The following is a 47,074-nucleotide window of genomic DNA, read 5'->3' on the forward strand; positions in this document are numbered from 1 at the left end:
GTGCCCCGGGTCTGGGTCGATGTGGACACGCTGGACGATCTCGATGCCGCCGCGGCCGATTTCCGCGCCGCGCACGGGTTCCGGCTGCGGATCGCCACGAAGTATCACCGTCTCGTCCGGGAGTTCCTGCGGGACGCGGGCGTCGCCGATTATCAGCTGGTCGACAGCCAGGGCGCGACCGAGGGAACGGTGAAGCATCTCACCGCCGAGGCGATTGCCGATATCACCTCCAGCGGGGATACCTTGCGCGCCAATCATCTCAAGGTTCTGGAAGACGGGTTGATCCATCGCAGCCAGGCCATCCTGTTCAAGTCCCGCAAGGCCGACTGGCAGCCCGCCGACCGGGCCGCGCTGAAGAACGTTCTGGCGAAGATCGGCGGCTGAGCGCGGCCGCTGTGCCGGCAGAGACCGGGCAGGGGCTGATCGCGGGGCTCAGGGGGACGATTGCAGGGCGGCCCGGGCGGCGACCCCGCGCATCGCAACGTCGAGTTCGTGGATCGCCGTCGCCGCCATCGAGCGGAAGGTCAGGATAGTGAAGCCCTGCGCGCCGGTGCGGATGATCAGCGCCGTCATATGGCCGATCAGGCTGCGCGCCGCATGGCCGCGCTTGAAATGCTCGCGGCCCAGATTGATCGGGGTGAGCCGGGCCAGAACCTCCGCCGCGTCCTTGCCCTCCAGATGCAACACGGCCCAGGCATCGGTCTGGTCCACCACGGCCGCGTGGTCGGCCAGATCCGCCTGCGCGGGATCACCGATCAGAAACGCCTGATCAAGCCCGGACCAGCAGACCCGCGTGCCGCCCTTGGCACTGCTGCGGTTGGGCCCGGGGAAAGGCACGCCATGGGCGGCCTTCAACGCGGCCGACAGGGCGCGCAGCTTGCCGGCAAAGGGCATGAGCGCGGTGATGGCCGCCGGGGTTTCCTCCGTCAGGGTGACGGTGCCGATTTCGATCGGCAGCAGCCCGGACGCCGCGGATTTTGCGATCAGTCTAGCCACGGACGCGCGCTCCCTCAGGGTCGAAAAAGACCGGATCGCAGATTTCGCAAAGCGTTTCCAGACCGCGCAGATGATCCACGTGTTTCACGGTATCGCCATGACGGGCACGACCGTTTTTCAGAAAGCCGAGCCCCAGATAGGTGCCAAACGTGGGCGAGAAGCAGACCGAGGTGACATAGCCCAGATCGTTCACGCGCACCGGGCCCGCCTCGGGTTCGAACAGATGCGCGCCTGAGGTCAGTTGCTTGACGGCACCCACGGGTTTCAGGCCCACCAGTTGCTCCCGTTCCGGGCCGGTCAGCCCGGCGCGCATGGACGCGGTCTTTCCGATGCAGTCCTTTCCCGGGGATATCATCCGCTCCATCCCGATATCGAAGGCGGTGACCCGGCCATGGATCTCCGCATGGGTGATGAAGCCCTTTTCGATGCGCAGGACATTCAGCGCCTCCATCCCGTAAGGGCCGCCGCCGAGGGTTTCCGCACGGGCCACCAGATCGCGGAAGAGCGCATCGCCATAGCGGGCGGGCACGGCGATTTCATAGGCGTGTTCCCCGGAAAAGGAGATGCGGAAGAGCCGGCCCGCGACCCCGTGCACCGAAACCGGGCCGCAGGCCATGAACGGCCAGCTTTCCCCGTCTATCGGGGTGTCGAGCAGGCTGTTCAGCAGATCGCGCGACCGCGGCCCCGCAATCGCGAACTGCGCCCAGTGTTCGGTAACGGAGATGAACCGGACATCCAGATCGGGGCGGAGCGCCTGATGCACGAAATCCAGATGGGTCATCACCTGACCCGCGGCGGCGGTGGTCGTCGTCATCACGAAATGCGTGTCGGAAAGCCGGGCGGTCGTGCCGTCATCCATCACATGGCCATCCTCGCGCAGCATCAGCCCATAACGGGCGCGCCCCGGTTTGAGGGTGGAAAACATGTTGGTGTAGACGAAATCGAGAAAGGCCGCCGCATCCGGGCCCTGAATGTCGATCTTGCCAAGGGTGGAGACGTCACAGATGCCGACCGCGTCGCGCACCATGGCGACCTCGCGGTCGCAGGATTGCCGCCAGGTGGTTTCGCCCCGGGCCGGGAAATAGCCGGGCCTGTACCAGAGCCCCGCCTCGATCATCGGGGCTCCGCGTGCAACGGTTGCCGCGTGCGACGTGGTGAACCGTTCCGGCGCGAAGCCCTTGCCGCCCGCGCCCGCCGCCATCGCACTGATCGAGACGGGCACATAAGGCGGGCGGTAGGTGGTGGTGCCGGTTTCGGCAATGCCGCGCCCGGTGGCATCCGCCAGAAGAGCCAATGCGGCCATGTTGGAGTTCTTGCCCTGATCGGGGGCCATGCCTTGTGTCGTATAGCGTTTCATATGCTCCACCGAGCGGAAATTTTCCCGCGCCGCGAGCCTGATATCCTTGGTGGTCACGTCATTGGCGAAGTCCAGCCACGCGCGGCCCTTGCCATCCACATACCACAGCGCCTGCACCGCGCCGGTCTGGTCGCTTGCGGCGGGCACCGCGACCCCGGGCGCGGATTTCCCGAGCGCCTTGAGCGCCGTTTTCGCCGCGTCGACCCCGGCGGTCAGGCAGGCATGGGTGGCGTAGATCCCGGCGCAGGCCCCGGCGGCGGTCAGTCCCGGCACCGCGCCGGGGGCGGGGACAAAGCCCTTGATCCTGTCATTCCAGATCGGGCGGGCGTTCATGTGGCAGGTCAGATGCACCGAAGGGTTCCAGCCGCCCGACATGGCAAGGCAGTCGGTCAGGATCGTGTCCTGCCGGCCCTTGTGGCGCACGGTGATTTCGCGCAGCGCCCGGCGGCCCTTGCTGTGGATCACCTGCGCCCCCGCCAGCAGCCGGTAATCGCCCTGCGCCGTCGCATCGGCGCGGCTGTCGATCACGGCGGTAACCCGGATGCCGGCCTCGATCAGGTCAAGCGCCGTGCGATGTGCGTCGTCGTTGCAGGCAAACAGGGTGATGTTTCGCCCCGGCGCGACGCCATAGCGGTTCAGATAGGTCCGGACCGCCCCGGCCAGCATGATGCCCGGGCGATCATTCATCGGGAAGGCCAGCGGACGTTCCAGCGCGCCTGCCGCCAGCACGGCCTGTCCGGCATGGATCCGCCAGAAGCATTCCAGCGGCAGGTCCGGTGTCTCGGGCCGGTGCTGGCCGACCCGCTCCAGCGCGCCATAGGTGCCGCCATCATAGGCCCCGGTGATCGTTGTGCGGGTCATGATGCGGACATTGCCGGTGTCGCGCAGCAGATCCAGCATATCCGCGACCCATAGCGCGGAAGGCTTCCCGCCGATCTCTTCGGTTTCAGACAGGAGTCGCCCGCCCAATCGTGCGTTTTCGTCAGCCAGGATCACGTCCGCCCCGGCCCGGGCGGCGGTGAGCGCCGCCATGAGCCCGGTCGGCCCCGCACCGATCACCAGAAGGTCGCAATGCGCGAAGGCCTTCTCGTATCGGCCAGGATCGGGCTGGCCGGATAACGCACCCAGACCCGCCGCGCGGCGGATGACCGGCTCGTAGAGCTTTTCCCAGAAGGCGCGGGGCCACATGAAGGTTTTGTAGTAAAAGCCGGCGCCGAGGACCCCCGGGAACAGATCGTTGATCGACAGAAGATCCCTGTGAAGCGGGCCGACGCGGTTCTGGCTGCGCGCTTCAAGCCCCTCGTAGATCTCCTGCATCGTCGCGCGCACATTCGGTGTTCTGGCCGCGCCCGTGCCGATCTCCATCAGGGCATTGGGCTCCTCGGACCCGGCCGTCAGCACGCCCCGGGGGCGGTGATACTTGAACGAGCGGCCCATGAGCCTGACGCCGTTTGCCAGAAGGGCCGAGGCGACCGTGTCGCCCTCGAACCCGCCATAGCTCACGCCGTCGAAGCGGAACCGAACCGGGTGTGCGCGGTCGATCAACCCCTTGCCCTCAATCCGCATGATCGCCTCCGGTCAGGTCGCGGACCAGGTCCACCTTGAGCACCTCATGGGTGACGGTGTTCCGCCGGACCCGCAGCCACGCGGCACAGCCTGCGCCGTGATGCCAAAGCTCCGCGGTCTCTCCGGCCGGGTTGTCCCGCAAATGGAGGTAGTTGTCCCATGCGGCCTCTCCCGCGTCGGGCGCGGGGCGGTCGAGATAGGTTTCGTGGCCCCGGATGCTGAATTCGCGGCTGTCGCGATCCCCGCAGAGGGGGCATGTGATACGCATCTGCTTTCCCCCTAATGCAGGTTGTGTTGAGAGCCGGTGCCCTCTTCGTCCAGCAGGACGCCGCGGCGGAACCGGTCCAGACGGAAGCGCGCGGCGGGGTCGTGATGCCGGTCGGTCGCGATCAGATGCGCGAAGGAGAAACCCGACCCCGGCACCGCCTTGAACCCGCCATAGCACCAGCCGCAGTCGATATAGAGCCCGTCCACATGCGTCTTGTCGATGATGGGCGAGCCATCGGGTGTCATATCCATGATCCCGCCCCAGCTTCGCAGCACCCTGGCCTTGCCGATCATCGGCATCAGCGTCAGCCCGGCCTCCATCACATGTTCGGCCATCGGCAGGTTCCCCCGCGCCGCGTAGGAGGCGTAGAAGTCGAGGTCGCCGCCGAAGACCAGCCCGCCCTTGTCGGACTGGCTGATGTAGAAATGGCCCATGCCGTAGGTCACCACATGATCGATGCAGGGTTTCAGACCCTCGGTCACGAAGGCCTGAAGGATGTGGCTTTCGATCGGCAGGCGCAGGCCGGCCATGGCCGCCACCTGACCGGAGCGGCCCGCAACCACGATCGCCACCTTCGCGGCGCGGATCGCACCGCGGGTGGTCTGCACGCCGGTCACCTTGCCGCCCGCGATATCGATGCCCGTCACCTCGCATTGCTGGATCAGATCGACGCCGCGCTGATCGGCTGCGCGGGCATAGCCCCAGGCCACCGCATCGTGCCGCGCGGTCCCGCCGCGGGGGTGGTAGAGCCCGCCATAGATCGGAAACCGGGTCTGATCATAGTCGAGATAGGGCAGCATCCGGCGGCAGCCCTCGCGGTCCAGCAGGATCGCGTCATCGCCCTGATTGATCATCGCATTGCCGCGGCGCGCATAGGCGTCGCGCTGCCCGTCGGAATGGAACAGGTTGATCACGCCGCGCTGGCTGTGCATCACGTTGTAGTTGAGGTCGGCCTCCAGCCCTTCCCAGAGCTTCAGGGAATGGGAGTAGAACTCGGAATTGCCGGGCAGATTGTAATTGGCGCGCACGATGGTGGTGTTCCGGCCCACATTGCCGCCGCCCAGATACCCCTTTTCCAGCACGGCGATGTTGCCGAGCCCATGTTCCTTGGCGAGGTAGTAGGCGGTTGCCAGCCCATGGCCGCCGCCGCCGATAATGACGATGTCGTATGCGGGTTTGGGTTCGGGGTCGCGCCACACGGGTTTCCAGCCCCTGTTGCCCATCAGGCCCTGTGCCAGAACCTGAAGCCCCGAATAGCGCATGCGCCATCTCCCCTTGGTCACCGCTGTCCAGTCAACCGGTTTCCAGAGGACTATTCAATGGAGATGTGACAAGCGAAAGCGCGTCCGCGACACCGAAGCGTCGCCGCGTGACTTAACTGCCCGCAGGGCCGCTATCCGTGTCGGGATCGGGTTCCTCGTCGCCGTCACCGAAGTTGCAGCTGCTGCCGCAGTACAACGGGTCACTGCCATCGTCGAATTGCAGTTGGCCGGCAAAACGGGGGCGGGTCACGGTGAAGTTCGTGAACTCAAGCGGGCGCAACCCCACATTGAAAGCGGGGCGATAGGGCAAGAAGGTTTCAACCACGATGATCCTTTCGCCAAAGACCATATTCGGCAGTTGCGACTGGATTGCGGGAATGTTGGAGTCGAAAAGCCGCGCCGTGCCGTCCGTGGCATAGGACCAGTCGATCCTGTATTCGCTCGTGCTTCTGCGTACCTGCGTCACCCGCAACGAGGATTGCTCCACGTTTCGTGTGATATGCTGGAACACATCCGCCAGCCCTTCGATATCCGAGCCATAGATCCAGTCGGTCTCCCGCGACAGAACGTCGGCCACCGCGTAGGTCGCCTTGAGCGAGGTGTTGTAGGTCCGGAATGCGTCGAAGAAGACGAAGCTGCCCACGAAAAGCCAGGCGAGGATCGGTGTGATGATGACGGCCTCGAACGCGACGGCCGCGTCGTCTTCGCGCATGTATCGTCTTATCAGGCGTTTCATCATGTGTTCCTAGGATGGCTCGTTGACGAAGACGGTGGCAGAGGTCATGTGGATGCCGCCGGTGTCGTCGCGGGTGAGGTTCAGGCCGAAACCCGAGATCGGCAGGATCCTGTCCACCACGGCACAGGCCCGGATCAGCATGAGCTGGTTTTCCTCATTCACGTCGCGGCCCGGATCGAAGGTGTTGGGCGGACGCACCATGCCGTCGCGGTTCACGCAGAGCGTCTGTTCATCGGGAAGGATATAGTTGGTCTTGTCGATCGGCCGCAGATCGAGCACGAGGATGTCGTCGCATTGCGGGATCACCAGTGTATTGGCGCAGATGTTCTGGGCGATCTGGTCGTGGGTGACCTCCAGATCGGCCGTGATCCGCAGGAAGCGCACCGTCCGGTCCAGGGCACGTTCCAGCATGACCTGCCGGGTCAGGATCATCGCGGTTTCGAACACCGCGATGAACAGGATCAGGATAATCGGAAAGACGATCACGAACTCGGTCGTGGCCGTCGCCCGCTCGGACCTTGCGAATTGGAAGATATGATATCCGAAGCTATGCATCCGGGCTACTGCACCAGCTTCAACTGGTCGATCGTGTTCGCAATCGAGGCAAAGGCTTCGCTGATTTCGGCGCCTTCGACATCATAGTAATTCGCCGGTTCCGTGGCGCAATACCGCATCACCTCTTCGCCGCGCTGGGGGGCTTCGAAGGCGATGGTGAAGACGATGATCCCCTGTTCTCGGGCCGCATCGCAGATTGCGCGCAGGTTTGCGTCCGCTTCGTTGGCGCCCGCGTAAAGCTCGATCGAATTGTAGCGCAAGTCCCGATAGTAGTCCCAGTCGCCAAAGTATCCGCGACTGCCATGCCAATAGAACTCTCCCGCCATCATCCGGGCCGACCAGCGAGCCCAGAAATAGGGCCAGGAGCGCGGGACGCTTTCATGCCCGTCGTTGGCGTTGCCGTCATCATAGGGATTAAGCGAATATATGCCATCGTCGTCGTCGTAATCGCCATCGGGAATCCAGTAGAGACCCGTTTCAGGCATATACATCGACCAGCGATCATCCTCTTCATGATACAGGATCGTCGACGGCCCGCGTTTGAACTCCTGCACCACATCGTATTGGTTGGTGTTCTCTCCATCGGTCATCAAAACGATGATCTTCATGGTTTCGCGGTCGTTGAATGCCTCCGGGCGATCAACGAAATCGCTGTGCACCACGCCGCTGCTTTCCAGAGCCTGCAGGGCGGGAGCGGCCGCGGGGTCGAGCAGACCAACAGCCCATTTCATGCCAAGATCGATAGCGGTCCATCCATCGGCATTCAGGCTGTCGATGTGGCTGTGCAAGGCGGCGATGTTATGCGACCAGGGCAGGATCGCGCCATAGTCGTCCGTCTGGCAATGCGGCCAGCGGAACGTGGAATACCGCGCCCGGTTGTCGTAGTCGAAATGCGCCAGGCGTTCGATCGGTTGGGCCGGGTCGATCGCGGTCGTCTGGAAATCGGCCTGGTCAAAGCGCGTGCAGCTGGATTCGTTGTGTTCATTGGACAGCGTGAACACGCTTTCGATCGTCGAGCCCGCATTGACCCGGCCATTGTAGGGAACGATCGACATCGAGACGAGCATCTCGTCGGTGCCGTAATCATTGGGTTCCATCACCGCGGTGACGAATTCGCGGGCGGCGGTCTGCATATTGCGGAGTTTGCCGTTCCAGCCCATTGAACCGGAGATATCGAGAACCAGAGAGATTTCGACATTCTGAACGCGTTCTTCGGCCACGCCATATGCGGGCGATGTCATTGCGCGCACACCGAACATGTGCATGAAGACCGAATTGATATCCATTTCCGCATGTGCGGAAACACGGCGATAATTTAACCCCTCCTCGGGCAGGATGGTCAGGCGGTAATTCTCAAGGCCGGAAACCTCGAAGTAATTGCGCACGACCGCCTCGGCATCCTGCTCCTGCGTCATGGCGGCGGCGGCCAGGATGGCGCGGTCCAGCGTGTATTGAAGCTGAACCCTCTGCGTTTCATATCGCATGACGTCGATCGCGATACCGCCCACACCAATCATCAGAACGAACATCATCAGTCCGAAAATGGTGACTGTGCCGTCTTCCTCGCGCGCGAAGCCGCACAGGCTGGCGCTTTCACGAAGCTTTTGAAGGGTCTTCCGTGTCCGAGCGATCATGACATCCAAGTCCTTGCATCAATCCATTGGTCATCGCGCCTGCGCACAAATCCCCAGGAAGCGGTTGTGCGCCGGAACAAAGGCAGAAATTGGGCAGCAGAGGGGAAGAAACGCGATGTTTGCGATACGGAAACAAACAATTAATCCGTAATTAAGCTTTTGCAGTCATGCCTCCCGGTCCCTGCCGTGGCGTGTTTTCTTGCTTTGTTGCCAAGGCTGTGGTCGGGTCTGGCCAAGGCCTTGTTTCCGTGCAAGTCCACAGGTCATGCGTCTAGGGAGGGATATGCCATGACAACCGAGCCGAGCTTTCGCCAATCCGTCGATCTGATGTTCAACCGTGCCGTGGCCCTGATGGATCTGCCGCCGGGGCTGGAGGAGAAGATCCGGGTTTGCAACTCCACCTATGTGGTTCGGTTCGGTGTGCGCCTGCGGGGCGAGATCCAGACCTTCACGGGCTATCGCTCGGTTCATTCGGAACATATGGAGCCGGTCAAGGGGGGCATCCGATATGCGCCCAACGTGCATCAGGACGAGGTCGAGGCGCTGGCCGCGCTGATGACGTTCAAATGCGCCCTGGTGGAGGCGCCTTTCGGCGGCTCCAAAGGGGGGCTTTGCATCGACCCGCGCCATTACGAGGAACATGAGCTGGAGCAGATTACCCGCCGGTTCGCCTATGAGCTGATCAAGCGCGATCTGATCAACCCGTCGCAGAACGTTCCGGCGCCCGATATGGGCACGGGCGAGCGGGAAATGGCGATCATGGCCGACCAATACGCGCGGATGAACACGACCGACATCAACGCGCGCGCCTGCGTCACGGGCAAGCCGCCCCATGCGGGCGGTATCCAGGGCCGGGTCGAGGCGACGGGCCGCGGCGTGCAATACGCGCTTCGCGAGTTCTTCCGCCATCCCGAGGACGTGAAAAAGGCCGGGCTCGACGGCAAGCTCGACGGCAAGCGCGTGATCGTCCAGGGGCTTGGAAACGTGGGCTATCACGCGGCCCTGTTCCTTTCCAAGGAAGATGGTTCGATCATCACGCATGTGGTGGAGCGCGATGGCGCGCTGCACAACGCCGCGGGTCTGGATATCGCCCTCGTCCGCGACTGGATCGCGCATCACGGCGGCGTTCGCGGCTGCCCGCACGGCACCTATATCGAAGAGGGTAGCAAGGTGCTGGAGGAAGAGTGCGACATCCTGATCCCCGCCGCCCTCGAAGGCGTGATCAACATGAACAATGCCGACCGGGTGAAGGCGCGGCTGATCATCGAGGCGGCGAACGGGCCGATCACCGCCGGGGCCGACGAGGTTCTGCGCCACAAGGGCGTGGTCATCATTCCCGATCTCTATGCCAATGCCGGCGGGGTGACGGTGAGCTATTTCGAATGGGTCAAGAATCTCAGCCACATCCGGTTCGGCCGGATGCAGCGCCGTCAGGAAGAGGCGCGGCACGAGTTGATCGTGAACGAGCTTGAACGCCTGTCGCGGGACAAGGATCTCGGCTGGAGCCTCAGCCCGAATTTCAAGGAAAAATATCTGCGCGGCGCCGATGAACTTGAGCTGGTGCGCTCGGGCCTCGATGACACGATGCGCGTGGCCTATCAGTCCATGCGCGAGGTCTGGCATTCGCGCAATGATGTCACCGACCTGCGCACCGCCGGGTTCCTCGTCTCCATCGGGCGGGTCGCGTCGAGCTACAAGGCAAAGGGGCTGTAGGACCCGCCGGATCGCGGGCGGCTAGGGGCGCCCCTGCGGCGCCTGACCCTCGTGATCGCGTTCGACCATCAGGATCTTGATCAGGTCGGCCACGGATTTGGCCTGCGTACCCGAGGTGACGCCGCCGACCATGATCGTGCGCCTGTAGCGCCACCACAGGCCCGGGGCATAGACCGCGCTGTCGGCGGTCTTCAGGCGCATCATGAACCCGTTCGATGGCTTGAAGGCGAAGAAGCCGCGATCGACAGAGGCGATATTCTCGACCCGCGCCAATACGCGGCCGCCGGCCTCCCGCAGTTCCTGGCGGGTCAGCTCCAGCGTGATGCCGCTGGCCTGCCATAGGCGCCAGGACAGAAAAAGGCTGCCCAGCCCCATGACGATCAGGAACACAAGCCAGCCCGGATCGACGGGCGGCGTGGCGGCAGCGATGTAAAGCAGGATCATGCCCAGAAGACCGATCCCGCCGGTCGCGACATAGCGCCGGACCGCGCGAGGTTCGATCACCCCGATAATCTCGTCATCCATGATCCAACTCCATTCTGCCGGGGTGCCATAGCCGGTTGCGCCCGGATTGGCGAGACCTGCGTCGCCCGCGCGCGGGCACACCCTCGGGCGGCGGCGTTCCCGCAGGTTTCCGGCCTGCATCGCCCTGGCCGATGGACCCGATCCTCCCTTGGTCCCCGAAAGCGACACCTGCAGGGCTGCACAGGCCCCGTTCGGGGGCACCGAATTGCCTGATCTCCGCATCGGCGTATATCTCAACCCGTACCCGCAAGGAGGTCCCCGATGTCGATCCGCCCCGTGACCGAAGCCCGCCGCGCCATGCCGACGATGGAAGGCGCGGGCGTCCATCTGCATCGTGCGTTCGGGTTTCAGGACCCGTCCGAGCTGGATCCGTTCCTTCTGTTTGACGATTTCCGGAACAACCGGCCCGAGGATTATCTGCGCGGGTTCCCCTGGCATCCCCATCGCGGGATCGAAACGATCACCTATGTGCTGGCCGGATCGGTCGAACATGGCGACAGTCTGGGAAACACCGGAACCCTTGGTGCGGGCGATGTGCAATGGATGACGGCGGGGTCGGGCATCCTGCATCAGGAGATGCCGCTTGGAAATGCGCGGGGTCAGATGCATGGCTTCCAGCTTTGGGGCAACCTGCCGTCCAGCCTCAAGATGACCGCCCCGCGCTATCAGGATGTGCAGGGAACCGAGATCCCCGAAGTGATCGACGATGACGGCACGGTGGTGCGCGTGATCGTCGGTGAATTCTGGGGCCGGCGCGGGCCGGTCGACGGGATCGCCGCCGATCCGCAATATCTGGATGTCTCGGTTCCGGCGGGGGTGAAGAAAACCTTCCGGATCGACACCTATCGCCGGGCGTTTGCCTATGTGTTCGAAGGGACGGCGGCCTTTGCCGATGCCAGCCGGCCCACGGGCGTGCTTCTGGAGAAGGAGGTGATGGGCCAGGAACTCAATATCCGCGACATGTCCGGCGATCGCACGCTGATCCGCTTCGGCACGGGCGACGAAGTCACCGTGCAGGCCGGCCCGGAGGGTGTGCGGTTCCTGCTGATATCCGGTGCGCCGATCGAGGAACCCGTGGCGTGGCACGGGCCGATCGTGATGAACACGCAGGATGAGTTGCGCCAGGCCATACGCGATCTGCAGAACGGGACCTTCATCAAGGCCGCGCACTAAACGCGACCTCTCCCGTCCGGCGGTGCGGGTGGTCAGATGTACCCGCGCCAGACAAGAAATCCGATCAGAAGCGCCAGAAACACCGCGGCGCGAAACCCGATCTCGGCCCAGAACACGGCCCGGTCCATGGCCTGCCGTTTTCCGGGCTCGATCCCGCGCATCTGCGCGCTGAACCGCGCCAGAGCCTCTTGTGCGACACGCGGGTCGAGCCGGGCGGCCAGTTTCGGGTTCCGCATCCGCGCTTCGATCTCAAGCAGGCTGCCGGCGGCCTGACGCGCGCCTGCGGGCAGCAGGCGGCCGGCCCGCGCGACAGCGCGGCGAAAACTGCGCGCGCGGATGCCGAGCCGTTCCTCGATCTGCGCGCGGGCGGCGTCGGTGATGTCCTGAAACTGCTCCGGCGTCATGCCCCGTACCCCGATACTCAGACGCCACAGCATAAGGCGCGGCGGGCAAGGCTCAACCCCTCTGGTCCCGGCGTAAAGCGAAGGATAGAACACGACCCATGTTGGCCAGCTATTTCTTCGGCGATCCCGGTGATCTGCCCCCGATCCTCATCGCGCATGGTCTTTACGGCTCGGCGCGGAACTGGAACGTGATTGCCAAGCGCCTGTCCGGCACGCGCCGGGTGATCAGCGTGGACATGCGCAACCATGGCGAAAGCCCGTGGGCGGACAGCCATGACTATGCCGATCTGGCCGGGGATCTGGCCGATGTCGTCGCAGCCCATGGGGGGCTGGCCGATGTGATCGGGCATTCGATGGGCGGCAAGGCGGCCATGGCGCTGGCGCTGGCGCGTCCGGAGCAGGTGCGGCGGCTGGTCGTGGCCGATATCGCACCGGCGGCCTATGGGCATACGCAGGTGCAGTTCATCCACGCCATGCGCGGGCTGGACCTGTCGACGCTCGACACGCGCCGGGACGCGGACGTGGCCCTGAAGGCAGAGGTGCCGGAAGATGGCGTCCGGGCCTTTTTGCTGCAATCCCTTGATATCAAGGCAAGACGCTGGCGGCTGAACCTCGATGTGCTGGAGGCGTTCATGCCGAAGATCATCGGCTGGCCCGCGCCCGAGGGCGTGTTCGAGGGGCCAACCTTGTTTCTCTCAGGTGGCGCGTCGGACTACGTGACGCCCGATCACCGCCCGGTTATCCGCGCACAGTTCCCCAATGCCCGGTTCGCGAAGATCCCGGGTGCCGGGCACTGGCTCCATGCCGACAAGCCGCGCGAGTTCGAGGCAGCGCTCGACGTGTTTCTGAACGCGCCGGATTAGAGGGTTCTGATCTTCTTGGCTGCCATCCACGCGGCCGGCAGCGCGACCAATCCGCCCGCAACCGCGGCCACAACGATTGGCTGCCAGCCATCCATACCCGCGGCCAGAACCGCCGTGACCCCGACCCCGGCCAGCACCGTGGCGGCCAGTGTAAACATCAGCAAAAACAAGCGCATGATTGTCGTCCATCTTCCAAGGCGCGGTTCCCTGCGTTTCGAAGTATCGGCACCGACAATTATTGTCTTTGACTTAGATCAGTCGGCGCGCCGCCCGCCCGTGGTAAAATGTAACAGTTTCATGACACCGTTGGTGAGGGGGGAGCCAAACCAATGATAACGCTTGACGATATCGAAGACATGACCTGCCTGACGCGGGCGGAAATCGCCGCCGTCGCGGAGCATGAAGGCCTGCCCGAGCTGAATGCCTCGGCGCTGGGGGAGCGGATGATGAACCTCCATCACGGGCCGCAAAAGGTGCAGAAGATGATTTGCGACGATATTCGCGCAGCGCTGCACCGCGACGATCTGGACCATGCGCGGGAGCTGTTCGTGGTGCTGAAGCATTTCATCGCCGAGCACCCGGAGGCGGAACGCGGGGCAGGCTAGGCTCTGTCACAGGGCCCGGCTCTTGCCCCCGCGCGCGCCGTGCGCGGCCCAACTGTCAGTGGGGCGGTCAGACCTCCTTTGCGCCGGGCTTGGGCAAGGGGCCTTTCTGCGCGGTCTTCGCAGACCAGTTCGGGTCATCGCGCTTGATCCGGCGCGAAATCAGATAGGCGACAGGCCAGCTGAGCACGAAGCCGATGGCCGCCGATCCAAGCAGGGGCAGCCAGCCATACCAGCCGGAAGCCATGGCGGTGACGGCCAGCGCGCCGGTCAGAACGGCGCCTGTCATCAAGGTCAGGATGATGCTGAGACGATCCATGAGAATTCTCCTTTCGGAGGGTCAACGCCGCCGGGTCGGATCAGTTCCTGAACGCGGGGAGGGAACCGCCAGGTGGGCAGGCGCGTTAGAGAGGCACGACCTCATCCACGGAAGAAGGATATCATCATGACCCGTATCGCCCTCGCTTTCGCCGCACTCCTCGGCCTTGCCGCCTGTGAAACGGTCGACGGATTCGGCCAGGACGTCCAGGCTGCCGGTCAGGGGATCTCCGAGGTGGCAGGGGAGGTTCAGGAGGACATCTAGGTTTCGCGCCGCGCTGACCAGCGCCCGGCTTAACCCGGGCCAAGATCTTGCGGCTGCCTACGGCATCTTGCGGAATTCCGCGTCATGGCTGCGAGATCTTGTTGATTTATCCGAATCGGCGGTGTAGTGGGTTATCCACAGGTGCATAGACGCGGTATACACTGACGACGGGGCTCGACTGTTCATGGCAGGCGGGCCTCGTTTTTTTGTGGGGTGTCATATGGCTGGACAGGAAAAGACGCCAGGTGCTCAGACGCGGTCTTCGCATTGGGCCGAAACCCACCCTGACGTCTTCCTGTTCCGGTCCGCCCCCGAAGGGGATTTCCGGCCCAGTTCGCGCGGGATCTTGCGATCCGTTGCGATGCTCGGGGTCATGCGACCCGTCGCTGCCACGCCCTTGCCCGAAGGCTTGGCCGTGACGATCACGCGATAGCTCCGAAGAGCTGCCTCGTGACCCGCGTAGACCCTTGTTATGCCGCCCTGACCGACCTGCTCCGAAAAGCCTGCCCGCCCGGCTTGCACCCCAAAACCCTTCGCGATCCGATCCGAAGCCCGAAGGCCCGATCCGTTCCGCTCCGGCTCCGATGGGGCCTTTCGCGTCCCGGTCCGGTTCAAGGAACCTTTCCAGTAACAAAATCTTCACAATACCGTCGCGATTCCTTCAAGCACGGAGCAGTGCAGCATGAAAATTTCCTGTGGATCGTTCCGGGGGTAAGTCTGGGGGTCGGCTGGGGGCGGGCCGGAAAAGCGCTTTGGCCTTGCAGGCTTGGCCAGAGCGGCTACGGGCTGTGGATGCCCGTGCGGTTTCTGCGGCTGCGAAGGGCGGTTTGGCGGCGAACAGGGCGATTCCACCGGGTATGGCGCAGGTTCATCGCGCTGGAACGGGCGGCGCGGGAGGGGTTTGGGGGAGTAGTTACTGTGGAGTGGGCGGTGGACGAAGGTAGGGGTGGTGCGTGACGAGCGCCATCCTACGGTTGCTACTGCTCTTTTTGCACTTTTTCAGAAAGCAGTCTGTCCAATACTGCAGCAAAGCTGTTATCGGCTCCCCAAGCTTGCGCAGCAGCAAAAGCAATGAGTCGAAGGTTTTCGTTGGAAATCTGGCCATTCAGCTCCTTGTAGGAAAGGTCGTGCTCTGCTTCAGCCCAAGCGTGTTGGAAAACAGTCTTTATTTGAACTTCGAAAAACCTCGGGAAGGAGTCTCTCTTGGGGTCTGGTAGAACTTCCTCGGGAACACGCGCTATGGCATGCCAGCCGAAGTATCCAAAGTTCGAGAAGCCCTCGGGCTCTAGTTCCAATGCCTCGATTGTGCCAAGCAACCGAGGGATCAACCTTTTCAATCGTTCAACATCGTGCAGATATAGAACCACTATTCTGGCGCCAAGTAGATCTTGAATGTCCCCAAAAGGATTCGGGTAACGTGGCTCTCCCGCTTCCCGCTTCATAGCTTTCGCAATGAATCTCTCCTTAGATTTGGGCCTTGATGAAATACGATCAATTCTCACATCAACGGGAATATGAGGGCGAAAAAAACTTTCGAGTGACTTTGCGCAGCATGCCAAATCATCGGAGATTAGATCATATTCAGTGGCAAGGTCATCCATTACCTGGCCTTGCGAAGTCTGTCCGAGATAATCCGACCCGTCGTAGAAATGGTAACAATTCCTTGGTCGCTATCCTTACCTGAAACGCTAACAACATCCTGAAAATCTAGGCTGTCGGCTGTGATAGTTACACCCTTGTCAGTCGTATAAGTTCGAAAAGAAATAGTGTTTCGAAGAAGGTCATAGTCAAGTTTAAATACTTGATCGACAGTGTTAGAAGGCATCTCTCGTTGGATCGCTGCTCGCGCTCCCTCTGAAAGGCCGAGTTTCTCTCCAATCTCAATCACGCTAGTCGCTTTTCCGTCGAACTGCCGAAGAAAGGGAACTATTGAGTTTATTTCTTCCACCGCGTTCTCGGGTTTCGCAGCGCGTGAGGCCGCGGATACAGCTTTCGCAAAACGATGAGTTCCAAGGTAGCTTGTTGCTACAAAATCTGCAGAAAGGAACTTCTCGACCCAATAAAGAGACGCTTCACCTTTAGTAGCGTTTATTTGCCGATCAACGACACGTCCCGTCCAGAAACCCTGTCGAGATACATGATCAGAGAATATCGCACCTTTGTATGACGACCACTTCTTTACAAAAACCTTTTCAAGAAACTCAACATTCAGTCCATTCCCGTCGTCATCGGCTAAGATAGCCTGATCGGTTGGAAATCTGGAAAGAACTACCGAGTTCTTTTTTCCAGATTTTGCCAGAATTACGAAGAAGAGGCCAATGTGGGATCGACGAGTGGTGTTCCGTGATAGCCTTCTTGCTATCTCACCTGCGCTCTCAGCGTCGCGCTTCTCTATAAGGTTTAGAAGCGAATCGCGCATATCATTTTGCTGGTTGTCGGAAATAAAACGGATGTCGATGTTGCACTCACTCTCTGAGCCATCGAAGATTTCCTTCAACATCCCAAATAGCTTTCCTTCAAGTGGTATCTCCGAGGCAGTGAAAGGAACGCTGAGCTCCTCTCCAACATCTGGATACACTAAGTGTGCAAAGATCTTTTCGATCAGCAATTCACCAATACCTTGCGTTACCCATCCATCTTCAACGCCGAAATAAACGCCGACTGCGGGATCTCCACCTTCCCAAATTGCCGCATCTTCTTCTTACCGGCCTTTTGCTTGTCGAGCAACTTCCGCTTCCGCGTCGCGTCCCCGCCGTAGCATTTCGCCGTCACGTCCTTGCGGAGCGCGGAGAGGGTTTCGCGCGCGATCACGCGGCCGCCGATGGCCGCCTGGATCGGGATCTTGAACATGTGGCGGGGGATCAGTTCCTTCAGTTTCTCGCACATCGCGCGCCCGCGCATTTCGGCCCGGTCCCGGTGGACCATCATCGACAGCGCGTCCACCGGCTCCTCGTTCACCAGCACCTGCATTTTCACCAGATAATCCTCGCGATAGCCGATCATCTGGTAGTCGAAACTGGCATAGCCCTTGGTGACCGATTTCAGCCGGTCGTAGAAGTCGAACACCACCTCGTTCAGCGGCAGGTCATAGACCACCATCGCGCGGGAGCCGGCATAGGTCAGGTCCAGCTGGATGCCGCGCCGGTCCTGGCAGAGTTTGAGCACATCGCCCAGATAATCGTCGGGCACGAGGATGGTGGCCTTGATCCGCGGCTCCTCGATATGGTCCACATGGGTCATGTCGGGCATGTCGGCGGGGTTGTGCAGCTCGGTCATCGTGCCGTCGCGCAGATAGACATGGTAGATGACCGAGGGCGCGGTCGTGATCAGGTCGATATCGTATTCGCGTTCCAGCCGGTCGCGGATGACCTCCAGATGCAGAAGCCCGAGGAAGCCGCAGCGGAAGCCGAAGCCGAGGGCGGCGGAGGTTTCCATTTCGAAGGAGAAGGAGGCGTCGTTCAGCGCCAGTTTCTCGATCGCGTCGCGCAGATCCTCGAATTGCGCGCTGTCGACCGGGAAGAGGCCGCAGAAGACCACGGGCTGAGAGGGTTTGAAGCCCGGCAGCGGTTCGGTCGCGCCCTTGCGTTCATGGGTGATAGTGTCGCCCACGCGCGTATCGCGGACCTGTTTGATCGAGGCGGTGAGAAAGCCCATCTCGCCGGGCCCAAGCTCGGGGATGTCTTTCATCTTCGGCGTGAAGACGCCGAGCCGGTCGATCGGGTAAAGCCCGCCGGTGCGCATCATTCTGATCCTGTCGCCCTTGCGGATCACGCCGTCGATGACGCGGATCAGGACGACGACGCCCAGATAGCTGTCATAGTAGCTGTCCACCAGCATGGCTTTCAGCGGCGCGTCGCGGTCGCCCCGGGGGGCGGGCAGACGGGTGACGATAGCCTCCAGCACATCGGGGATGCCGACGCCGGTCTTGGCCGAGATCAGGACGGCATCGGACGCGTCGATGCCTATCACATCCTCGATCTGTTCGCGGACCCGCTCGGGCTCGGCGGCGGGCAGGTCGACCTTGTTGAGGACCGGCACGATTTCATGGTCCGCGTCGATGGCCTGATAGACATTGGCCAGCGTCTGCGCCTCGACACCCTGCGAGGCGTCCACCACCAGAAGCGAACCTTCGACGGCGCGCATCGAGCGGCTGACCTCATAGGCGAAATCCACGTGTCCGGGCGTGTCGATGAGGTTGAGGATATAGGTGTGGCCGTCGCGCGCGGGATATTCGATGCGGACGGTGTTGGCCTTGATGGTGATGCCACGCTCCCGCTCGATATCCATGGCGTCGAGCATCTGTTCCTTCATGTCGCGCTCGGCCACGGTGCCGGTCAGCTGGATCAGCCGGTCGGCAAGGGTGGATTTGCCGTGGTCGATATGGGCCACGATGGAGAAATTGCGGATGCGGGAGAGGTCGGTCATGTCGGCCTGCGTGATAAGGGTCAGCCGGTGAGATAGCCCAAGCTCGTGGGTGAGGGAAGGGGTGGCGCGGTTTCAGATTGAACGGGGGTACCGGATGATGCAGCGTGGGCGCGGGATTGGAGTGCATGGCGCGTGGCGATAGAAAACGAGGAGCAGTTTCGGGCGTGGCTTGACGCGCAGCCGCAAGAGGTCTGCGTGGCGATTGCCTGTCGCGCCGCGCTGAGAGTTCTGCCCTTCGCGACCCGGTTCCCCGAACGCCATGAGGCATTGGACCGCCTTGCCCTGAGGACGATGCGGGCAATCCTCACCTCGGGGGTCGCGGCGATGTATCCGACACCCGAGGTGTGGGTCGCCGGCGCCTTCGCTCACTCCTCCGCTATTGCCGCCGCCTCCAAGGCCTCCTCCCTCGCCCACTCCTCCACCATTGCCGCCGCCTCCGCCGCTGCCTCCGCCGCACGCGCCTCCGCCTTCCCCGAGGAGGAAGTCTCTACCGCTGCCTCCTCCGCTACCGCCGCCGCCTCGAACACCGCCTTTTCCTCCGCCCGCGCCGCCATTTATGCGGATGCCGATCTTCGGCCGGAAACGCTCATGTCCAGCGCGGTGTCCGTGCCTGATGCGTTGCACGAGGTCATTGCAACGGCGTCGGATGGGATGGTGGATGTATTGGCCTCCGGCGGAGCCTGGCGGTTCTGGGCGAAATGGTATGCCGGAGCGATGGCGGGGGAGCCGCTGCCATGGGGGTTGCAGAAGGCGGTCGCGCTGATCCCGGAGGAAATCTGGGACGCCGGACCGGAGGCGGTGGCGGAGGAAATCGCGCGGGTTGAGGACGAATTTTGGGCGCAAGCCTTGCCACAAGCGGAGACGCTTGTGGTGGTCGCCGACGGGCGCTTCGATGTGCGACCAGACCCGACGCCCGACGATCAAAGAACCGAGAAGATGCTCGGGCAGGTAGAGTTCGCGCTCGACCTCGCGCTCAGAACCAATAGCGGTTTCAATGAGATGTGCGTCGCATTCAAATATCTGCGCTATACGCTTGATGATTGCCGCGACGATCCGAATGCCATGGAACAACATTTTCGACAGGCGCGCGACATTCTCAGACGTAAGCTCCGCGAAGGCGAATATGACCCTGACGATGCGCTTTCGGCGTTGGTTGATGGACTGGACCAACACGCTTTGCAGCTTCGTGGAAGCCATCCTGAGGTGGGGGCCGCGTATGAAATCCGTATTAAGCAAAGATTACGTGAGGTTGATGACGCAACCATGAAGCTGGTCGCAGGCGGTATGCGGGCCTTTCAGAGAGACCGGACCGCCGGCCGGCTGTATGAAGATACTGGGCTGGATGCCGAAACGGTGGAACAGGACAGCGGCATTGAGGCCAAAGCCACCGCTATTCAGCGGACTGGCGGGCGCGCGGCCCAAGCCAATATCATCGAACGAGCATCTCAAACTGCAAAAGATATAGATGCATCCGGTGGATATAAGGCCGCGCGCATCGGCACGACTGGATCGACCTTGGTGGAAATGCTGAAAAGCGTTTTCGGCGGGTGAGACGGGGTGTGCGCCCACTGCGAAAGCGCGGCTGCAGGGGCGTCATGGTCGCGCTTAATGGACGGTGCCGTCCCGCCGGGCAGGCGCTCCCCCGGCTTGCGGGGCGCGATCGGTCGGCGGCTGCAAGCCGTCCGGTGTAGTTGTCGCGTGTCTACCTGACCACCCCGGCAGTTCGTCTTTCGACCCCCATCCGGCCATGCTATCCTCCCCCGACCATGTTGGAGGACAGGCGCGATGCTGAGGACCCATACCTTGCCGATCGATGAGGTCTATGTGCCGGTCAAACGCGCCAAGACGCTGGAGGCGGGCAAGGTCGAGGCGCTGGCCAACGACATTCTGGAAAACGGGCAGACCACGCCCATCCGCGTGCGGCAGGGCAAGGGGCGGTATGTGCTGATCGAAGGGTATCATCGGCTGGAAGCGCTGCGCGCCCTGGGGGAAGAGACCGTGACCGGGTTCGTCGTGCAGGCGCGGCTGCACTAGTCCCGCGGCATGACCTCCCGCTGCACCATGGTGCGGAGCGAAAAGCTGGACCGGGTCGCGCGGATGCCGGGGACGTGCATCAGGTGTTTTTCCAGGAACCGGTCGAAGGCCGCGAGATCCGGCGCCACGACTTTCAGCAGGATGTCGCGGGTGCCGGTCATCAGATGGCATTCCACCACCTCGTCAAACCGGGTTACGGCGCGTTCGAAGGCGGCCACGGTGTCATGGCTCTGGCGTTCCAGCTCCACGAAAATGAACACGGTAAGCGGGTAGCCCAGTTTCGTCTGGTCGACGCGGGCCGCATAGCCGGTGATGATGCCATCGCTTTCGAGTCTGGCGACGCGGCGGGCGCAGGGCGTGGGCGACAGGCCGACCCGGTCGGCCAGCTCTACGATCGGAATCCGTCCATCGCGTTGCAGCGTGGTGATAATCCGGCGGTCGATTTTGTCCATGAGTGGAAAACTCTATTATAATGCCATTTTTTAGATTTTATCCCCATTTTTCCCTGTCGCAAGGCCAATCTTTGCCGTCTTTCGCTCCCCGCTCCGGGCTAGCCTTTTCAGGTCAGAGGAGGCCCAGAATGATCGTCACACCCATGTCCCGCCCCACCCACGAAGAGGTTCTCCGTGTCGAAGACCGGAGTTGCGGATTGACCGGTTTCATCGCCGTTCACTCCACGCAGCTTGGCCCGGCGGCGGGCGGATTGCGGATGCGGCCATATGACAGCGAGGAGGCGGCGCTGGAGGATGTGCTGAGGCTTTCGCGGGGGATGACGTTCAAGAACGCGGCGGCCGATCTGCCCCTGGGCGGCGGCAAGGCGGTCATCATCGGTGACCCTAAAGCCAAGACCGGGGCGCAACTGCGGGCATTCGCCCGCGCGATCGACGGTCTGGCGGGCCGGTACTGGACGGCGGAGGATATGGGGATGAGCCCGGCCGATATGGCGACGATGGCCACCGTCACGCCGTTTGTGGCCGGTCTGCCGGACGGGGAATTTGCCAGTGGCGATCCGTCCCCCATCACGGCGCGGGGCATCTTTCAGGCGATCCGGACGACGGCGCGATTCCGCTTCGGTTCTCCGGTTCTGTCGGGGCGGCATGTGGCGGTGCAGGGGCTGGGCCATGTGGGCTGGCATCTGTGCAAGCTGCTGAGGGCGGGCGGTGCGCGGTTGAGTGTGGCCGATATCGACCCGGAGCGGGCCGGTTGGGCCGGGCAGAGCTTCGGCGCCACGGTTGTGAACGCGGATCGGATCTTGGAGGTGGAGGCCGATATTCTGGCGCCATGCGCGATCGGCGGCGTGCTGAATGCCGACACGATCCCGGCGCTGCGGGTTCAGGCGGTGGCCGGCGGGGCCAACAATCAATTGGCGCGCGCGGAGGACGGCGCGGCGCTGCATGCGCGCGGCATCCTCTATGCGCCGGATTACGTGGCCAATGCGGGCGGGATCATCAATGTCGCGACCGAGATTCTGCGGATTCGGGACCGGCAGGGGTTTGTCAGCGACAAACTGGCCGCCCTTGACGAAACGCTGGAGGCCATCTTCAAGCGCGCCACGGAGCGGGGTGTGGGACCAGATCGTGTGGCCGATGAAACGGTCGCCGCCAAGATGCAGCGCCTCAGAGCCGCCTGATCCTTGCATGACGGGAAACATTGAAAACCCGGGCGTTTTCGGGCATTCTTCGGCGTGATCAGGAAGGCGTCAGATCTTCCGCAAACGTGCATGAATGAGGCCAGTGACATGAAGAAATCCGTTTTGCTTCTGGCGGCGCTGATGATGGCCAGCGCGCCTATTTCCACGCCGGCATCCGCAAATGCGATCGAGCGGGCCTGCAACCAGTCGGATCGCCGCGCCGCCAACCGGCAGCTTTGCGGCTGTATCGGGGTTGTGGCCGATATGACGCTCAGCAGGACCGATCAGCGCCAAGCCGCGCGGTTCTTCAGCGACCCGCAGCGGGCGCAGGATGTGCGGATGTCGGATCGCGCCAGCGACGAGGCGTTCTGGGATCGTTACCGCTCCTTCGGGGAAACCGCCGAAGCGATGTGCGGCTGAGCCGCCCAAGCTTTCGCGCCCGTTTCGATCAGATCCATCGTTGTGTCGAAATCCCCCGTGAAATAGGGGTCGGGCACGTCTTCGGGCGTGCCATCCGCATGGGTGAGAAACAGCGCCAGTTCTGCCCGTGATCCACCGGGCCGGATCGCGCGCAGATCGGCAAGGTTCTGGCGATCCATCGCCAGGAGAAGATCGAAATCCTCGAAATCGCGGGCGGCGACCTGCCGCGCGCGTTGACCGGACAGGTCATAGCCACGGGCCAACGCGGTCTTTTGCATCGGTCCGTAGGGCGCGCGGCCGATATGCCAGTCGCCGGTGCCCGCACTGTCGATCCGGGCGCTGGGCAGCAGGGCCTCCAGCACCGCCTGACCGGCGGGCGACCGGCAGATATTCCCCAGGCAGACACATAAGATACGGGTGGTCATGACAGGCTCCTTTCGGGCAGTCTTGCCATGAAAGGGGATGTCGATGGAACGAATTGTCATTCTGACGGGCGCGGGCGTCTCCGCCGAAAGCGGTCTGGGCACGTTCCGCGACACCGATGGGCTCTGGACCCGGTACGATCTGGAAGAGGTGGCAACCCCGGAAGGTTTTGCGCGCAATCCGGGCCTTGTGCATGAGTTCTACAACGCCCGGCGCGCCAATACGCTGGCGGCCACGCCCAATGCGGCCCACGTGGCGTTGGCGCGGCTTGAGCGTGACTGGCCGGGGGAGTTGGTGCTGGTCACGCAGAATGTGGACGATCTGCATGAGCGCGCGGGCTCGACCGCCTTGATCCATATGCACGGGGTTCTGACCGGGGCGCTATGCGCCGCCTGCGGCCACCGTTGGCCTGCGCCCCGAGCGATGAACATGTCCGATCTCTGCCCGTCCTGCGACCGGGCCGCGACGCGCCCCGATATCGTGTGGTTCGGCGAGATGCCGTATCAGATGGACAGGATCTATGACGTGGTGGCGCGCGCCGATCTGTTCGTGTCCATCGGCACATCGGGCGAAGTGTATCCCGCCGCCGGGCTGGTGGAGGAGGCGCGGATGGCGGGGGCCGAAACGGTGGAGATCAATCTGGAGCCGACGCGCCGACCGGGCCTTTTCGACGAGGTGATCGCGGGACAGGCGTCGCGTGCCGTTCCGGCATGGGTCGAACGGATGATCGCCGGCAAGGGCGGTTGAGGATGCGGGTGGCGCGCCCGTTCGCGAAGGTACGAAGAGGCGCGCTTTAGGGGTGCCGCCACCTGCGCCCGGTGCGCGGGCGGGGCGGTCCGGCGGAAGGGCAAGTGCGGGACGCTAGCCGCCCATGCCGCCGTGGTCCTGACGTTCCAGATCGACGGGGATCCTCACGGTCACAGGATCCGCATGTTCGAAGCGGATCGTCACCTCGATCTCGTCGCCATGAACGAAGGGCGCTGTCAGCCCCATGAACATGATGTGATCGCCGCCGCGGGCCAGCATATGGGTTTCGCCGGCGGCAACGGGGAAGCCATCTTCGACCTCGACCATGCGCATGACCCCATTGCCGTCCTGCAGATGGGTGTGAAGTTCGACGCGGGCGGCCGCATCCGAACTGACCGAGACGACCCGGTCATCGGTGTCGCCGCGATTTGTGATGGCCATGAAGGCCGCCCCGGTCTGGGCGACCGGGCTGGCAGATCGGGCATAGGCATCTTCTATGATCATTTCAGCCTTGGCTGCACCGGGCAGGATGAAACCAAGGGTGATGGCGACGGCAAGCGTCGCTGCTTTGATGGACATGGAATGTCCCTCCGTTTGTGCGAGAATACTGAGACGTGAAGTGCTGGTGTCAGGCGCGGGCGGCGGGCGGGCCGCGGGCCTGAGGCGCCTGTACTTGCTCGGCATCGGCGGAGAGGTCGTGAAGCGGCGCGCGGAATGTCCAGACGGCCGGTACCGGAGGTGTCAGGGGCGGTGTGCCGCCAAGCGCCAACGCGCCGACAACGCAATCGGGGCAGATATGCTCCTCGATCACCGGGGCGCCGTCGGGGCCGATGGCGACCGTGACCTGCATGCCGCCTAGGCACAGAATCATCGTGCCATTTACCGCCATGTCGCCGCGCGCCAATGCCATGCTGACGCTGGTGAGCGACAGGACCAGTGCCAGACACGTGGCAGATATGGGGCGGAAGACCCGGGTCATGTCTCTGGTTTATGCCGCCCGGTGCCGGAATGGGAAGCGACAAAATGACATCGGCCCCGCATCGGCGGGATGCGGGGCCGTCTGTGTCATGCGCAAGATCTCGATCAGGCGGTGGCCTGGGCCTTTGCGATGTCTTTCTTGATTTTCAGCGCCTTGGGCGACAGCTCGTCATCCTTGGCCTTGGCAAGGAACGCGTCAAGGCCGCCGCGGTGATCCACGGTGCGCAGGGCGGCGTTGGAAATCCGCAGCTTGAACCGGCGATCCAGCGTATCGGAGCCGAGCGTGACTTCGTTCAGGTTCGGCAGGAAGCGGCGCTTGGTTTTGTTGTTGGCATGGCTGACATTGTTGCCGGTCATCGGACCTTTGCCGGTCAATTCGCAGACGCGAGACATGTGGGCACCCTCGGGTTTCAGAAACGGAAGGGGGCGCGTGATCCATATCAGCGCCCCGGAAATCTTGGGCGGGGATACGGCGCGGCTTGGGTCGTGTCAAGCCGGGAATCGGGGGAACGGGACCTTGAAAGGCCGGGCGTGCCCTGCGCGCGGCGGCGCCGGGATCCGCGCGCACCGTCGATCCGCCGGACCGGGCGGCGGCTTCGGACCGGCACGTTTTGGCGATTCACCCAGGCCGCGAAACGCGTTAGGTTTGCCCCGATGGTGAAGGAAACCGATCTCTACCCGCCGGTGAAGGCGTTTCTCGAAGCACAAGGCTACGACGTCAAGGCCGAGATCGCCGGGGCCGATGTGGTCGCCCGGCGGGCCGATGAAGACCCCGTGATCGTGGAGCTGAAAGCGCGGTTTTCGCTTGCGCTGTTTCATCAGGGCGTGGCCCGGCTTGCGGTCAGCGACGTGGTCTATCTGGCGGTGCCACGCGGCACGGGCCGGGCGTTTCAGAAGGCGCTGGCGGAGAATGTGAAGCTGGCAAGGCGTCTGGGGCTGGGTCTGATGACCGTGCGCCTGACAGACGCTCTGGTGGAGGTTCATTGCGATCCGGGCCCGTATGCGCCGCGCATCTCCAAACCGCGCAAGGCACGGTTGTTGCGCGAATTCGCCCGCCGTTCGGGCGATCCGAACCGGGGCGGGACCAACGGCAAGATCATCACGGCCTACCGGCAGGATGCGCTGCGCTGCGCCGGGCATCTGGCGGCACACGGCCCGTGCAGAGGGGCGGCGGTCAAGGCGGCCACGGGCGTGGACCGCGCCACGGCCATCATGCGGGACGATCACTACGGCTGGTTCGAGCGGGTCGAGAAGGGGGTCTATACCCTGACCGGCGCGGGCAGGACGGCGCTGGTCTCCTTCGAGGCCAAGCCGCCGTAAACGGGTCCGTGCGCCGGGGCCTGTCAGTTGGTCGGGAACAGGAACACCTCGCGCACGGTGTTGCGCGGGTTCGCGTTGAGCGCCAGCATGACCGCTTCGGCCACATCCTCCGGCATGAGCTTGTCCGGTCGCGGGGTGTCGAAGAACGGTGTGTCGACCATTCCGGGCGCGATCACCGTGCAGCGCCCGCCCCATTCGCGCATCTCTTCGGCGAGATTGCCCGCATAGCCATGCACGAACCATTTCGACGCGCCGTAGATCGAGCCCTTGATGTGCTGCCGCCCGGCGACGGATCCGGTCAGAACCATCTGCCCCTGTGTTTCCTTCAGATAGGGCATCGCGGCCTTCGCGGTGTAGAGCAGGCCAAGGATGTTGAGTTGCACCAGCGCCTCCCATTCCTTGGGGTCGCCGTTTTCCGTGCCTGGTGTGCTCAGGCCCATCCCCGCATTGGCGAAGGCGGCATCGACCGCGCCGAACGCCTCCTGCAAGGCCAGAAGACCCTGCTCCTGCACGGCCAGTTGCGTGACATTGCCGGGCAGGGCCAGCGCCGCGCCGCCCAACTCTTCGGCCAGTGCGGTGATCTTGTCGGCGGAGCGCGCCATCAGCCCCACGTTCCAGCCCGCGTCGACGGCGGCCCGGGCGGTGGCGGCGCCGATGCCGGAAGAGGCGCCGGTGATGAACAGGGTTTTGCGGGTCATGGGGATTGGTCTCCGATCAGCTTGCAACAGGTGTCGTCCTGATCTCAGATAGGCGCATGGAGACAGTGTTTACAGTGCAGACCCGTGGCCCCGGGATTTACGAGATCACATCGCAGGTCAGCCGCTGGCTATCCGGGCAGGGTGGCGGGGTGGTCACGCTGATGATCCGCCACACATCGGCCAGCCTGCTGATACAGGAAAACGCCGATCCGGATGTGCAGACCGATCTGCGGGCCTATTTCGAGCGGCTCGTGCCGCCCGCCGACGATCCGGCGATGTCCTATCTGACCCATGTCCAGGAAGGCCCCGACGATATGCCGGCCCATATCAAGGCGGCGATGATGCCGGTTTCGCTATCGATCCCCGTGAGCGGCGGGCGGATGATGCTGGGCACCTGGCAAGGGATCTATGTGGTCGAGCACCGCCGCCGGGCCCATTCACGGCAGGTAGCGGCGGCGCTGATCGGAGGTTAGTCGTCCAGCACGAAAGTGACCATCAGATTGACCTGATAATAGTCGATCTTCCCGTCGCTGACCGCCACGCGCTGTTCCTTGACCCAGGCGCTGGTGACGTTGCGCAGCGTGGAATTGGCGCGGGCCACGCCGTCCCGCACCGCGGCCTCGAAGCTGTCGGGCGATGTTGCGGAAATCTCCGTCACACGGGCGATACTCATGATCTGTCTCCTGTTGCGTGTTAAAGGGACAGTCTAGCAGGTTGCACCGCGCAGTTCAGGGATTTCGCAAGAAGCGCTTCGGACCAGCGGGGCACATGACCGCCCCCGGGCCGATCCGGCAGCGCGTCGGCAGCGGCAGAAATCAGCCGATCAGAACCTTGTGGCCGTGAAAATCCTGCTCGATATGGTGCCGGCCATGGGTCGCGCGCTGCTTGAAGGCTTCGGCCTCCGCATCCTTGCCGTTCCGGATCATCTCTTCGACGGCGCCGCGATACTCTTCCTCCACCGACCGGTGAACGAGGAACAGCTTGTTGGCGACGAAGGCCACCGGAACGACCGCGCGCGGCCGCGACAGGAAGGCATTGATCGCCTGATTGACGCCGAGCGTCAGCGGATTGAGGAAGTCGTCGGCAGAGATTACGCCCTTGTGGGACACGACCTGTTCAGCCAGTTCCATGTCGCGGTAGACGTTTTCGAAATCATGGGCGCCGTCGACGCTGATGAACCGGGGCCGCCCGATCGCATGTGTCAGTTCGGTCGCCGAGACCGTGTTCGATTGCCGGCGCCATAACTTGAAACGATCGGTGACAGCCTTGCCGAAAACGCCGGTCAACTCGGTGACGACGCGTTTTTCATTTGCATACTGGAATGTGTCGATCCCGAGAACCGTATCCCCGGTCCGCATCGCGCTGTCGACCATGAGCGAGAAATACTTGCCGCACATGACGCCGATTTCCATCAGGTTTCCGGTGTATCCCTGCGTCTCCTGCCAATGCAGGATATCCACCGTGCGGCGGGAGGTGACCATTTTCAGCCAGCCATGGATGGCGTCGGCCTTCTGGCAGATATCGTAGCGGTCGGTACTGGGTTGCTGCATATGGTTCTCTTCTTGACGATGCGACGGTTTAGGCTGGCTGCGAAAGCGGAGTCGAATATCGGCTGACATAATGCGATCCGGCGATGATGAGCCCAATTCGGCCCGGGGTTCAACAGTTTGAAATCGCCGATCCGCCCGGGATCTCCGGCATGGCGCGACATTCGTTTCAGAAGGGTCGATAGCACATCTGATCGCCCGATGGGGTTAATGGCCGCGCGGCACACCGGAGGGCGCAAAAACGCCCGGCCAATCGTACCCTGCCGGGCAATGGCGTAGGCAAGGGCAGGTATTCCTGCCACTCCAACCCCAAAATGCTGTGGCAGAATTTCAATACTACCCAACCATTATGCATCGCCCTATAGTGCCTGTGGATAACCGGGCTTAAGACCCAATCAGCCAGGATACGCGCCCCCGGCCCGGGCGCCCAGGGACAAGAAGAGGGGACGTGGATGCGCTGCCCGTTTTGCGGAAATGTGGACACTCAGGTAAAAGACAGCCGACCGGCAGAGGATCATGTGGCCATCCGCAGACGGCGGTTCTGCCCCGCATGCGGCGGTCGGTTTACCACCTATGAACGGGTACAGCTGCGCGACCTGGTGGTGATCAAGACCAATGGCAAGCGCGAGGATTTCGACCGCGACAAGCTGGAGCGCTCGATCCGCATCTCGATGCAGAAACGCCCGGTGGAGCCTGACCGGATCGATCAGATGATCAGCGGGATCGTGCGCCGGCTGGAAAGCATGGGCGAGACGGATATTCCCTCGAAAACCATCGGCGAGATCGTGATGGAAAGTCTGGCCCGGATCGACACGGTCGCCTATGTGCGCTTCGCCAGTGTCTACAAGAACTTCAAGGACGCGGATGATTTCGAGGAATTCGTGGCCGAGCTGCGCCCGCCAAACCCGACCGAAAGCTGACCCGTGACGGGCGCGGATGCCCGCTGGATGCGCCTTGCGCTCAGCCTTGGCGCGCGCGGTCAGGGTCGGACCTGGCCCAACCCGGCAGTGGGCTGCGTGATCGTGAAGGGCGAGCGGGTGCTGGGCCGGGGCTGGACCGCGCCGGGCGGGCGCCCCCATGCCGAACCCCGGGCGCTTGATCAGGCAGGCGCCGGGGCACGGGGCGCCACGGCCTATGTCAGCCTTGAGCCATGTGCCCATCACGGCCAGACCCCGCCCTGCGCCGAGGCGTTGATCGCGGCTTCGGTCGCGCGGGTGGTCGTCGCCATGGAGGATCCGGACCCCCGCACCAGAGGGCAGGGAGTTGCGCGGCTGCGCGACGCCGGGATCGCGGTTACCGAAGATGTCCTGCGGGACGAAGCGGCGCGGGCCCATGCGGGATTTGTCAGCCGCATCACGCAGGGCCGCCCGGCTCTGACGCTGAAGCTTGCCGGCTCCTTCGACGGGCGGATCGCGACGGCCAGTGGGGAAAGCCGCTGGATCACCGGCGCCCTGGCGCGCCGGGTGGTTCACGGGATGCGCGCGCGCCATGATGCGGTGATGGTCGGCGCGGGCACGGTCCGGGCCGATGACCCGAACCTGACCGTGCGGGGGCTGGGCGTCGCGCATCAGCCGGTTCGTGTCGTGATTTCCCGCAGGCTCGATCTTCCGTCCGACAGCGTCCTGGCCCAAAACGCCCACGAGGTGCCGCTTTGGCTCTGCCATGGGGAGGATGCCGCGGGCGGCGTGCAGGCGGCCTGGCGCGACAGGGGCGCGCGGCTGATCCCATGCGCCACTGCGCCGGGGGGGCAACTGGACCTGTCCGATGTGATGCAGGCCCTGGGGCGGGAGGGGCTGACGCGGGTTTTCTGCGAGGGTGGGGGGGCATTGGCGGCATCCTTGCTGACGGCGGATCTGGTGGACGATCTGGTGGGGTTCACCGCCGGGCTGGCGCTTGGCGCCGAAGGCCAGCCCGCGATCGGTGCGATGGGGGTGGCGGCGCTTGGCGAGGCGCCGCGGTTCATCTTGCGTGACACCCGTGCCATCGGCCCGGACATCCTGCATAGCTGGACCCGCGGACCGGTGTGACCCCGGCACCTTAGCCCCGGCCTCTGCATTCGCTATTGCCGGTTGCGTGCGCAGGTCGCGTCAGCGTCCGCCCCGCCAGATCCAGGCCTGACCCGCGAACCAGCCCTGCAGCTTTGCCAAGGCCCGCAAACCCGGTTTCCGCGCCAGCCCCTGGCCCGTGGCCAGACGCTCCACCGCGATCTCCACAGGGCAGGGCAGGCCCGTCACCGGATCCAGATAGCGCGGATAGGCGATCAGCGCGGCATGGGCGAGCGCGGCGAGCGAAGGCCGCGCCTGCCGCCGGGCGGGCACCGGCCCCAGATCGGTGCTCAGGCCCCATCCGGCATAGAATGGCGTGCCCAATACGGTGACCGGCACCTGCCTCAACAGCGCCTCGAACCCCAGAAGCGAGGTCATGGTCACCACGCGATCGGCCCGCGCGAGAAGAGCGGCGGGATCCGCACGATGGGCCACGACATCGGCCAGCCGGGCGAGGGCCTCGGCGGGCACCGCGCCGCTGCGCAGGCCGGCCTCCACATCCGGGTGGGGTTTGTAGACCAGCATCGCGTTCGGATGCAGGCGGCGGGCGGTTTCCAGCAGGTCCAGATTGCTGCGCACCTCGCCCGCGCCAAGCCGGATCGAGGCATCATCCTCCACCTGGCCCGGGACCAGCACCATCTTGCGTGTGTCCGGTTCGGGCAGATCGGGGACCTCGCCCAGATTGTATTTGCTCAGACCGAGCGCCGTCAGCCGGGCCACCAGCGCCTCGGCCCGGACCAGACGTTTGGCAGGCCAGCCCGAGACCTCCGTGATCAGCCGTTCAAGGCGGCTTTCGCGGGTCGGATCGTAGTAGATGCCCAGATCGTCCCGGACCAGCGAGAGCGGGGGGATCAGATCGGCGCCAAGCCCGCGGGAGCGCAGAAACCCGTCTTCAACGCGGGAGAGCGGCAGCCCTGCCGAGAGGCAGGCGTCGCGCAGGGCCGGGTCTTCGCGGCCCGCCCAGACCATCACGGACCTGCCGGTGGCCACCGCAGCCGCGGGCGTCGCCGCAAAACGCAACCGGGTGCCCGATCTGCCGTAGAACGCCTGCAGATGGGTGCGTTTCCAGGCGCGCATGCCGATTGCGACATGCCCGGCCCTGTCGCCTCTCCACGCCCGGGCCTGCGCCTCCAGCGCCCCCAGAACATCCTCCAGCGGGCAGAGCCGGTCCCGATAGGGGTCGTACCAGCGCGGGTAGAGGATCAGCGCGGCGGCGGCCAGTTGGGCGCGGGTCAGCGCGCGCTGGCGGCGCCCGACCGGCTGGCGGTCGTCGCTGAGGCCCCAGCCTGCATAGAAGGGTTGCCCGAACACCACCGGCCTGTGTCCGGCCAGGATCGCCTCGAACCCCAGTTGGCTGGACACCGTATAGACCGCGCGGGCATGGGCCATGAGCCGCCAGGGAGAGACGGGCGCGTCGAACAGCGTCGCCGTCCCGGGGAGGTCGGCCGCGCTGAAATGCCCGGTGCGATGGCCGCCGGTTGTTTCGGGATGGGTCTTGATGACGACAGGTGCGCACGGGTGGTCCTCTCCCGCCCAGTAGAGCATCTCGCGGAACGTGTCGGCATTGGCCCCGCCAAGCCGGATCGAGGCATCGCCGCGCGTCTGGTCGATGACCAGCACATAGCCGGGATCGGGCGGTTCGATGCCGGGATCGACGGCGGAATACTTTGTCAGATGCGCGTCGGCCATGCGGGCGATGGCATCGCGGGCCCGGTCCAGCAGGGCGGTGTCGTCCAGCGGGTGACTGGCCAGCAGATGTTCCAGATCGGAGGGTTGGGTGCTGTCGAAATAGGCGCCGCGCCGGTCGATTGTCAGGCCAAGGGGCGGCTCGCCCGCGCGGCCCGGATGAAGCGAACGCAGAAACGCATCCTCGACGCGCACCAGATGCGCGCCGGTGGCGGCAGCGGCCTTTTCGCCGCGCGGAGCATAGGGCGAATGGCCCCAGACCAGCACGTCATCGTCCGGCCCCGGTTTGCCGATCTTCAGGTCATATCCCGACAGCGACAGAATGCGCCGCACGCGGGTATTGGTCAGAAAACCGGCGTTGAAGTGAAATCCCCGCCGGCTGGGTGACCCGGCGGGGATGTCGCGACGCCCGTCACCCGGCACAGGCCTACTCGGCCAGGCCGGCGATCGAATTGGCCGTGCCAAGCGTCCCGGTCAGTGCACTCAGGGCCTTGCTCCACTGCGTGAACGGGGCCTCGGTCACGTAAACGGTGTCGCCGTCGCGGATGACGAAATCCCGGGCTTCGAACATGCCGGTCGGCGCCGTCAGATCCAGCACATAGATCATCCGCTGTGTACCGATCAGGTCGCTGCGGCCGAGCACGCTTTCGGCGATCTCCTCGGGCTCGTTGCGCAGGACGAAAACGCCCGTCGGGTCGGCGAGGTTGGATTGCAGTCCGCCGACGGTCGCAATCGCCTCGATGGCAGAGATCGTCTGGCTGTCGAAGGGCACGCGCGCCTGTGTGCCGGTCGCTCCGAGCGAGGTGAAGCTGCGGCTGTCTTCCTCCACCAGGATCCGGTCGCCGCCGCGCAGCGGAATGTCGAACTGGGGGTTGGCATAGAGATCCTCGAACCAGATCGTGCCGGAATGTGCGCCGCGCACCACCGTGATCTGGGCGATGTCGGGCTCCACGCTGACGCCGCCGGCGGCGGCCAGCATGCCCGACAAGGTGCGCGTGGCCCGCTCCACCGGATAAATGCCCTGCCCGCCGACCGCGCCCGCAACCGATACGGTGGCGCCATCGCCCGCTTGGCGGCGCACGAGAACCTGCGGATCGGGGGTTTGCTCGTCCAGATTGCGGGTGATGATCTCGCGAAGCTGCTCGGGTGTGTTGCCCGCGGCACGGATGCGGCCCGCATAGGGGATAAAGATGAAACCCGCGCCATCCACCGTCACCTCGTTGATGAGGGCGGCATTGGTGCCCTGCCCGGCCAGCAGCCCGTCTTCGACGTTTTCATAGATGGTCAGGCCCAGCACATCGCCCGGGCGGATCACTTCGGTGGAGGTGGGGCCGGCATTCTGGAACGCCTGACTGAAGCCGAGCGCGGGAACGATGGACGTGGCGGCGATGACCCTCTGGTTCACCTCGACCACGAAGGCATCGCCCTCGCGCTGGACCGAACCTGCAAACAATTCGTTGCGGTTGGGGCCCGAGCGAGGCAACGCGCAGGATGCGACGATAGATACAACAACCGAAAGCGCGACCATGCGCGCCCCTCGGGAAGCCAGTGATTTCACGGAAGTGGCTCCTTATTGCCTGAAACTGCCTCAGTTTATTTTTTTTGACTTTAGCTTATCTGCGCAAACCGCGCTAGCCTTTCGGTTATTTGATCACCTGGAGGTGTTGCCGATGGGCCGGTCGACCGGCATCAAGCGCGTCATACGGGTCTTCCGGGGACAACATCATGTCGACCACCTGGCGCAAAAGCTGCCGCCGGCCGCTGCCGGAATAGAAACTGCCGGTGATCTGCGATGTTTCAAGCAGATAATGCCTGTAATCGCGATAGGCCCGGCTGTCGGGGCGGGTCGGATTGGTGAAAAACGCCTCCATCGACTGGGTCGAGACAAATTCCGGCTTGAGATAGACGGCGGTCCCGAACGCCTTGAGCGGTAATCCGCGCCAGAGCGCCTGCTGCGCGGCGGTGGAGTTCACCGTCACCGCGCTGCGGGCGTCGTTCAGAAGCCGCGCGAGCTTGCCGCCGCGCACGAAGTGAACCCGGTCGCCGACGCCGTGTTCGCCGGCCAGCCGGCGGATATCCCTGCGGATCGGAACGCGCCCGTCCTCCAGCGGGTGGGACTTGAAGACCAGATGGTGATGGGTCGGCGCGCCCTGTGCGAAGCCTTCGATCAGAAGCGCCAGAAAATCGGACATGGTGTCGAACGGGCCATGATCCCGGAAGCTGGCGTCATGTTCCAGTTGCAGCAGCGCCAGATGATAGGGGAACCCGCCCACGCGAATTCGCCATGTGGCCTGCACCCGGTCGAGCCAGAGAAACGGCATGAAGGCCAGACGCCGCAAGTAGAGCCACAGCTCCCGCGAAACGGGGATGTTGCGATGGGGCCGGAAGTTCCGGTAGCGCCTGTTCAGGAACATGACGAACCAGTGATAAAGCGCGCCATAGAACATGTGCTGGCGCATATCGCCCCATTTCGACGGGGTGTCCGGAAGATCCAGATCCAGATCCTTCAGCGCGCGGCGCATCTGCGCGACGGAGGTGTTCATCAGCCTCGAATGCCCGTTGGCGCCGCCGCGCTCATAGGTCACCCAATAGGGGCGCAGATACCCCTCCTCGAAGACATGCACGGTAAGGTTCTGCGATTTCGCGATGGCCACGGCTTCGGCATGGACGGGCCGGGTATCGCCGTAGAGCACCAGATCGGTGACGTCTTTTTCGGCGATCAGCCGGCGCAGCCGGTCAGGCCAGTCCGCGATGGTGCCGGTATAGGGAATATAGCTTTCGCGATGGTGCCAGAACGCGCTGTCACCCTGATTGAAGCCCACGCGCCAGACATCCGCACCCGCGGCTCGCAAACTCTTGCCAAGTCCGTGAAAGAACGGCCCGTGCGGGCCCTGAAGGAACAGGAATACTTTCTGCAACCGTGTAATCCCCGAAAGGGCTCGCCGTGATAGACCTACTGCTTTGATACAGGTTTTCATAGGGGCTTGGCGGTTTTACGGTTGGTTTTGGCCCGCAATAAGGCGCGGGCGTGGCTTGCCCCGTTGCCGGACCGCAGCTAGGTGAGAGGGACAAACGGAGAGAGCGTTCATGTTTACAGGTATCATCACCGATATTGGCACCGTCCGGACGCTGGAGCATCGCGGCGACCTTCGGGCGCGGATCGGCACCGGATACGACACGGGCGGCATCGATATCGGCGCATCGATCTGCTGCGACGGCGTCTGCCTGACGGCGGTGGCCCTTGGGCCGGGCTGGTTCGACGTGGACATCTCCGCCGAGACCGTATCCCGGACCAATATCGGAAGCTGGACCGAGGGCCAAAGGATCAATCTGGAACGCGCCCTGAAGGTGGGCGACGAACTGGGCGGGCATATCGTCAGCGGCCATGTGGATGGCGTGGCCGAACTGGTGAAGATGGAGGATGAGGGCGACAGTACGCGCCTGAGTTTTCGCGCGCCCGATCCGCTGGCCCGGTTTATCGCGCCCAAGGGGTCGATCGCGCTGAACGGCACCTCGCTCACCGTGAACGAGGTGGACGGGGCCACCTTCGGCGTCAATGTCATCCCGCATACCAAGGAGGTGACGACCTGGGGCGGTGTCGCCGTAGGCGACGCGATCAACCTGGAGATCGACACGCTGGCCCGCTATGTCGCGCGGCTGCAGGAGTGGGGCGGATGAAGCCCGTCGTGATGCGGTCGATCAATGACGCGACCGGTCAGCGTTGTGTGGATATCCTTGGCACGGACGGGGGTGCCTATTGGTCCGAATGCCGTCGTGACCCCGAGGACGCCCATGGCTGGCGAAGACTGGATGCGCCGCGCGGGCCCTATGCGGACGAGACGGCGGCGGTTCTTGCCGCCCGGGACGCGGTTGGATGGATGAAGATGGAGAGCGACGGATGAGCGGGATCGGGCATAATGGCGGGCCCAGCATGGAACCGGGCTTTGGTTTTCGCAAACACGCCTGGGGCAAGGCGCGCCACGATCTGCTGCCCAAGCTGCCGTTGCAGATCGTGCGGATCCGGGTCGCCCGCGCGAAACGTCTGGGTCTGGACTACACGACCTATGCGACGATCCGCGCGACATCCGGGCGCGATATCGTGGGGTTTCTCTTTTCCGGCAACGCGCTGGAACTGCGCCCGCAACGGATTGCGGTGCCCGATGCCATTCGCAACCGGCTGACCGCGCTTGATGGTGGCGCGGGGCGGATCGCGGCCATCTACGGGCCGCTCCATCCGCAGGCGGTTCTGGAGAGCAACCGCGGCCTGATCGATTTTGCCGATGTGGCGCCGGGCTTCACCGAAAGCTGGTCGGCGATGCGGGACCGCCTCAAGACCACGTTGCGCGATGTCAGGCTGCCCGCCGATGGCGTCGTTCTGGTGGCTGCAACCGGCGTCGAGCGGGACTGGTGCGGTGCCGCGCAGATGGCCGGCGTCCTCTCGGCGGAGCGGTTCTTCCGGCCCGGGGGCTGAAAGCGCCGCCGCTGATCCCGGACACACCTGAGCGAGACAGGGCCACCACGCCCCGAGCGCGGGTGACGTCGTGTCCGGCCGCTGTTTTGACGGATCGGGCACTGGTCAGGTGGCGGTTGGTGCGATATCTGGGCCCCAAGCCCGCCCCGGAGGAACGTGCATGTCTGATCCGATCCCATTCGAAAAACCCGGCCCGGTCGAGCAGGACTGGTCCGATGCCGTCTCCACCATCGAGGAGATCATAGAGGATGCCCGCAACGGGCGGATGTTCATTCTGGTCGATCACGAGGATCGGGAGAACGAGGGCGATCTGGTGATCCCGGCGCAGATGGCCACGCCCGAGGCGATCAACTTCATGGCGACCCACGGGCGCGGTCTGATCTGCCTGTCGCTGCCGGGCGAGCGGATCGACGCGTTGGGCCTGCCGCTGATGTCGTCCTACAACTCTTCGCGGCACGAGACCGCATTCACCATTTCGATCGAGGCGCGGGAGGGGGTCAGTACCGGGATCTCCGCCCATGACCGCGCGCGGACCGTGGCCGTGGCCATCGATGCGGGCAAGGGCGCGGCGGATATCGCAACCCCCGGCCATGTCTTCCCGCTTCGGGCGCGCGATGGCGGTGTGCTGGTGCGCGCGGGCCATACGGAGGCGGCCGTGGATATCTCCCGGCTGGCCGGGCTCAATCCGTCGGGCGTGATCTGCGAGATCATGAACGAGGACGGTTCCATGGCGCGGCTGCCCGATCTGGTGGCCTTCGCACAGCGGCACAACCTGAAAATCGGCACGATCTCCGATCTGATCGCGTATCGGCGTCGCCACGACAACCTTGTCAAGGTGCGCAACGAACAGAAGATCACCTCCGAATTCGGCGGTGAATGGACGCTGCGGATATACACCGACGAGACGCAGGGCGCCGAACATATCGTCCTGATCAAGGGCGATATCGCGACCGATGCGCCGGTTCTGGTGCGGATGCATGCGATGGATCCGCTTCTGGATGTGGTGGGTACGGGCGGTGCGGGCCGGGCCGGAGAGTTCGGCGACGCGATGAAGCTGATCGCGGCGGAAGGGCGCGGTGTTCTGGTGCTGCTGCGCGATCTGAACATGAAGCTGAGCGCGGAAAGCGAAGTCTCCCCGCAGACACTGCGCCAGTATGGTCTCGGGGCGCAGATCCTGTCCTCGCTCGGGCTGTCGGACATGATCCTGCTGACCAACTCGCCGAAACCCAAGGTGGTGGGGCTGGAGGCCTACGGGCTGAACATCACCGACACCCGCAAGATCTCGGAGATCGGATAGATGGCCGGAACCACCCATCACGAATTGCCGCTGCCGGAGTTTGACGAACCGGTGAAACTGCTGATCGTCATCGCGCCCTACTACAAGGACATTGCGGATGATCAGCTGGCCGGTGCCAAGGCGATGCTGGAGCAGGCCGGCGCCGGGTACGAGGTGATCGAGGTGCCCGGCGCGCTGGAGATCCCGGTGGCCATCGGGATCGCCCATCGGCAGTCCAATTTCGACGGCTACGTGGCGCTTGGCTGCGTGATCCGGGGCGAGACGACCCATTACGAGACGGTGTGCGAGGAATCCAATCGCGGGATCACGATGCTGGGAATGGGCGGTGCCTGTATCGGCAATTGCATCCTGACGGTGGAAAACCATGATCAGGCCGCGCGCCGGGCCGATCCGTCGGGAATGAACAAGGGCGGCGGGGCCGCGGCGGCGGCCCTGCACCTCATCGCGTTGACGCGCCGCTTCGGGAAGCCTAAAGGCGGCATCGGATTCAAGCCGCGCGGTGAGAGCATTCAGGTCGCGGGCAAAAGCGAAGGACCGGCCACCGCATGACCTCCCCCCGCCCCGATGGGCCAAGCCGAGACCAGAAACGCCAGATGAAATCGGCGGCCCGGCTTTATGCCGTGCAGGCACTGTTTCAGATGGAGCATTCGGGCCAGAGCGTCGACGTGGTCCGCCGGGAGTTTGAGAGTTTCCGCTTCGGTGAGACGATCGACGGCGAGGAGATGGCCGAGGGCGACGTGGATCTGTTCCGCAAGCTGCTGGACGACGCGGTGGACCGGCAGGCCAAGATCGACCAGATGACCGACCGGGCGCTTGTCGCGACATGGCCGATCGACAGGATCGACCCGACGCTGCGGGCGCTGTTTCGCGCAGCCGGCGCCGAACTGGTGGAGGGGGACACACCGCCCAAGGTGGTGATTACCGAATTCGTCGATGTGGCGCGCGCGTTTTTCCCCGAGGGTCGCGAGCCGAAATTCGTGAATGCGGTGCTGGATCACATGGCGCGCGAGGCCCGACCGGAGGCGTTCTGAGGCCCGCGCGTGATCGTCCGGCATATCCGGGCATTGCAGGCGCGCGACCTTTTTCACGGGTCGAGGGGTAGAGCGCTTCTGCAATCATCCGGGATCGTCGCGAGGGTGGCTGCGGCGGGGCAAGCGCCCGGTCAGCCACCGGCACCGTCCGCGGCGGGGTCGAAAACCACCCGGTAGTCCAGCAATTCCTCGGGCAGCAGGATATAGATCTCGTCGGGCGGGGTCGCCATGGCGTACCGCATCACGCGCACATCCACATCCATCGCATCCAGATGGGCCATCACCTCGGCCTGTCCGCGCTGGATATCCTCCACCGCCAGAAAGGCGGGGAGCGCCGTGTTTTCGCCGAAGTAGTGCTGATGGACACCGACCATCGCGGCATCGTCCACCGTCCGGGAGACCCCGCCTGCAAGGATATAGGGGCAGGCCGACAGGCAGATATCGCCGGCCTCCATCACGGTCGCGATCTCTGCGCCGCGAACGGCCCGCCCGATGGCCAATGCGTCCGCGACGCTCCCGCCGGTGGAATGCAGACGGATAATCGACGGGCTGTCATCGGGATCGGACAGGGCCTCTTCGAACCGCGCCGCATCGCCGGGTGCAATTGCGCCGGTCAGGAGCAGAATGCCATCGGCCCCGGCGGTAAATTGCAGCCGCGAGGGCATCCGCCCCGGATCCGGCAGGCGGGTCTGACGCGCCGGGTCCTGCACCGCCGGGCGGGCGGGCAGATCGCCCGGGCGGAAGCGGCGGGTCTGATCGCCGGGCGCCACGGGGGTATCAAGCGTGGGCTGGCGCGCGGGGGAGATCAGATCGGGCAGGGCAGCCACCAGATCCCGGCCGGCCAGCACCACGGCCATCGCGATCTGCAGCGCCAGGATCGCCAGGATCGCGCGGCGCGTCGTCCAGTCCCTGCCGGGGCGCAGATACGGCCGGTCCGCCCGGTCGCTCATCGCGTCGGTCCGGGTTTCAGCGGCTGGACATTGGGTGGCTCGGCCTCTTCCGCGGGGGCCGGTGTTGGTGCTCTGGCCGGGGTCGTGCCGGTTGGTTGCGGATGCATCGCCTCTTCCACATCGCGGATCGCGTGCAGGGCCGCGCGCAGTTCGGCCAGCGTCAGCGTGTCTTCCGCCGGAACATCGCCCCGCCCGGAGCGGATCGCCCCATGGGTGACCATCAGGATCAGGACCAGCACCATCGGCAACAGATCGATCGCGATGGCCCCGGCCCAGGACGGGACGAAATTGCCGGCATAAAGGATCACCGCATCGGCGGTCGAAATCGGGCGGTAGGTCGTCTCTGCCGGGGCCGGGCGGGCAATGACCTGCTCGGCGGCCTGTTCCAGCGAGGCCGCGCGCAGTTGCAGAACGTCAAGCACGGACGTGATCGTGCTGGCCTGCGCGGCCTGCCCGTCGGTGGTGCGCCCGTCCAGCTCGGGCAGCACGACCGAGGCGGAAAGATCCTCCGCCGCCCGGTCCACCAGCGGGGCCACCGAAAGCTGGCGCATCGTGGTGATGATACCGGCCAGCCGCACGGCCTCTTCGGAAAACGCGACCGACCGGGCCTCCACCGGGCCCGGCGCCACGGTGAGGCTGCGCATGTCGCTCAGGATTGCGTTGCCCTCGTCGAACGCGCCTTCGATCAGCGGGCCCTGTTCGGCGATCTGAAGCTCCAGCGCTGCAAGCTCGGCCGACTTCTGGCGCAGCACGCGAAAAACCGCACCCCGGCCCGCGAGGCCGGACAGATCGCCCGCGGCCTCCTGTTCGCTCAGATCCTCGAAGCTCTGGCGGACGCGCGCCACGTCGCGTTCCAGCGCTTGCGCGCTGATCGCGATGTCATGGGCCTCTTCCAGCGCGCCCTGATATTCCTGAACGGTCTGGGCAAGATGCTGCTCCACCGCCGCCGCCCCGGCCAGCGCGGCGGCGTTCAGCCAGGAGGACATGGCGATGATCGCCAATGACCCGAGCGCCATCGCGCCCATCAGCTTGATCTTGGAGCCTGCCGTGCGCATCGCGGGCAGAAGCCGCAGCAGATAGGACCAGAAGACGAAAATCCCGACCGAAACCGCGATGGAATAGGCCGTGGCCGCAAAGAAACTGAGCGCGCCGGTGTCGTCCAGAAGCGAGGAGACCCCGAGATAGGTGTAGATGCCCGAGGCCGTGGCAAGCACCGCAAGCGCCGCGCCCGAAAAGCTGTCCAGCCATGTAAGATGCCCCTCAAGCTCCCGCGCGTGGCGCAGGCCGTGGCTCTTGGTGCTGCGGTCGTGATCCGTCTCGCTCATCGGGTTCTCCTGTCCAGGCCTTCGGATATAAACCGCCCGGGGGCGAATCCCAAACGCGCCGGGGCCGTCCATGGCCGTGCCGCCCCTGCAACCATATCGCAGATTTCTTTTCCCGCACCCCTTGTGGCCGTCCCCGGGCAATCAAATCTCTGCATCGCCGCGGGGCCGGAACGGCGATTGGCGCAGCCGGGCGGTGGAGTATCCTGTTTTCATGACCGTGATCCTGTGCCTGATCGGGCTGTTTCTGCTGCTGGTCGGTGGCGAGATCCTTGTGCGTGGCGGCGTCGGCCTCGCCCAACGGATGCGGATAACCCCCGCTATCGTAGGGGTGGTGGTGCTGGGCTTTGGCACGTCGATGCCCGAGATGGTGACCTCGCTGCAAGCCGCGGCGCAGGGCGCGCCCGGGATCGCCATCGGCAATGTCCTGGGCTCCAACATCGCCAATATTCTGCTGATCCTCGCGCTGGCCGTGCTGATCTCACCGGTGACGCCTGCGGGGGCGGTGCCGCGGCTGGACCTTTGGGCGCTGGCGCTGGCGACGGGTATCGGCGCGGGCCTTGTGCTTTTGGGGGAGGTGTCGCGTCTGGCGGGGTTTGCGCTTCTGGCGCTGCTGGCGGCGTATCTCTGGCGCGCGGTGGGAGATGCGCGGCGGGCCCCGGGCGAGCAGCCCGAGCTTACCCTTGTGCCGCCGCCGCTCTGGCGCGCGGCCGGCCTTGCCCTGGGCGGGATCGCGGTGACGATCTGGGGTGCGCATCTGCTGGTGACGGCCGCGGTCGATCTGGCGGGCGGCCTTGGCGTCTCCGAGGCGGTGATCGGTCTGACGCTGGTGGCGGTCGGCACATCGCTGCCCGAACTGGCGACTACCGTGATGGCCGCGATCCGCGGGCAGGGGCGCATGGCGCTTGGCAATATCGTCGGCAGCAACGTGTTCAACATCCTTGGCATTCTGGGGGTGACCGCGATGGTGTTTCCCATCGATGTGCCCGCCGATATCGCCGCGCTGGATCTGGCGCTGTTCCTCGGGGCCGGTCTGTGCCTGCTGCTGCTTCTGCTCCTGCCGCGCATCGGGCGCGGGACCGGGGCCGCGATGCTGGCGGCCTATCTGGGCTATATCGGCTGGCTGGCGACCTGATCGTCTGGGGCCGCGAATGGCGAAGCGCCGAGGCGTTCCCGGATCTGCGCCTGTCCGCCGCGTTTTTGCCGGCCTGTTCTTGCAACCTGACCCGGGGCTGCTACGTTAGAAGGTGAATGAAAAAGGATCCGTGCCAATGCCTGACCATATCAAATTCATTCTGCGCCACGCCTTTTACGGCTTTCTGATCGCCTGCACCTTCACCGGCTTGGTGCTCTATTTCAACATTGCGAATATCTGGCATCTGGTGACCCACACCACCGAAGGGCCGATCGCCCTGGCGGTGTTCGTGATCCTATGCACGATCACCTTCGGCTCGGTTCAGATCGGCATGCAGATCATGACGATGGGCGAGGAGGATGACGATGCCGATGGCGGCAAACGCGATGACCTTCCCGTGCTGGACGACATGACCGCCCTGAATCAGGTACCGATCCCGATTCATGCGGATGATCGCCGCTAAGGGGTAACCGACCGGGCGGATCCCTGTCGGCGCTGTCCGACAACCGCACCCGCGGCGTCATCGCACTCCTATCTCCGCAAGCGCCGATTGCAAGGCGGGTGGCAGGCTTTCCTCATTCTGTCGCCCCTTGCGCAGGTCGCGCGGTGCGTCCGCACCCGGCAGGTAGCGCCACCCCTGAAAGGCGCGTTTCGGGGTCGCCTCCACGCGCACCAGCGTGGGGTCCAGCACGATGCCGCAGCGTCTGATGCCATCGCCGCGATCGACCTCGTCCAGCCGCAGGATCAGCTGGCGGGCCAGAACCACACCCTTGATCACCCAATAGATCGAGCCGCCGTCAAGCAGCTCCGCCGCCCGTTTGGGCCACATTCGTGTGATGTGACGCGGCAAGCCGTCGGGGCCATGCGCGCGGGCGCTTGCCTGCCACCGGGCCAGACCCTCCACATGGTCCGTCCCGACAGAAAGCTTGATGAGATTGAGATTTGCAGCCATACCTATATATCTAGCCGTCCACCGCCAAAGGCCACAAGGTTTGGTGGACTTATCCACAGATCACTGTTAATTTCGTCACCCCGCCGCGTTAAGGGAGCTGCCGCCGATGTCCCGTTTTTCCGCCCCGATTGCCGAGCAGATCTGGGACATGAAGTATCGCCTGAAAGAGGCGGATGGCACACCGATCGACCAGACGGTCGAAGACACCTGGCATCGGATCGCCCGGTCGCTGGCCAGCGTGGAGACCGAGCCGGAGCTTTGGGAAGGCCGTTTCTATGCCGCGCTTGAGGATTTCAGATACCTGCCTGCGGGGCGCATCATAGCGGGCGCGGGAACCGGCCGCTCGGTGACGCTTTTCAATTGTTTCGTGATGGGCACGATCCCCGACAGCATGGGCGGTATCTTCGACAACCTGAAGGAGGCCGCGCTGACGATGCAGCAGGGCGGCGGGATCGGCTATGATTTCTCCACCATCCGGCCGAAGGGCGCGGATGTGAAAGGTGTGGCCGCCGATGCGTCGGGACCGCTCAGCTTCATGGATGTCTGGGACGCGATGTGCCGCACCATCATGTCGGCGGGCTCGCGGCGCGGCGCGATGATGGCCACGATGCGCTGCGACCATCCGGATATCGAGGATTTCATCACCGCCAAATCCGACCCCGCGCGGCTCAGGATGTTCAACGTCTCGGTTCTTGTGACGGATCCGTTCATGGATGCGGTGAAGGACGACAGATCCTGGGATCTGGTTTTTGACGGCAAGGTCTACCACACGGTGCAGGCGCGCGATCTGTGGAACAAGATCATGCAGTCGACCTATGATTATGCCGAGCCGGGGGTGATCTTCATCGACCGGATCAATGCCGCCAACAATCTGAACTATGTCGAGGATATCGCGGCGACCAACCCCTGCGGGGAACAACCCCTGCCACCCTATGGCGCATGTCTGCTTGGCTCGATCAATCTTGCCCGCCTTGTGACGGACCCGTTCGAGAGCGCCGCCCGTCTGGACGAAACGGCGCTGGACGATCTGGTTCGCGTGGCGATCCGGATGATGGACAATGTGGTCGATGCCTCCCGGTTCCCGCTGGAGGCGCAGGCGCGTGAAGCGCAGGCAAAACGCCGGATCGGTCTGGGCGTGACCGGGCTTGCCGACGCGCTTCTGATGCTGGGGCTCCGCTACGGCTCCGATGCCGCCGCGGCGCAGACAGAGGCGTGGATGCATCAGATCGCGCGCGCGGCCTATCTCGCCTCGGTCGATCTGGCGAAGGAGAAGGGCGCGTTCCCGCTGTTCGATGCCAAGGGCTTTCTCGCCTCCGGCAACATGCAGGGCATGGACGAGGATATCCGCGAGGCCGTTGCCGAGCATGGCATCCGCAACGCGTTGCTCACCTCCATCGCGCCCACCGGAACCATTTCGCTCTACGCCGGCAATGTCTCCTCGGGTATCGAGCCCGTCTTTGCCTATAGCTACACGCGCAAGGTGCTGCAGCGGGACGGAAGCCGGACCGAGGAAGAGGTCGAGGATTACGCCGTCCAGCTCTGGCGGGAGAAATTCGGCGATATCGATCTGCCGGATCATTTCGTGAATGCCCAAACCCTGCCGCCCGCCGATCATGTGAAAATGCAGGCCGCCGCGCAGCGCTGGATCGACAGCAGTATCTCGAAAACAATCAATTGTCCCGAGGATATCAGCTTCGAGGATTTCAAGGATGTCTACATGCAGGCCTGGGATACCGGCTGCAAGGGGTGTACGACCTATCGGCCCAATGACGTGACAGGCTCCGTTCTCAGCGTGTCGGAGGCGCAGGAAAAGACGCCGGGATCGAAGGTCGGCGAAATCGCACAGGAAGGCGAGGTGGTCTATATCTCCGAGCCGCTCGACCGGCCACAGTCCCTTGAGGGGCAGACCTACAAGCTGCGCTGGCCCGAAAGCAGCCATGCGATCTACATCACCATCAACGATATCGTGCAGAACGGTCATCGCCGGCCCTTCGAAGTTTTCATCAATTCCAAGAACATGGAGCATTTCGCCTGGACCGTGGCGCTGACCCGGATGATTTCGGCGGTGTTCCGGCGCGGCGGCGATATCTCCTTCGTGGTGGAGGAACTGAAGGCCGTGTTCGACCCGCGCGGCGGTGCGTGGATGAACGGAAAATACGTGCCCTCGATCCTCGCGGCCATCGGCGGCGTGATCGAACGCCATCTGATTTCCATCGGCTTCATCGATGGCGAGGGAATGGGCCTGAAGGCCGATCCGCAGGCCAGAGTGATCGAGATGGGCGGGCGCCCGAGGGGGCCGGTCTGCTCCTCCTGCGGCAGTCACGAGATGCGGATGATCGAAGGATGTCTGACCTGCGCCGATTGCGGTTATTCCAAATGTGGCTAGTCGCAATGCACAAGTCGTGTTAATTTCGACGAAATTCTAGATTAAGCCGCAGAAAATGACGGCGCAGGATATGGGGCAGTTTGACATGGCAAAGGGCATTCGCCTTGCGGCTTTCACGACATTTGCGATTCTCACCGGTATGACGCCGGCCCTTGCACAGGGGCGCGAGACACTTGGCATCGGGCGGGTGTTTACCAATGACTGGATCGGCGACGGCAGCGATCGCTGGCGCACCGGCTCTTACTCCTTTTCCATTATCCGCGGCGAGCAATGGCAAGGCCAACTGAGCCCGCGTGTTGGCGATGTCGTCGAGTACCGCTTCCGCGGAGAGATCGTGGCCCCGGGCAATCTGACCAACCCGAACCCGGCAGACCGGCTTTATGCCGGCGTGCTCAGCGCCGGGGCGCATCTCCATTTCGACTGGTCCGGCTTCGATGTGAGCGCGGGCGCCGATCTGGTGATGATCGGCGAGCAGACGGGGCTCGATAGTCTGCAATCCAACATCCATGATGTGCTTAGCCTGTCAGACTTGAATGTCGGGAATTTTCAGGTCGATGACGGGTTTTTCCTGCACGGCACACTGGAAATCGCGCGGGACATCTACTTTGCGGGCGGTGCGATCCGCCCGTTCGTGGAGCTTCAGGCCGGGGTCGAGAATATGGCCCGCGCCGGGGTCGATGTGACGCTTGGCAGCTTCGGTGAAGGCGGATTGCGGGTTCGCGATGTGGTTTCCGGGCAACGCGTCGCCGGTGTCGACGGCTTGGATCAAAGCGGCTTTTCTTTCCTTTTCGGGGGCGATGTCGCCTATGTCGACAGCTCGGAACTGCTGCCATCGGATCGCGGCTACGAGGTGGAGGATGTTCGCTATCGCCTGCGTTTGGGCGCGAATTACGACACCGGAGCCTCGAATATCTTCTACGGGCTGACCTACCTGTCCGAGGAATTTGTGGGCCAGCCCGAGGGGCAGGTTGTCGGCTCGCTGACGCTCGGCTGGGCCTTTTAGGACAGACGACGCTTCCCCAACTGATTCGATTCTGTTAACCTTTGTCCAGAACAGGCTGAAAAGGCCGGATAAAAACAAGACACGCAAGAGGCGGGACAGATGGGCACGGGCTTTCGGGGCACGTTCATGATTTCGTGGGCGCAGACTCTGGTTGAAGGGTTTCCGGCAGAACAGGCGCAAGAGCTGGCCGAGGGGATGACCTGGCGCTGGCGGGGCCGTGCGCTGCCGCTTGAGGGCGATGGCGCAGCACTGCTTCTGGGGGCAAGCCGGGATCATGCGGAGTTGCGCGCGCGCGCCGCGCGGGTCGTTCGCAAGATGTTGCATCACCCCGCCCCGA

Annotated in this window: 53 protein-coding genes and 1 pseudogene (1 of these 54 only partly in view); 26 read left to right on the forward strand and 28 right to left on the reverse strand. The window is 64.0% G+C overall.

The annotated features are described in order from the left end of the window. Positions 1 to 384 carry the 3' portion of an ATP phosphoribosyltransferase gene (gene hisG, locus ACQ651_RS19910; protein WP_430450259.1) on the forward strand. The gene continues 306 nt to the left of window position 1, outside the view, so the window shows 384 of its 690 coding nt (coding positions 307-690); its start codon lies off the left edge, out of view; the stop codon is at positions 382 to 384. 48 nt (positions 385 to 432) lie between these two features. On the opposite strand, the gene ACQ651_RS19915 is transcribed toward hisG, so the two are convergent. From ACQ651_RS19915 to ACQ651_RS19945, 7 genes are all read right to left on the reverse strand, one after another. After that, positions 433 to 996, reverse strand: a complete 564-nt coding sequence (locus tag ACQ651_RS19915; RefSeq protein ID WP_430450260.1) for a sarcosine oxidase subunit gamma — start codon at positions 994 to 996, stop codon at positions 433 to 435. After that, positions 989 to 3,919 (reverse strand): sarcosine oxidase subunit alpha family protein, encoded by a 2,931-nt coding sequence (locus ACQ651_RS19920; protein WP_430450261.1) that lies wholly within the window; start codon positions 3,917 to 3,919, stop codon positions 989 to 991. Before ACQ651_RS19920 ends, ACQ651_RS19915 begins: the two co-directional genes overlap by 8 nt. Continuing rightward, entirely contained in the window at positions 3,909 to 4,187 is a 279-nt protein-coding gene (locus ACQ651_RS19925) for a sarcosine oxidase subunit delta (RefSeq protein ID WP_430450262.1), read from the reverse strand. Before ACQ651_RS19925 ends, ACQ651_RS19920 begins: the two co-directional genes overlap by 11 nt. 11 nt (positions 4,188 to 4,198) lie before the next feature. After that, complete coding sequence (locus tag ACQ651_RS19930) at positions 4,199 to 5,449, reverse strand: sarcosine oxidase subunit beta family protein (protein WP_430450263.1); 1,251 nt, start codon at positions 5,447 to 5,449, stop codon at positions 4,199 to 4,201. A gap of 112 nt (positions 5,450 to 5,561) precedes the next feature. After that, complete coding sequence (locus tag ACQ651_RS19935) at positions 5,562 to 6,185, reverse strand: TadE/TadG family type IV pilus assembly protein (RefSeq protein ID WP_430450264.1); 624 nt, start codon at positions 6,183 to 6,185, stop codon at positions 5,562 to 5,564. Between the two features lie 9 nt (positions 6,186 to 6,194). Next, entirely contained in the window at positions 6,195 to 6,740 is a 546-nt protein-coding gene (locus tag ACQ651_RS19940) for a TadE/TadG family type IV pilus assembly protein (protein WP_375550652.1), read from the reverse strand. A gap of 5 nt (positions 6,741 to 6,745) precedes the next feature. Next, the gene (locus ACQ651_RS19945) at positions 6,746 to 8,374 is read right to left on the reverse strand and encodes a pilus assembly protein TadG-related protein (protein ID WP_430450265.1); all 1,629 of its coding nucleotides are present in this window, start codon (positions 8,372 to 8,374) and stop codon (positions 6,746 to 6,748) included. Positions 8,375 to 8,662: 288 nt separating this feature from the next. Between ACQ651_RS19945 and ACQ651_RS19950 the strand changes: the two genes are divergently transcribed. After that, positions 8,663 to 10,087, forward strand: coding sequence for a Glu/Leu/Phe/Val family dehydrogenase (locus tag ACQ651_RS19950; RefSeq protein ID WP_227284465.1), 1,425 nt, complete (start codon positions 8,663 to 8,665; stop codon positions 10,085 to 10,087). A 21-nt stretch (positions 10,088 to 10,108) separates the two neighbouring features. Here the strand turns inward: ACQ651_RS19950 and ACQ651_RS19955 are convergent, their stop codons facing one another. Next, positions 10,109 to 10,612, reverse strand: a complete 504-nt coding sequence (locus ACQ651_RS19955; protein ID WP_227284464.1) for a hypothetical protein — start codon at positions 10,610 to 10,612, stop codon at positions 10,109 to 10,111. A gap of 261 nt (positions 10,613 to 10,873) precedes the next feature. Here ACQ651_RS19955 and ACQ651_RS19960 point away from each other — a divergent pair, with 261 nt between their 5' ends. Further along, positions 10,874 to 11,785: a pirin family protein gene (locus tag ACQ651_RS19960; RefSeq protein WP_430450266.1), complete on the forward strand. Its 912-nt coding sequence runs from the start codon at positions 10,874 to 10,876 to the stop codon at positions 11,783 to 11,785. A gap of 32 nt (positions 11,786 to 11,817) precedes the next feature. On the opposite strand, the gene ACQ651_RS19965 is transcribed toward ACQ651_RS19960, so the two are convergent. Continuing rightward, positions 11,818 to 12,189: a hypothetical protein gene (locus ACQ651_RS19965; RefSeq protein ID WP_227284462.1), complete on the reverse strand. Its 372-nt coding sequence runs from the start codon at positions 12,187 to 12,189 to the stop codon at positions 11,818 to 11,820. Between the two features lie 98 nt (positions 12,190 to 12,287). On the opposite strand from ACQ651_RS19965, the gene ACQ651_RS19970 reads away from it, so the two are divergent. Beyond that, the gene (locus ACQ651_RS19970) at positions 12,288 to 13,052 is read left to right on the forward strand and encodes an alpha/beta fold hydrolase (RefSeq protein ID WP_430450267.1); all 765 of its coding nucleotides are present in this window, start codon (positions 12,288 to 12,290) and stop codon (positions 13,050 to 13,052) included. Here ACQ651_RS19970 and ACQ651_RS19975 read toward each other — a convergent pair. Next, entirely contained in the window at positions 13,049 to 13,228 is a 180-nt protein-coding gene (locus tag ACQ651_RS19975) for a CTP synthetase (RefSeq protein WP_227284460.1), read from the reverse strand. The genes ACQ651_RS19970 and ACQ651_RS19975 overlap by 4 nt on opposite strands. Before the next feature lie 153 nt (positions 13,229 to 13,381). On the opposite strand from ACQ651_RS19975, the gene ACQ651_RS19980 reads away from it, so the two are divergent. Beyond that, complete coding sequence (locus ACQ651_RS19980) at positions 13,382 to 13,657, forward strand: hypothetical protein (RefSeq protein ID WP_430450268.1); 276 nt, start codon at positions 13,382 to 13,384, stop codon at positions 13,655 to 13,657. Positions 13,658 to 13,724: 67 nt separating this feature from the next. Here ACQ651_RS19980 and ACQ651_RS19985 read toward each other — a convergent pair whose 3' ends face one another. Further along, entirely contained in the window at positions 13,725 to 13,973 is a 249-nt protein-coding gene (locus ACQ651_RS19985; RefSeq protein WP_227284458.1) for a hypothetical protein, read from the reverse strand. A gap of 126 nt (positions 13,974 to 14,099) precedes the next feature. Here ACQ651_RS19985 and ACQ651_RS19990 point away from each other — a divergent pair, with 126 nt between their 5' ends. Next, positions 14,100 to 14,237, forward strand: a complete 138-nt coding sequence (locus ACQ651_RS19990; protein WP_227284457.1) for an entericidin A/B family lipoprotein — start codon at positions 14,100 to 14,102, stop codon at positions 14,235 to 14,237. Between the two features lie 977 nt (positions 14,238 to 15,214). Here the strand turns inward: ACQ651_RS19990 and ACQ651_RS19995 are convergent. Genes ACQ651_RS19995 through lepA form a run of 3 tightly spaced genes read right to left on the reverse strand, consistent with a single transcriptional unit; the run spans position 15,215 to position 18,662 of the window. After that, the gene (locus tag ACQ651_RS19995) at positions 15,215 to 15,838 is read right to left on the reverse strand and encodes a hypothetical protein (protein ID WP_430450269.1); all 624 of its coding nucleotides are present in this window, start codon (positions 15,836 to 15,838) and stop codon (positions 15,215 to 15,217) included. Next, positions 15,838 to 16,845, reverse strand: coding sequence for a hypothetical protein (locus ACQ651_RS20000; RefSeq protein ID WP_430450270.1), 1,008 nt, complete (start codon positions 16,843 to 16,845; stop codon positions 15,838 to 15,840). The genes ACQ651_RS19995 and ACQ651_RS20000 overlap by 1 nt, the downstream gene beginning before the upstream one ends. A 17-nt stretch (positions 16,846 to 16,862) precedes the next feature. Further along, entirely contained in the window at positions 16,863 to 18,662 is a 1,800-nt protein-coding gene (gene lepA / locus ACQ651_RS20005; protein ID WP_430450271.1) for a translation elongation factor 4, read from the reverse strand. 195 nt (positions 18,663 to 18,857) lie between these two features. Between lepA and ACQ651_RS20010 the strand changes: the two genes are divergently transcribed. Together ACQ651_RS20010 and ACQ651_RS20015 are read left to right on the forward strand one after the other, a co-directional pair. Next, entirely contained in the window at positions 18,858 to 20,213 is a 1,356-nt protein-coding gene (locus tag ACQ651_RS20010) for a hypothetical protein (protein ID WP_430450272.1), read from the forward strand. Between the two features lie 234 nt (positions 20,214 to 20,447). Further along, positions 20,448 to 20,696, forward strand: coding sequence for a ParB N-terminal domain-containing protein (locus tag ACQ651_RS20015; protein WP_430450273.1), 249 nt, complete (start codon positions 20,448 to 20,450; stop codon positions 20,694 to 20,696). Here the strand turns inward: ACQ651_RS20015 and ACQ651_RS20020 are convergent. Then, complete coding sequence (locus ACQ651_RS20020) at positions 20,693 to 21,148, reverse strand: Lrp/AsnC family transcriptional regulator (protein WP_227284452.1); 456 nt, start codon at positions 21,146 to 21,148, stop codon at positions 20,693 to 20,695. The genes ACQ651_RS20015 and ACQ651_RS20020 overlap by 4 nt on opposite strands. Before the next feature lie 128 nt (positions 21,149 to 21,276). On the opposite strand from ACQ651_RS20020, the gene ACQ651_RS20025 reads away from it, so the two are divergent. Then, on the forward strand, positions 21,277 to 22,326 hold the full coding sequence (locus tag ACQ651_RS20025) for a Glu/Leu/Phe/Val family dehydrogenase (RefSeq protein ID WP_430450274.1): 1,050 nt from the start codon (positions 21,277 to 21,279) through the stop codon (positions 22,324 to 22,326). A 108-nt stretch (positions 22,327 to 22,434) separates the two neighbouring features. Further along, the gene (locus ACQ651_RS20030; protein WP_121896813.1) at positions 22,435 to 22,746 is read left to right on the forward strand and encodes a hypothetical protein; all 312 of its coding nucleotides are present in this window, start codon (positions 22,435 to 22,437) and stop codon (positions 22,744 to 22,746) included. On the opposite strand, the gene ACQ651_RS20035 is transcribed toward ACQ651_RS20030, so the two are convergent. Beyond that, positions 22,704 to 23,171, reverse strand: a complete 468-nt coding sequence (locus ACQ651_RS20035; RefSeq protein WP_430450275.1) for a low molecular weight protein-tyrosine-phosphatase — start codon at positions 23,169 to 23,171, stop codon at positions 22,704 to 22,706. The genes ACQ651_RS20030 and ACQ651_RS20035 overlap by 43 nt on opposite strands. A 43-nt stretch (positions 23,172 to 23,214) precedes the next feature. Between ACQ651_RS20035 and ACQ651_RS20040 the strand changes: the two genes are divergently transcribed. Further along, a complete protein-coding gene (locus tag ACQ651_RS20040) occupies positions 23,215 to 23,916 on the forward strand; it encodes an NAD-dependent deacylase (protein WP_430450276.1) in 702 nt (233 codons plus the stop codon). A gap of 114 nt (positions 23,917 to 24,030) precedes the next feature. Here the strand turns inward: ACQ651_RS20040 and ACQ651_RS20045 are convergent, their stop codons facing one another. The 3 genes from ACQ651_RS20045 to rpmB all read right to left on the reverse strand — a co-directional run bounded on the left by ACQ651_RS20045 (position 24,031) and on the right by rpmB (position 25,287). After that, on the reverse strand, positions 24,031 to 24,495 hold the full coding sequence (locus ACQ651_RS20045) for a copper chaperone PCu(A)C (RefSeq protein ID WP_430450277.1): 465 nt from the start codon (positions 24,493 to 24,495) through the stop codon (positions 24,031 to 24,033). A gap of 49 nt (positions 24,496 to 24,544) precedes the next feature. Continuing rightward, positions 24,545 to 24,895, reverse strand: a complete 351-nt coding sequence (locus ACQ651_RS20050) for a hypothetical protein (RefSeq protein ID WP_227284447.1) — start codon at positions 24,893 to 24,895, stop codon at positions 24,545 to 24,547. Positions 24,896 to 24,999: 104 nt separating this feature from the next. Further along, a complete protein-coding gene (gene rpmB / locus ACQ651_RS20055; protein WP_121896472.1) occupies positions 25,000 to 25,287 on the reverse strand; it encodes a 50S ribosomal protein L28 in 288 nt (95 codons plus the stop codon). A gap of 261 nt (positions 25,288 to 25,548) precedes the next feature. Between rpmB and ACQ651_RS20060 the strand changes: the two genes are divergently transcribed. Further along, the gene (locus ACQ651_RS20060) at positions 25,549 to 26,214 is read left to right on the forward strand and encodes a DUF2161 domain-containing phosphodiesterase (RefSeq protein ID WP_430450278.1); all 666 of its coding nucleotides are present in this window, start codon (positions 25,549 to 25,551) and stop codon (positions 26,212 to 26,214) included. A gap of 23 nt (positions 26,215 to 26,237) precedes the next feature. Here the strand turns inward: ACQ651_RS20060 and ACQ651_RS20065 are convergent, their stop codons facing one another. Beyond that, on the reverse strand, positions 26,238 to 26,912 hold the full coding sequence (locus tag ACQ651_RS20065; protein WP_430450279.1) for an SDR family oxidoreductase: 675 nt from the start codon (positions 26,910 to 26,912) through the stop codon (positions 26,238 to 26,240). Between the two features lie 56 nt (positions 26,913 to 26,968). On the opposite strand from ACQ651_RS20065, the gene ACQ651_RS20070 reads away from it, so the two are divergent. Next, on the forward strand, positions 26,969 to 27,385 hold the full coding sequence (locus ACQ651_RS20070) for a secondary thiamine-phosphate synthase enzyme YjbQ (RefSeq protein WP_430450280.1): 417 nt from the start codon (positions 26,969 to 26,971) through the stop codon (positions 27,383 to 27,385). On the opposite strand, the gene ACQ651_RS20075 is transcribed toward ACQ651_RS20070, so the two are convergent. Together ACQ651_RS20075 and ACQ651_RS20080 are read right to left on the reverse strand one after the other, a co-directional pair. Beyond that, a complete protein-coding gene (locus ACQ651_RS20075) occupies positions 27,382 to 27,585 on the reverse strand; it encodes a dodecin family protein (RefSeq protein ID WP_121896475.1) in 204 nt (67 codons plus the stop codon). The genes ACQ651_RS20070 and ACQ651_RS20075 overlap by 4 nt on opposite strands. Positions 27,586 to 27,727: 142 nt before the next feature. Further along, on the reverse strand, positions 27,728 to 28,462 hold the full coding sequence (locus ACQ651_RS20080; RefSeq protein ID WP_430450281.1) for a class I SAM-dependent methyltransferase: 735 nt from the start codon (positions 28,460 to 28,462) through the stop codon (positions 27,728 to 27,730). Positions 28,463 to 28,911: 449 nt separating this feature from the next. Here ACQ651_RS20080 and nrdR point away from each other — a divergent pair, with 449 nt between their 5' ends. Beyond that, entirely contained in the window at positions 28,912 to 29,379 is a 468-nt protein-coding gene (gene nrdR, locus ACQ651_RS20085) for a transcriptional regulator NrdR (RefSeq protein ID WP_121896477.1), read from the forward strand. A gap of 3 nt (positions 29,380 to 29,382) precedes the next feature. Next, positions 29,383 to 30,486: a bifunctional diaminohydroxyphosphoribosylaminopyrimidine deaminase/5-amino-6-(5-phosphoribosylamino)uracil reductase RibD gene (gene ribD, locus ACQ651_RS20090; RefSeq protein WP_430450282.1), complete on the forward strand. Its 1,104-nt coding sequence runs from the start codon at positions 29,383 to 29,385 to the stop codon at positions 30,484 to 30,486. A gap of 60 nt (positions 30,487 to 30,546) precedes the next feature. On the opposite strand, the gene ACQ651_RS20095 is transcribed toward ribD, so the two are convergent. The 3 genes from ACQ651_RS20095 to ACQ651_RS20105 form a co-directional block, all read right to left on the reverse strand. Then, positions 30,547 to 32,613 (reverse strand): capsular polysaccharide biosynthesis protein, encoded by a 2,067-nt coding sequence (locus tag ACQ651_RS20095; RefSeq protein WP_430450283.1) that lies wholly within the window; start codon positions 32,611 to 32,613, stop codon positions 30,547 to 30,549. Positions 32,614 to 32,617: 4 nt separating this feature from the next. After that, positions 32,618 to 33,748, reverse strand: a complete 1,131-nt coding sequence (locus tag ACQ651_RS20100; RefSeq protein ID WP_227284440.1) for a polysaccharide biosynthesis/export family protein — start codon at positions 33,746 to 33,748, stop codon at positions 32,618 to 32,620. 85 nt (positions 33,749 to 33,833) lie between these two features. Next, positions 33,834 to 35,108 carry a capsule biosynthesis protein gene (locus tag ACQ651_RS20105; RefSeq protein ID WP_375550635.1) on the reverse strand — a complete coding sequence of 425 codons (1,275 nt, stop codon included), beginning with the start codon at positions 35,106 to 35,108 and terminating at the stop codon, positions 33,834 to 33,836. 169 nt (positions 35,109 to 35,277) lie between these two features. Here ACQ651_RS20105 and ACQ651_RS20110 point away from each other — a divergent pair, with 169 nt between their 5' ends. The 6 genes from ACQ651_RS20110 (at position 35,278) to nusB (ending at position 38,989) form a co-directional block, all read left to right on the forward strand. Further along, positions 35,278 to 35,868, forward strand: a complete 591-nt coding sequence (locus ACQ651_RS20110; RefSeq protein ID WP_227284438.1) for a riboflavin synthase — start codon at positions 35,278 to 35,280, stop codon at positions 35,866 to 35,868. Further along, positions 35,865 to 36,092: a hypothetical protein gene (locus tag ACQ651_RS20115; RefSeq protein WP_227284437.1), complete on the forward strand. Its 228-nt coding sequence runs from the start codon at positions 35,865 to 35,867 to the stop codon at positions 36,090 to 36,092. The genes ACQ651_RS20110 and ACQ651_RS20115 overlap by 4 nt, the downstream gene beginning before the upstream one ends. Beyond that, positions 36,089 to 36,661, forward strand: a complete 573-nt coding sequence (locus ACQ651_RS20120; protein WP_227284436.1) for a hypothetical protein — start codon at positions 36,089 to 36,091, stop codon at positions 36,659 to 36,661. The genes ACQ651_RS20115 and ACQ651_RS20120 overlap by 4 nt, the downstream gene beginning before the upstream one ends. 160 nt (positions 36,662 to 36,821) lie before the next feature. Then, the gene (gene ribB, locus ACQ651_RS20125) at positions 36,822 to 37,958 is read left to right on the forward strand and encodes a 3,4-dihydroxy-2-butanone-4-phosphate synthase (protein WP_227284435.1); all 1,137 of its coding nucleotides are present in this window, start codon (positions 36,822 to 36,824) and stop codon (positions 37,956 to 37,958) included. Beyond that, entirely contained in the window at positions 37,959 to 38,507 is a 549-nt protein-coding gene (locus tag ACQ651_RS20130; protein WP_430450284.1) for a 6,7-dimethyl-8-ribityllumazine synthase, read from the forward strand. After that, the gene (gene nusB / locus ACQ651_RS20135) at positions 38,504 to 38,989 is read left to right on the forward strand and encodes a transcription antitermination factor NusB (protein WP_375550631.1); all 486 of its coding nucleotides are present in this window, start codon (positions 38,504 to 38,506) and stop codon (positions 38,987 to 38,989) included. The genes ACQ651_RS20130 and nusB overlap by 4 nt, the downstream gene beginning before the upstream one ends. 131 nt (positions 38,990 to 39,120) lie before the next feature. Here the strand turns inward: nusB and ACQ651_RS20140 are convergent, their stop codons facing one another. Both ACQ651_RS20140 and ACQ651_RS20145 read right to left on the reverse strand, forming a co-directional pair. After that, a complete protein-coding gene (locus ACQ651_RS20140; RefSeq protein WP_430450285.1) occupies positions 39,121 to 39,939 on the reverse strand; it encodes a hypothetical protein in 819 nt (272 codons plus the stop codon). Next, entirely contained in the window at positions 39,936 to 41,264 is a 1,329-nt protein-coding gene (locus tag ACQ651_RS20145; RefSeq protein WP_227284431.1) for a hypothetical protein, read from the reverse strand. The genes ACQ651_RS20140 and ACQ651_RS20145 overlap by 4 nt, the downstream gene beginning before the upstream one ends. Positions 41,265 to 41,475: 211 nt before the next feature. On the opposite strand from ACQ651_RS20145, the gene ACQ651_RS20150 reads away from it, so the two are divergent. Then, on the forward strand, positions 41,476 to 42,396 hold the full coding sequence (locus tag ACQ651_RS20150) for a calcium/sodium antiporter (RefSeq protein ID WP_430450286.1): 921 nt from the start codon (positions 41,476 to 41,478) through the stop codon (positions 42,394 to 42,396). A 136-nt stretch (positions 42,397 to 42,532) separates the two neighbouring features. Next, complete coding sequence (locus ACQ651_RS20155; RefSeq protein ID WP_227284429.1) at positions 42,533 to 42,859, forward strand: hypothetical protein; 327 nt, start codon at positions 42,533 to 42,535, stop codon at positions 42,857 to 42,859. Positions 42,860 to 42,916: 57 nt separating this feature from the next. On the opposite strand, the gene ACQ651_RS20160 is transcribed toward ACQ651_RS20155, so the two are convergent. Then, entirely contained in the window at positions 42,917 to 43,348 is a 432-nt protein-coding gene (locus ACQ651_RS20160; RefSeq protein WP_430450287.1) for a DUF1489 family protein, read from the reverse strand. 106 nt (positions 43,349 to 43,454) lie between these two features. On the opposite strand from ACQ651_RS20160, the gene ACQ651_RS20165 reads away from it, so the two are divergent. The 3 genes and pseudogenes from ACQ651_RS20165 to ACQ651_RS20175 form a co-directional block, all read left to right on the forward strand. Continuing rightward, positions 43,455 to 45,734: an adenosylcobalamin-dependent ribonucleoside-diphosphate reductase gene (locus ACQ651_RS20165; RefSeq protein ID WP_430450288.1), complete on the forward strand. Its 2,280-nt coding sequence runs from the start codon at positions 43,455 to 43,457 to the stop codon at positions 45,732 to 45,734. Between the two features lie 85 nt (positions 45,735 to 45,819). Further along, entirely contained in the window at positions 45,820 to 46,737 is a 918-nt protein-coding gene (locus ACQ651_RS20170) for a lipid A-modifier LpxR family protein (RefSeq protein WP_430450289.1), read from the forward strand. 99 nt (positions 46,738 to 46,836) lie between these two features. Then, a pseudogene (locus ACQ651_RS20175) lies at positions 46,837 to 47,074 on the forward strand (Hint domain-containing protein); the annotation flags it as partial.

Origin of the sequence: Rhodophyticola sp. (assembly GCF_965284195.1) — a bacterium.
GTDB lineage: Bacteria > Pseudomonadota > Alphaproteobacteria > Rhodobacterales > Rhodobacteraceae > Rhodophyticola.

Coding starts and splice junctions, on each gene's coding strand:
- ACQ651_RS19925 (WP_430450262.1), bottom strand. CDS start 4,187: ATGCGTATCACATGCCCCCTCTGCGGGGATCGCGACAGCCGCGAATTC.
- ACQ651_RS20155 (WP_227284429.1), top strand. CDS start 42,533: ATGCCTGACCATATCAAATTCATTCTGCGCCACGCCTTTTACGGCTTT.
- ACQ651_RS19995 (WP_430450269.1), bottom strand. CDS start 15,838: ATGGATGACCTTGCCACTGAATATGATCTAATCTCCGATGATTTGGCA.
- ACQ651_RS20120 (WP_227284436.1), top strand. CDS start 36,089: ATGAGCGGGATCGGGCATAATGGCGGGCCCAGCATGGAACCGGGCTTT.
- ribB (WP_227284435.1), top strand. CDS start 36,822: ATGTCTGATCCGATCCCATTCGAAAAACCCGGCCCGGTCGAGCAGGAC.
- ACQ651_RS20025 (WP_430450274.1), top strand. CDS start 21,277: ATGATCGTCACACCCATGTCCCGCCCCACCCACGAAGAGGTTCTCCGT.
- nrdR (WP_121896477.1), top strand. CDS start 28,912: ATGCGCTGCCCGTTTTGCGGAAATGTGGACACTCAGGTAAAAGACAGC.
- rpmB (WP_121896472.1), bottom strand. CDS start 25,287: ATGTCTCGCGTCTGCGAATTGACCGGCAAAGGTCCGATGACCGGCAAC.
- ACQ651_RS20080 (WP_430450281.1), bottom strand. CDS start 28,462: ATGCAGCAACCCAGTACCGACCGCTACGATATCTGCCAGAAGGCCGAC.
- ACQ651_RS20150 (WP_430450286.1), top strand. CDS start 41,476: ATGACCGTGATCCTGTGCCTGATCGGGCTGTTTCTGCTGCTGGTCGGT.
- lepA (WP_430450271.1), bottom strand. CDS start 18,662: ATGACCGACCTCTCCCGCATCCGCAATTTCTCCATCGTGGCCCATATC.
- ACQ651_RS19985 (WP_227284458.1), bottom strand. CDS start 13,973: ATGGATCGTCTCAGCATCATCCTGACCTTGATGACAGGCGCCGTTCTG.
- ACQ651_RS19970 (WP_430450267.1), top strand. CDS start 12,288: ATGTTGGCCAGCTATTTCTTCGGCGATCCCGGTGATCTGCCCCCGATC.
- ACQ651_RS19955 (WP_227284464.1), bottom strand. CDS start 10,612: ATGGATGACGAGATTATCGGGGTGATCGAACCTCGCGCGGTCCGGCGC.
- ACQ651_RS19960 (WP_430450266.1), top strand. CDS start 10,874: ATGTCGATCCGCCCCGTGACCGAAGCCCGCCGCGCCATGCCGACGATG.
- ACQ651_RS20130 (WP_430450284.1), top strand. CDS start 37,959: ATGGCCGGAACCACCCATCACGAATTGCCGCTGCCGGAGTTTGACGAA.
- ACQ651_RS19980 (WP_430450268.1), top strand. CDS start 13,382: ATGATAACGCTTGACGATATCGAAGACATGACCTGCCTGACGCGGGCG.
- ACQ651_RS20060 (WP_430450278.1), top strand. CDS start 25,549: ATGGTGAAGGAAACCGATCTCTACCCGCCGGTGAAGGCGTTTCTCGAA.
- ACQ651_RS20165 (WP_430450288.1), top strand. CDS start 43,455: ATGTCCCGTTTTTCCGCCCCGATTGCCGAGCAGATCTGGGACATGAAG.
- ACQ651_RS20145 (WP_227284431.1), bottom strand. CDS start 41,264: ATGAGCGAGACGGATCACGACCGCAGCACCAAGAGCCACGGCCTGCGC.
- ACQ651_RS19965 (WP_227284462.1), bottom strand. CDS start 12,189: ATGACGCCGGAGCAGTTTCAGGACATCACCGACGCCGCCCGCGCGCAG.
- ACQ651_RS20020 (WP_227284452.1), bottom strand. CDS start 21,148: ATGGACAAAATCGACCGCCGGATTATCACCACGCTGCAACGCGATGGA.
- ACQ651_RS20075 (WP_121896475.1), bottom strand. CDS start 27,585: ATGAGTATCGCCCGTGTGACGGAGATTTCCGCAACATCGCCCGACAGC.
- ACQ651_RS20140 (WP_430450285.1), bottom strand. CDS start 39,939: ATGAGCGACCGGGCGGACCGGCCGTATCTGCGCCCCGGCAGGGACTGG.
- ACQ651_RS19945 (WP_430450265.1), bottom strand. CDS start 8,374: ATGATCGCTCGGACACGGAAGACCCTTCAAAAGCTTCGTGAAAGCGCC.
- ACQ651_RS19930 (WP_430450263.1), bottom strand. CDS start 5,449: ATGCGCTATTCGGGGCTTCAGGTTCTGGCACAGGGCCTGATGGGCAAC.
- ACQ651_RS20035 (WP_430450275.1), bottom strand. CDS start 23,171: ATGACCACCCGTATCTTATGTGTCTGCCTGGGGAATATCTGCCGGTCG.
- ACQ651_RS20050 (WP_227284447.1), bottom strand. CDS start 24,895: ATGACCCGGGTCTTCCGCCCCATATCTGCCACGTGTCTGGCACTGGTC.
- ACQ651_RS19975 (WP_227284460.1), bottom strand. CDS start 13,228: ATGCGCTTGTTTTTGCTGATGTTTACACTGGCCGCCACGGTGCTGGCC.
- ACQ651_RS20045 (WP_430450277.1), bottom strand. CDS start 24,495: ATGTCCATCAAAGCAGCGACGCTTGCCGTCGCCATCACCCTTGGTTTC.
- ACQ651_RS19940 (WP_375550652.1), bottom strand. CDS start 6,740: ATGCATAGCTTCGGATATCATATCTTCCAATTCGCAAGGTCCGAGCGG.
- ACQ651_RS19990 (WP_227284457.1), top strand. CDS start 14,100: ATGACCCGTATCGCCCTCGCTTTCGCCGCACTCCTCGGCCTTGCCGCC.
- ACQ651_RS19950 (WP_227284465.1), top strand. CDS start 8,663: ATGACAACCGAGCCGAGCTTTCGCCAATCCGTCGATCTGATGTTCAAC.
- ACQ651_RS20170 (WP_430450289.1), top strand. CDS start 45,820: ATGGCAAAGGGCATTCGCCTTGCGGCTTTCACGACATTTGCGATTCTC.
- ACQ651_RS20070 (WP_430450280.1), top strand. CDS start 26,969: ATGGAGACAGTGTTTACAGTGCAGACCCGTGGCCCCGGGATTTACGAG.
- ACQ651_RS20115 (WP_227284437.1), top strand. CDS start 35,865: ATGAAGCCCGTCGTGATGCGGTCGATCAATGACGCGACCGGTCAGCGT.
- nusB (WP_375550631.1), top strand. CDS start 38,504: ATGACCTCCCCCCGCCCCGATGGGCCAAGCCGAGACCAGAAACGCCAG.
- ACQ651_RS20160 (WP_430450287.1), bottom strand. CDS start 43,348: ATGGCTGCAAATCTCAATCTCATCAAGCTTTCTGTCGGGACGGACCAT.
- ACQ651_RS20040 (WP_430450276.1), top strand. CDS start 23,215: ATGGAACGAATTGTCATTCTGACGGGCGCGGGCGTCTCCGCCGAAAGC.
- ACQ651_RS20065 (WP_430450279.1), bottom strand. CDS start 26,912: ATGACCCGCAAAACCCTGTTCATCACCGGCGCCTCTTCCGGCATCGGC.
- ACQ651_RS20015 (WP_430450273.1), top strand. CDS start 20,448: ATGCTGAGGACCCATACCTTGCCGATCGATGAGGTCTATGTGCCGGTC.
- ACQ651_RS20110 (WP_227284438.1), top strand. CDS start 35,278: ATGTTTACAGGTATCATCACCGATATTGGCACCGTCCGGACGCTGGAG.
- ACQ651_RS19935 (WP_430450264.1), bottom strand. CDS start 6,185: ATGAAACGCCTGATAAGACGATACATGCGCGAAGACGACGCGGCCGTC.
- ACQ651_RS19920 (WP_430450261.1), bottom strand. CDS start 3,919: ATGCGGATTGAGGGCAAGGGGTTGATCGACCGCGCACACCCGGTTCGG.
- ACQ651_RS20030 (WP_121896813.1), top strand. CDS start 22,435: ATGAAGAAATCCGTTTTGCTTCTGGCGGCGCTGATGATGGCCAGCGCG.